At 70.5% G+C, this 57,671-nt stretch carries 47 protein-coding genes and 1 tRNA gene (1 of these 48 only partly in view); 25 read left to right on the top strand and 23 right to left on the bottom strand.

The features are described 5' to 3' along the window. The 5 genes from C4T78_RS27695 to C4T78_RS27675 form a co-directional block, all read left to right on the top strand. Nucleotides 1-524, top strand: partial view of a heparan-alpha-glucosaminide N-acetyltransferase domain-containing protein gene (locus tag C4T78_RS27695; protein WP_107916107.1) — the end only. The gene continues 769 nt to the left of window position 1, outside the view; the window shows 524 of its 1,293 coding nt (coding positions 770-1,293); the start codon falls outside the window, past its left edge; its stop codon occupies nt 522-524. 102 nt (nt 525-626) lie between these two features. Continuing rightward, entirely contained in the window at nt 627-890 is a 264-nt protein-coding gene (locus C4T78_RS27690; protein WP_093152439.1) for a hypothetical protein, read from the top strand. 4 nt (nt 891-894) lie between these two features. Beyond that, nucleotides 895-1,794: a hypothetical protein gene (locus tag C4T78_RS36565; protein WP_093351451.1), complete on the top strand. Its 900-nt coding sequence runs from the start codon at nt 895-897 to the stop codon at nt 1,792-1,794. A 140-nt stretch (nt 1,795-1,934) separates the two neighbouring features. Further along, nucleotides 1,935-2,354, top strand: a complete 420-nt coding sequence (locus C4T78_RS27680; RefSeq protein ID WP_093351449.1) for a YciI family protein — start codon at nt 1,935-1,937, stop codon at nt 2,352-2,354. Further along, on the top strand, nt 2,327-3,586 hold the full coding sequence (locus C4T78_RS27675) for an RNA polymerase sigma factor (RefSeq protein WP_235863473.1): 1,260 nt from the start codon (nt 2,327-2,329) through the stop codon (nt 3,584-3,586). The genes C4T78_RS27680 and C4T78_RS27675 overlap by 28 nt, the downstream gene beginning before the upstream one ends. 4 nt (nt 3,587-3,590) lie before the next feature. On the opposite strand, the gene C4T78_RS27670 is transcribed toward C4T78_RS27675, so the two are convergent. Then, complete coding sequence (locus tag C4T78_RS27670) at nt 3,591-4,019, bottom strand: MarR family winged helix-turn-helix transcriptional regulator (protein WP_093351446.1); 429 nt, start codon at nt 4,017-4,019, stop codon at nt 3,591-3,593. Between the two features lie 54 nt (nt 4,020-4,073). On the opposite strand from C4T78_RS27670, the gene C4T78_RS27665 reads away from it, so the two are divergent. From C4T78_RS27665 to C4T78_RS27655, 3 genes are all read left to right on the top strand, one after another. Beyond that, nucleotides 4,074-4,397: an antibiotic biosynthesis monooxygenase family protein gene (locus C4T78_RS27665; protein WP_093351443.1), complete on the top strand. Its 324-nt coding sequence runs from the start codon at nt 4,074-4,076 to the stop codon at nt 4,395-4,397. Between the two features lie 156 nt (nt 4,398-4,553). Continuing rightward, nucleotides 4,554-5,213: a TetR/AcrR family transcriptional regulator C-terminal domain-containing protein gene (locus C4T78_RS27660; RefSeq protein WP_235863472.1), complete on the top strand. Its 660-nt coding sequence runs from the start codon at nt 4,554-4,556 to the stop codon at nt 5,211-5,213. Beyond that, entirely contained in the window at nt 5,210-5,803 is a 594-nt protein-coding gene (locus tag C4T78_RS27655; RefSeq protein WP_093351439.1) for a GNAT family N-acetyltransferase, read from the top strand. The genes C4T78_RS27660 and C4T78_RS27655 overlap by 4 nt, the downstream gene beginning before the upstream one ends. 74 nt (nt 5,804-5,877) lie before the next feature. Here C4T78_RS27655 and C4T78_RS27650 read toward each other — a convergent pair whose 3' ends face one another. After that, the gene (locus C4T78_RS27650) at nt 5,878-6,759 is read right to left on the bottom strand and encodes a sigma-70 family RNA polymerase sigma factor (RefSeq protein WP_093351437.1); all 882 of its coding nucleotides are present in this window, start codon (nt 6,757-6,759) and stop codon (nt 5,878-5,880) included. 128 nt (nt 6,760-6,887) lie between these two features. Here C4T78_RS27650 and C4T78_RS27645 point away from each other — a divergent pair, with 128 nt between their 5' ends. Then, entirely contained in the window at nt 6,888-7,541 is a 654-nt protein-coding gene (locus C4T78_RS27645) for a nitroreductase (RefSeq protein ID WP_093351435.1), read from the top strand. Between the two features lie 11 nt (nt 7,542-7,552). Here the strand turns inward: C4T78_RS27645 and C4T78_RS27640 are convergent, their stop codons facing one another. From C4T78_RS27640 to C4T78_RS27610, 7 genes are all read right to left on the bottom strand, one after another. Further along, nucleotides 7,553-8,767, bottom strand: coding sequence for a hypothetical protein (locus tag C4T78_RS27640; protein ID WP_093351432.1), 1,215 nt, complete (start codon nt 8,765-8,767; stop codon nt 7,553-7,555). An 80-nt stretch (nt 8,768-8,847) separates the two neighbouring features. Continuing rightward, complete coding sequence (locus C4T78_RS27635) at nt 8,848-9,489, bottom strand: DUF8010 domain-containing protein (protein WP_093351430.1); 642 nt, start codon at nt 9,487-9,489, stop codon at nt 8,848-8,850. Beyond that, a complete protein-coding gene (locus C4T78_RS27630) occupies nt 9,482-9,913 on the bottom strand; it encodes an acyl-CoA thioesterase (RefSeq protein ID WP_093351428.1) in 432 nt (143 codons plus the stop codon). The genes C4T78_RS27635 and C4T78_RS27630 overlap by 8 nt, the downstream gene beginning before the upstream one ends. 60 nt (nt 9,914-9,973) lie before the next feature. Continuing rightward, a complete protein-coding gene (locus C4T78_RS27625; RefSeq protein WP_093351425.1) occupies nt 9,974-14,938 on the bottom strand; it encodes an NAD-glutamate dehydrogenase in 4,965 nt (1,654 codons plus the stop codon). 140 nt (nt 14,939-15,078) lie between these two features. Next, nucleotides 15,079-17,688: a hypothetical protein gene (locus C4T78_RS27620; RefSeq protein ID WP_143185821.1), complete on the bottom strand. Its 2,610-nt coding sequence runs from the start codon at nt 17,686-17,688 to the stop codon at nt 15,079-15,081. A gap of 359 nt (nt 17,689-18,047) precedes the next feature. Continuing rightward, nucleotides 18,048-19,724, bottom strand: a complete 1,677-nt coding sequence (ettA, locus tag C4T78_RS27615) for an energy-dependent translational throttle protein EttA (protein ID WP_093351420.1) — start codon at nt 19,722-19,724, stop codon at nt 18,048-18,050. 214 nt (nt 19,725-19,938) lie between these two features. Continuing rightward, the gene (locus C4T78_RS27610) at nt 19,939-21,969 is read right to left on the bottom strand and encodes a bifunctional copper resistance protein CopD/cytochrome c oxidase assembly protein (RefSeq protein ID WP_093351417.1); all 2,031 of its coding nucleotides are present in this window, start codon (nt 21,967-21,969) and stop codon (nt 19,939-19,941) included. Nucleotides 21,970-22,062: 93 nt separating this feature from the next. Here C4T78_RS27610 and C4T78_RS27605 point away from each other — a divergent pair, with 93 nt between their 5' ends. The 3 genes from C4T78_RS27605 (at nt 22,063) to C4T78_RS27595 (ending at nt 23,653) form a co-directional block, all read left to right on the top strand. After that, nucleotides 22,063-22,605, top strand: a complete 543-nt coding sequence (locus tag C4T78_RS27605) for a DUF3558 domain-containing protein (RefSeq protein WP_235863471.1) — start codon at nt 22,063-22,065, stop codon at nt 22,603-22,605. 123 nt (nt 22,606-22,728) lie between these two features. Beyond that, nucleotides 22,729-23,334, top strand: a complete 606-nt coding sequence (locus tag C4T78_RS27600; RefSeq protein WP_093351415.1) for a dihydrofolate reductase family protein — start codon at nt 22,729-22,731, stop codon at nt 23,332-23,334. Nucleotides 23,335-23,579: 245 nt separating this feature from the next. Then, nucleotides 23,580-23,653, top strand: a tRNA-Arg gene (locus C4T78_RS27595). Between the two features lie 88 nt (nt 23,654-23,741). On the opposite strand, the gene C4T78_RS27590 is transcribed toward C4T78_RS27595, so the two are convergent. The 4 genes from C4T78_RS27590 to C4T78_RS36175 form a co-directional block, all read right to left on the bottom strand. Continuing rightward, the gene (locus C4T78_RS27590; protein ID WP_177247554.1) at nt 23,742-24,512 is read right to left on the bottom strand and encodes a PIG-L deacetylase family protein; all 771 of its coding nucleotides are present in this window, start codon (nt 24,510-24,512) and stop codon (nt 23,742-23,744) included. A 63-nt stretch (nt 24,513-24,575) separates the two neighbouring features. After that, a complete protein-coding gene (locus C4T78_RS27585) occupies nt 24,576-25,364 on the bottom strand; it encodes an APH(3') family aminoglycoside O-phosphotransferase (protein ID WP_093351411.1) in 789 nt (262 codons plus the stop codon). A gap of 49 nt (nt 25,365-25,413) precedes the next feature. After that, the gene (locus C4T78_RS27580; protein WP_177247553.1) at nt 25,414-26,760 is read right to left on the bottom strand and encodes an aminotransferase class III-fold pyridoxal phosphate-dependent enzyme; all 1,347 of its coding nucleotides are present in this window, start codon (nt 26,758-26,760) and stop codon (nt 25,414-25,416) included. A 130-nt stretch (nt 26,761-26,890) separates the two neighbouring features. After that, on the bottom strand, nt 26,891-28,690 hold the full coding sequence (locus C4T78_RS36175) for an FHA domain-containing protein (RefSeq protein ID WP_143185817.1): 1,800 nt from the start codon (nt 28,688-28,690) through the stop codon (nt 26,891-26,893). 410 nt (nt 28,691-29,100) lie between these two features. On the opposite strand from C4T78_RS36175, the gene C4T78_RS27575 reads away from it, so the two are divergent. Beyond that, nucleotides 29,101-30,345 carry a cation:proton antiporter domain-containing protein gene (locus C4T78_RS27575; RefSeq protein WP_093351406.1) on the top strand — a complete coding sequence of 415 codons (1,245 nt, stop codon included), beginning with the start codon at nt 29,101-29,103 and terminating at the stop codon, nt 30,343-30,345. A gap of 72 nt (nt 30,346-30,417) precedes the next feature. On the opposite strand, the gene C4T78_RS27570 is transcribed toward C4T78_RS27575, so the two are convergent. Beyond that, complete coding sequence (locus C4T78_RS27570) at nt 30,418-31,425, bottom strand: radical SAM protein (protein ID WP_177247552.1); 1,008 nt, start codon at nt 31,423-31,425, stop codon at nt 30,418-30,420. Nucleotides 31,426-31,720: 295 nt separating this feature from the next. On the opposite strand from C4T78_RS27570, the gene C4T78_RS27565 reads away from it, so the two are divergent. The 3 genes from C4T78_RS27565 to C4T78_RS27555 all read left to right on the top strand — a co-directional run bounded on the left by C4T78_RS27565 (nt 31,721) and on the right by C4T78_RS27555 (nt 34,464). Then, nucleotides 31,721-32,194 (top strand): carboxymuconolactone decarboxylase family protein, encoded by a 474-nt coding sequence (locus C4T78_RS27565; RefSeq protein ID WP_093351401.1) that lies wholly within the window; start codon nt 31,721-31,723, stop codon nt 32,192-32,194. 190 nt (nt 32,195-32,384) lie between these two features. After that, complete coding sequence (locus C4T78_RS27560) at nt 32,385-33,152, top strand: class I SAM-dependent methyltransferase (protein ID WP_143185815.1); 768 nt, start codon at nt 32,385-32,387, stop codon at nt 33,150-33,152. Between the two features lie 40 nt (nt 33,153-33,192). Further along, on the top strand, nt 33,193-34,464 hold the full coding sequence (locus C4T78_RS27555; RefSeq protein WP_093351395.1) for a DegT/DnrJ/EryC1/StrS family aminotransferase: 1,272 nt from the start codon (nt 33,193-33,195) through the stop codon (nt 34,462-34,464). Nucleotides 34,465-34,518: 54 nt separating this feature from the next. Here C4T78_RS27555 and C4T78_RS27550 read toward each other — a convergent pair whose 3' ends face one another. Beyond that, the gene (locus tag C4T78_RS27550; protein ID WP_218161571.1) at nt 34,519-35,967 is read right to left on the bottom strand and encodes an MFS transporter; all 1,449 of its coding nucleotides are present in this window, start codon (nt 35,965-35,967) and stop codon (nt 34,519-34,521) included. A gap of 255 nt (nt 35,968-36,222) precedes the next feature. Here C4T78_RS27550 and C4T78_RS27545 point away from each other — a divergent pair, with 255 nt between their 5' ends. After that, the gene (locus C4T78_RS27545) at nt 36,223-37,230 is read left to right on the top strand and encodes a radical SAM protein (RefSeq protein ID WP_177247551.1); all 1,008 of its coding nucleotides are present in this window, start codon (nt 36,223-36,225) and stop codon (nt 37,228-37,230) included. 87 nt (nt 37,231-37,317) lie between these two features. Beyond that, complete coding sequence (locus tag C4T78_RS27540; RefSeq protein WP_143185813.1) at nt 37,318-38,583, top strand: glycosyltransferase family 4 protein; 1,266 nt, start codon at nt 37,318-37,320, stop codon at nt 38,581-38,583. A 1-nt stretch (nt 38,584) separates the two neighbouring features. On the opposite strand, the gene C4T78_RS27535 is transcribed toward C4T78_RS27540, so the two are convergent. Genes C4T78_RS27535 through C4T78_RS27525 form a run of 3 tightly spaced genes read right to left on the bottom strand, consistent with a single transcriptional unit; the run spans nt 38,585 to nt 41,468 of the window. After that, a complete protein-coding gene (locus C4T78_RS27535) occupies nt 38,585-39,586 on the bottom strand; it encodes a zinc-dependent alcohol dehydrogenase (RefSeq protein WP_177247550.1) in 1,002 nt (333 codons plus the stop codon). Nucleotides 39,587-39,588: 2 nt separating this feature from the next. Beyond that, on the bottom strand, nt 39,589-40,335 hold the full coding sequence (locus C4T78_RS27530) for a TylF/MycF/NovP-related O-methyltransferase (protein ID WP_093351385.1): 747 nt from the start codon (nt 40,333-40,335) through the stop codon (nt 39,589-39,591). Between the two features lie 2 nt (nt 40,336-40,337). After that, nucleotides 40,338-41,468 carry a radical SAM protein gene (locus C4T78_RS27525; RefSeq protein ID WP_258958368.1) on the bottom strand — a complete coding sequence of 377 codons (1,131 nt, stop codon included), beginning with the start codon at nt 41,466-41,468 and terminating at the stop codon, nt 40,338-40,340. 644 nt (nt 41,469-42,112) lie between these two features. Between C4T78_RS27525 and C4T78_RS37150 the strand changes: the two genes are divergently transcribed. After that, entirely contained in the window at nt 42,113-43,318 is a 1,206-nt protein-coding gene (locus tag C4T78_RS37150; protein WP_093351380.1) for a 2-deoxy-scyllo-inosose synthase, read from the top strand. Then, complete coding sequence (locus C4T78_RS27515) at nt 43,315-44,931, top strand: FAD-dependent oxidoreductase (protein WP_177247548.1); 1,617 nt, start codon at nt 43,315-43,317, stop codon at nt 44,929-44,931. The genes C4T78_RS37150 and C4T78_RS27515 overlap by 4 nt, the downstream gene beginning before the upstream one ends. A gap of 8 nt (nt 44,932-44,939) precedes the next feature. Here C4T78_RS27515 and C4T78_RS27510 read toward each other — a convergent pair whose 3' ends face one another. Further along, nucleotides 44,940-45,836, bottom strand: coding sequence for a hypothetical protein (locus tag C4T78_RS27510; RefSeq protein ID WP_093351375.1), 897 nt, complete (start codon nt 45,834-45,836; stop codon nt 44,940-44,942). Nucleotides 45,837-45,873: 37 nt separating this feature from the next. Then, nucleotides 45,874-47,670, bottom strand: coding sequence for a hypothetical protein (locus C4T78_RS27505; protein ID WP_093351372.1), 1,797 nt, complete (start codon nt 47,668-47,670; stop codon nt 45,874-45,876). 498 nt (nt 47,671-48,168) lie between these two features. Here C4T78_RS27505 and C4T78_RS27500 point away from each other — a divergent pair, with 498 nt between their 5' ends. Then, nucleotides 48,169-49,641 (top strand): NAD(P)/FAD-dependent oxidoreductase, encoded by a 1,473-nt coding sequence (locus tag C4T78_RS27500; RefSeq protein WP_093351369.1) that lies wholly within the window; start codon nt 48,169-48,171, stop codon nt 49,639-49,641. A 59-nt stretch (nt 49,642-49,700) separates the two neighbouring features. Here the strand turns inward: C4T78_RS27500 and C4T78_RS27495 are convergent, their stop codons facing one another. Beyond that, complete coding sequence (locus C4T78_RS27495; RefSeq protein WP_093351367.1) at nt 49,701-51,575, bottom strand: B12-binding domain-containing radical SAM protein; 1,875 nt, start codon at nt 51,573-51,575, stop codon at nt 49,701-49,703. Nucleotides 51,576-52,107: 532 nt separating this feature from the next. On the opposite strand from C4T78_RS27495, the gene C4T78_RS27490 reads away from it, so the two are divergent. Further along, the gene (locus C4T78_RS27490; protein ID WP_093351364.1) at nt 52,108-52,539 is read left to right on the top strand and encodes a PPOX class F420-dependent oxidoreductase; all 432 of its coding nucleotides are present in this window, start codon (nt 52,108-52,110) and stop codon (nt 52,537-52,539) included. A gap of 59 nt (nt 52,540-52,598) precedes the next feature. On the opposite strand, the gene C4T78_RS27485 is transcribed toward C4T78_RS27490, so the two are convergent. Beyond that, entirely contained in the window at nt 52,599-53,156 is a 558-nt protein-coding gene (locus C4T78_RS27485; RefSeq protein WP_093351362.1) for a dihydrofolate reductase family protein, read from the bottom strand. Between the two features lie 293 nt (nt 53,157-53,449). On the opposite strand from C4T78_RS27485, the gene C4T78_RS27480 reads away from it, so the two are divergent. The 3 genes from C4T78_RS27480 (at nt 53,450) to C4T78_RS27470 (ending at nt 56,661) form a co-directional block, all read left to right on the top strand. Next, nucleotides 53,450-54,523 carry a sensor histidine kinase gene (locus C4T78_RS27480; RefSeq protein WP_143185809.1) on the top strand — a complete coding sequence of 358 codons (1,074 nt, stop codon included), beginning with the start codon at nt 53,450-53,452 and terminating at the stop codon, nt 54,521-54,523. After that, entirely contained in the window at nt 54,520-55,173 is a 654-nt protein-coding gene (locus C4T78_RS27475; protein ID WP_093351357.1) for a response regulator, read from the top strand. The genes C4T78_RS27480 and C4T78_RS27475 overlap by 4 nt, the downstream gene beginning before the upstream one ends. 84 nt (nt 55,174-55,257) lie before the next feature. Then, complete coding sequence (locus C4T78_RS27470) at nt 55,258-56,661, top strand: alpha/beta fold hydrolase (protein ID WP_093351354.1); 1,404 nt, start codon at nt 55,258-55,260, stop codon at nt 56,659-56,661. On the opposite strand, the gene csb2 is transcribed toward C4T78_RS27470, so the two are convergent. Beyond that, nucleotides 56,662-57,339: a type I-G CRISPR-associated protein Csb2 gene (gene csb2, locus C4T78_RS27465; protein ID WP_093351351.1), complete on the bottom strand. Its 678-nt coding sequence runs from the start codon at nt 57,337-57,339 to the stop codon at nt 56,662-56,664. Nucleotides 57,340-57,671: the final 332 nt, after the last annotated feature.

Below are 57,671 nucleotides of genomic sequence, written 5' to 3'. Positions count from 1 at the left end.
CTCCGGAGCCCACCGAGGGCACCGTGCCGGTCGAGCACCCGAACTGGCTGCTGGCCACCACCTCGCACAGCGGCACGACCTTCGAGGTGCTCAACTCCGGCGGCATCTCGCTGGTGATCCTGGCGCTGTGCCTGATGCTGGCCGACCGGGCCGGCCGGTTCCTCAAGCCGCTGGCGGTCTCCGGATCGATGGCGCTGACCCTCTACGCCTTCCACGCGGCGGCGATGGCCTGGCTGATCGTCGTCGGCGGCTACGCGCTCAGCGGGGTTCCGGAGCCGCTGGCGCAGCTGTCGGCGATGGGCCCGGACCTGCCCGATCTGCCGGGCATGCCCGCGTTCCCGCGCGACGGCCACGTGCCCGAGGGCCTGGTGGCGCTCATCTGCACCTTCATGCCCGAGGTGTTCCTGATCTTCGCCGTCCTGTTCCCGCTGGCCTGGCGCCGCTTCTTCCGCCGCGGGCCGCTGGAGGCGGCCGTCAGCGAGTCGGTCGGCTGGCTCGCCGACCGGTTCTCCCGACGCTCCTGATCAGGCGTTTCTCCCCCAGTAGGACTTTCGCCCCTGTACGCGGGGGGCCATTCTGAGGTCGCGTGGACGACGGACGTGCACGTGCCTCTGGGGGGTGGCTTCATGAACTTCCGGCATCGGACCGGTGGCGCCGGGGCGGTCGACATACCGCCGGCTCTGGGCAAGGCGATGGCCGACTACCGGGCTCTGCTCGACGAGCTGGAGAGCGGCGCCATCGACGAGTCGACGTTCCGGCACCGCGCGCTGCGCGTCGGTCTGGTCCTGCGGGAGCAGGACGCCTGGATCCTGGACCTGTCGACCGAGCGGTGGTGGCGCTACGACGGCGTGGCGCTGTCCAGCCTCCGCTTCGGCGACGCCGAGGGGTGAGGCCATGCCCGCCCCGACCGATCCGGTGCTCCTCCAGGAGCGCCTCAGCAGCATCGTCAGCGACATCGAGCAGGCCGAGTCCGGCTGGGTGCGTTCGCCGCTGTCGGCGCACCCGCTGCCGATCGGGACCTTGCGCAACCGCCTGCACAACGCCACGACGTGGCTCGGCCAGGTGTGGTCGTCCCACGCCCGCGGCGGGCCCGCGGTGCAGCGCTGGCTGACCGACGAGCCGCTCGGTTCCCCGGTGCCGCCCGCCAACCCGCGGCTCCCGCTGCGCAAGCAGTTCCGCGTCGCGCTGGCCACCGCGTTCCTGGGAGCGTCCGTGGCGGCGGGCTGCTACGTGCTGACCGCGCCGCTGGCGGACCCGTTCTTCGGGCTGATCCCGCCGGACATCTTCAGCAGGCTGCCGCCGTTCACCGAACGCCCGGTCGACAGCGGCCCGGACGGCCTGCAGGACCCGCTCACCTGGACGGCGCCGGGTTCCCCGGTGGTGGCGCGACACCCGGCCCCGCCCGCGCCCGAGCCGGCACCACCACCTGCTTCGGGTCCGGGCGAGGCGGTGACGCGGTCGGGTTCGCCGAGCGAAGAGCCAGCCGGGAACACCTCCCCGCAGCCGCCGACGCAGGTCCCGGTGCCGCCCGCGTCGCCGCCGGAGGGCTCCGCGCCCGTTGCTCCGCCGACGACCGCCGACCCGACGACCACGCCGCCGACCGGCGAACCGACCACGGTTCCGCCCACGACGACGAACCCGCCCACCACGCAGCCGCCCACGACGACGGCGCCGCCGACCACGACCGAGGAGCCGACCGAGACCGCGCCGACGACCACTCCGGAGCCCACCGCGACGGAGACCGCGCCGACGAATCCGCCCACCACGACGAGCCCGCCGACCGCGACTTCGTGATCGCGGCGGGACGGCGGCCAGTCGTAGGCTGCCGGAACCTGTCGGAAAAGGTTCGCGGGGCGTGTCGATCCGCGGTTCTCCCGTTCGACCTGGGAGTGCGGGTCCGGAGCGGACCCGGACACGTCCAGGGAGGCAGAACCGTGAAGTACATGCTGATCATGCGCGCCACCGAGGAGTCGTACGAGGCGTTCCAGAACGTCGACTTCAACGAGATCCTCGAAGCGATGGGCCGGTTCAACGAGGAGATGATCCAGGCGGGCGTGCTGGTGGCCGCGGAGGGGCTGGACGACGCCGCGGAGGGCGTGGTCGTCGACTACTCGTCCCAGCCGCCGGTGGTCACCGACGGCCCCTACGGCGAGACCAAGGAGCTCTTCGGCGGGTACTGGATCGTCGACGTCGCCTCCAAGGAGGAGGCCGTGGCGTGGGCGAAGCGGGCGCCGATGGCCGGGCCCGGCAGCAAGTGCGAGATCCGCCGGATCTCCAGCATCGACGAGTTCCCGCAGGACAACGAGTGGGTCCGGAAGGAGCGGGCTTGGCGCGAGACGACCGGCCAGCTCTGAGCCGGGACGCCGTCGCGGCGGTGTGGCGGATCGAGTCGGCGCGGATCGTCGGCGCGCTGGCCCGCTACACCGGTGACTTCGCGCTCGCCGAGGACCTCGCGCAGGAGGCGTTCGCGGAGGCGCTCGTGACGTGGCCGCGCAGCGGTGTGCCTGCCAGCCCTTCGGGTTGGCTGCTCACCGTGGGCAGGCGCCGCGCGATCGACGTGTTCCGCCGCCGCACCGCGCTCGACGAGCGGTACGCCGTCCTCGCCCGCGACCGGGGCGAGGACGGCGCCGAGGACGCGCTCTGGGACCCGGACCGGATCGACGACGACGTGCTCGCGCTGATGTTCACCGCCTGCCACCCCGCGCTGTCGGCCGAGGCGCGGATCGCGCTCACGTTGCGCGTGATCGGCGGCCTGACCAGCGACGAGATCGCCAAGGCGTTCCTGGTCCCGACCGCCACGGTGCAGGCCCGCATCACCCGGGCGAAGAAGGCGCTCGCCGCGGCCCGCGTGCCCTTCGCCGTGCCCGCGGCCGCGGAGCGCACCGAGCGGCTCGGTTCGGTGCTCAGCGCGATCTACGTGATCTTCACCGAAGGCTCGTCGGCGAGCTCCGGCACCGAGTTGATCAGGGTCGATCTCGCGCACGAAGCGCAGCGCCTGGCGCGGGTGCTGAGCCGTCTGATGCCGGAGGAACCGGAGGTCCACGGCTTGCTCGCGCTGCTGGAGCTGACCGCGGCGCGCTTCCCGGCGCGCACCGGGCCGGACGGCGAGCCGGTGCTGCTCGAACACCAGGACCGCCGCCGCTGGGACCGCACCGCGATCCGCCGCGGCCGAGCCGCGCTGGCCCGCGCCGAGAAGGCCGGGCGAGGCCTGGGCGCCTACGGTCTGCAGGCTGCGATCGCCGAGTGCCACGCCGTCGCGGCGTCGGTCGACACCACGGACTGGGATCGCATCGTGCTCTGCTACGAGGCGCTCGGCAGGCTAGCGCCGTCACCGGTGGTGGAGCTGAACCGGGCGGTCGCGGTCTGCATGGCCAGCGGGCCGGCCGCCGGGCTGGCGATCGTGGACGAGCTGGCGGCGACCGGAGCGCTGCCGAACTCGCACCTGCTGCCCAGCGTTCGCGGCGAACTGCTCACTCGGCTCGGCCGCACCGACCTGGCGCGCGCCGAGCTGGAGCTGGCCGTCCAGCGGTGCGGCAACCAGCGCGAGCGGGCGGTGCTCGAGCGCAAGCTCGCCGACCTCGGCTGAACGCTCAGGTCAGGTTCTCGGCGCACGCGGCCAGCAGCTCGGCCAGTCGGCGCACGTCGGCGTGGGCGAGCCCGGCCGTCATGCGCTCGTCGGCGTCGAGCACGATGCCGTCCGCCTCGTCGAGCAGCGCGCGGCCCTGCTCGGTGAGCGTCACCGGCCGGGCCCGGCCGGTGGTGGGCTGCTCCGCGACGCTGGCCAAACCCGCCGCCTTGAGCCCGTTCAGCACGTCGCGCAGGGACTGGCGGGTGACGAAGGTGCGGCGGGCGAGCTCGGCCGCCGGGGCTCCCGGTGCGTCGGCCAGCGCGCGCAGGACCGCGTACTGGGACATCGACAGGCCCAGCGGGCGGAGGCGTTCCTCGCACGTGCGGTGGAACGACTGCTGCACCTGCTTGACCAGGTAGCCGACCCGCTGGCGCACGTCCTCTTGACTCATGACAGGAACCTTACACATACTTCCGCGTCAGGAACCTGACACAGGGAGAACGCCATGTCCCGGATCTCGACCGAAGCCCCGATCACCACCCTGATCAACGTGTTCACCGTCCGGCCGGAGCGGCAGCGCGCGCTGATCGACCTGCTCGGGCGGGCCACCGAGGAGGCCATGCGGCACCTGCCCGGCTTCGTCTCGGCCAACATCCACGCCAGCACCGACGGCACCAAGGTGACCAACTACGCCCAGTGGCGCTCCGCCGAGGACTTCCACGCCATGCTCGGCGACCCGGCCGCCCGGGAGCACATGGAGCTGGCCGCCGAACTGGCGGAGCGGTACGAGCCGCACCTGTACACCGTCGAATCGGTGCACCAGCGGTGACCTAACTCCGTACCATATACAGTGTACGTGCTACGGTGATTATCCCGTTCACCGGAAGCGCGGAGGTGCGTCATCGGAGAAGAGCAGGAGATACCCGCGGTCATCGCCGGGATGTGGGGCCTGGAACCCACCTCCCGGCGAGGGCCGCGGCGGGGCTTGGACCTCGACCGGATCACCGCCGCGGCCATCGAGATCGCGGACGCCGACGGACTGGCCGGAGTGCGCATGAGCAGCGTCGCCACCCGGCTCGGCGTCTCGACGATGGCCCTGTACGGCTACGTCGGCAGCAAGGAGGACCTGCTGATCGCGATGGCCGACGCGGTCGTGCCGGCACCGCCCGAGCCCGACGGCGCGCCGTGGCGCGAGTACCTCACGACCTGGACCCGCGCCAACCGCGACTTCCTCGCCGGCCACCCGTGGCTGCTCAGCGGCTCACCGGCCGTTCCGCCGACGGGTCCGCGCGCGCTGCGCTGGCTGGACCGGGCGCTGGCCGCGCTGGACGGCACCGGCCTGGACGCCGGCGAGGCGATCAACATCGCCACCGCGCTGTCCGGCTACGCCCGGAGCAGCGCCGCCCTCGCCATCGGTCTGCGCGGTGCGGTCGGCGAAGCGCCGCCCGGACCCGTCGGCTACGCCGAAGTCCTCGCCCGCGTTCTCGACGACCGAGGTCATCCCGCGCTGCACGCGGCCGTGCACGCGGGCGCTTTCGGCCCGGCGGAGCAGTGGGTCGAGGACAGCGACTTCACCTTCGGGCTCGACCTGCTGCTGGACGGCGTGCAGGCGCTCATCGCCCGGCGATCCGGGGAGAGCGCATGATGATCGAAATCCGGCCCGCCGCCGAGCTGGGCGAGAGCTACCGGCGACGGATCACCGAAGTCTTCATCGACGGGTTCGGTCCCGACTTCGCCTTCTTCTCCAAGGATCCGCGCAAGCTCGTCGACGCCTTCGAGCACATGCTGGTGCTCGACGTCTTCCACGTGGCGCTGGCCGACGGCGAGCCCGCGGCCATCGCCGCTTGCACCGACGGACGGCGGCGTTCGACGCAGAGCGACCCGGCGGAACTGCGCAAGCACCTGGGACCGGTCAAGGGGACCTTCGCGGGCGTCATGTTCCAGCGCACGTTCACCGAAGCCCTCGCCGAGCCGCGGGAGGCAACGGCTTCGATCGAGTTCGTCGCCTCCGCGACGAGATTCCGCGGCAAGGGCGCCGCGAAGGCCCTGCTGGCCCACCTGCTCGCCCTGCCGCAGTACCGCGAGTACCTGCTGGAAGAGGTCTCCGACATCAACGAACCCGCGCTGCGGCTGTACGAGAAGCTCGGCTTCCGCGAGTACAAGCGCAAGAAGGTGCGCCACACCCGCTGGACCGGCATCAACCACTACGTCTCGCTGCGACTCGTCCAGGACTGAAACCCGTGAGTGCTTCGGGGCGCTGCAGCACCCCGAAGCACTCACGGGTCCGAGGCGACCTGGTCGGACCGGATTCACGTGTCGAGAACGGCGAGTTCGAGCGTCCGCAGTCGAGCGGGATCTCCGATGAGCTCGTATCGAGCGATCTTGTTCCCGTCAACGGTGATCGCGAGGGCCAGCAGCAACCTGCCTCGCGGGGCGACCACGAGTCCGACCGCCCCGTTCACCAGCGCCGGTTCCGCGAATCGCGCATTGCGTCCGAACCCCGCGATCTCCTCCGCGACGGCTCGCGCACCGCTGACCTCGGTCGCTCGCCCCGCCGACAGCGCTGCGCGGTCGGCGACCCGCACCACGTCGGGAGCCAACACCGCGACGACCCCGGTCACGTCTCCGGAGCGTGCCGCAGCCAGGAACGCCTCGACCAATCGCCGGTGCTCAGCGAGTTCCGCGCCGCCGACCGAAGGAGTGCCCCGCACTTTCCGGCGCGCGCGGCTGGCGAGCTTCTTCGCAGCCACCGACGACCGCCCCACGATGGGCGCGATCTCGGCGAACGGCACTGCGAGCGTTTCGTGCAGCACGAACGCGACCCGCTCCGCGGGCGTCAGCGCGTCGAGCACGACCAGCAGGGCCCGGCCGACCTCGTCGACGAGGACCGCTTCTCGTTCCGGGGCGTCCCGGTCGACCGGCGAACTCCGGTCGGGGACCTGTTCGCCGACCAGCTCCTCACGCCTGGCCCGGCGCGCGCGCAGCATGTCGAGACACACGTTGGACACGACCGTCCGCAGCCATCCACCGAGATTCGCGACGTCCGCTCGGTCGGTTCGGGTCAGGCGCATCCAGGTCTCCTGGACGGCGTCCTCCGCCTCGCTCGTGGAACCGAGCATCCGAAACGCCACCGCTCGCAGGTGCGGGCGCTGAGCCTCGAAACGGTCCACGAGCGAATCGTGCTCGTTCATCGGTCACCTCTTCCCGTCGCCGGCCGTCAACAGAGGGGAGACCACAACACAGCCGACGCAGCGGGAGCACCGATGACCTCTTGCGATCATAGGGCGACATCGCTCGACCAGGCCGGTGGTGCCTGTCGATGAACGTCTACGACGCGGTGGCCAGCCGCCGAGCGGTGCGCCGGTTCATCGACGCACCAGTACCGCGAGAAGTGCTCGAACGCGTGCTCACCGCTGCCTCTCGTGCTCCGTCCGGAGGCAACCTGCAGCCGTGGCGCTGCTACGCGCTGACCGGCAATTCGCTCGCCGAGGTGAAGAGGCGCACCGCTGAGCGCGTGACCGCAGGTGATCCCGGGGATCCGCGCGAGTTCGAGATGTACCCGCCGGTGTTGACATCGCCGTACCGCGAACGTCGCGCGCTCGCTGCCGAACAGCGGTACGCCGCGCTCGGGATCGCACGTAGCGACGAGCGGGCTCGTCGGCGGGCCGTCGCCGCCAACTGGGACTGCTTCGGCGCCCCGGCCGCCCTCTTCTGCTACATCCCCCGGGAGATGGGCTCGGCCCAGTGGGTCGACATCGGCATCTACCTGCAGACGCTCATGCTGCTGCTCCGCGCCGAGGGATTGCACAGCTGCCCGCAGATGGCGTGGTCGGTGTACCGGAGAACCGTCGCGGAAGTCGTCGCCCCGCCGGACGACCTCGTGCTCTTCTGCGGCGTGTCGATCGGATTCGAGGACGCGACGGCGGCACCCGTCCGCACAGCGCGCGCGGAAACGACCGTGTTCCTCGACTGATCGGGTCGCGCTCAGAACTGGATCTGCGTGGCGGACACCGCGCAGGGATCGCACCAGAAGCCGAAGAGCAGCGGCTCGAAGCCCATCGCGCCGAACGGGGTCGGGCCGCTGTCGATCGCGATCAGGAACGGCATGAAGTCGCCGCAACCCGGGCAGTGCGGGTGCGTTTCCGGTGATGGCCAGTGCGGCAGCCCGCCCACCTGGTGCCGAGACCGCCCGGCGATCGCGGGCAGGCTGAAGCCGATCTGGTTCGGATGCGGTTCGAGCACCATCGACCGCTCGCCGGGGACGACGCAGCGGTCGGATCCGCCCGGCCCCTGCGGTCCGAAGTGGACGTGCACGCCGTTCGAGGTGAGACCGACGACGATGCGGTCCACTTCCAAGCAGCCGCAGGTGAACCAGTAGAAGGACGGATCCCGGGTCAGGGCGTGCGGCAGGTCCCGCGCCGACAGGGTCAGGACGCGCTCGGCGGGTGCCCCGCAGTCCGCGCAGAGCGGCACGTCGCCCGCCGGGACACCGCCCATGACGTGCGGACTCGCACCGGCGTCGGCGACGAAACCGGCGAAGGCCGGGCGGAAACCCGCCGGTGCGCCGGCGTACGGGAGTCGCCCGGCCAGCGGCATCAACCAGTCCCAGTCCCGCATGAGCGCGCGATCGCTCTCCAGCGACTGGATGAGGTCGGCGGCGTGCTCGGTCCGGATCAGCGCCAGATCGTGCAGGTGGTCCAGATCGCGGCTCTCGTGCCACCTCGTGAACAGCCGGTCGGCGACTTCGTCGGGAGCGCCGGAGAGCAGGATGCGCTGCACGCTCGGGCTTTCGATGCGGTCCGCGTAGGGCCGCACGCGTTCCGGGTGGTGCACCGCGATGGAGAACAGCACCGAGGACAGCGGCGAATTCGGCTCCGGGGTGGCGAGGTAGTCCTGGACGTAGGCGTCGAGGAGGCTGCCGGGCAGCCAGCGCACCAGCCTGGAAGCGGCCCTGACCAGGTCACCGGTGGTGCCGCGCAGCCGCTCGGCCGCGCGGGTCTTCTCCGCTTCGGCGCCAGGAACCATCTCCAGGTACACCGCGACGAACGAGGCGACGCGGCTGTCGGATGTCGCCACGAGGCACTCGGCCGCCGCGGGCACTCCGCTGTCCACCAAGCGCGCGATGACGCGCGCTTCCTTCTCCGGCACCGACAGCTCGGAGCCGAGCACGATCCGCTCGACCTCTTCCAGGACGCCCACACCGACTCCCGATCACCTGTTCCGCTGAGCCGAACGTAGTCGTCCTCGCATCCCGGCGGAGCGGGAACCACGAATCGGCGTCAGATCAGCAGCGGGAGGAGGGCGTGGCGGCGGCGGACGACCGCGCCGTAGCGGGAGTCCAGGCGCAGCCAGGCGTCGGTCGCGCTGACCCGGACGATCTCGGACTCCGGCGGCTCGGCGACCAGGAAGCCCATGCCGGACAGCACGAACAGGCAGCGCAGCGGGACCTTCACCTCGTAGCCCGCGCCGGAGACCGTGAAGACCTCCTGGTCCAGCAGCGACGCCGGCGGTGTCCCCTTCGGACCGACGTTGTCCTTGGCCACGTCGATACCGCGCTCGGCGACCTCGCCGACGACGCGCGCCGGGAGGTCGTCCACGCGCTGCCAGCCCGCGGTCGGGGGCAGCTCCGAACGCCACAGCAGATCGCGGGGCGGGCCCGGGTCCATCACCGGGCCGCCCGCGACCGTCAGCGTCGCCAGCAGTTCGTTGCCGGAGACCGTCAGGTCCGCCGGTTCCACTTCTGCCGCAACGGATCTCGTGCACAGCGCGTCGAAGGGCGTGGCCGCCCAGACGTCCGCGCGACCGGTGTTCGCGCGGTTGCGCAGCCGCACCAGCGCCTGCCCGTCCAGGCGCACCGCTCGCGCCACGAACGCGCCCAGGTCCTCGCGTTCGACCGCGTCGGGCATTCGCAGTTCAGGCACGGCTGTTCTCCGACTTCGCCGTTTCCAGCTGCCACTCGGCCAGGAAGGCGCGCTCCTCCGCGGTCAGCCGCCGCGGCCGACCGGCCTGCAGGTCGTAGGGCACCATCAGGGTTTCCGCGGTGGCCACCGCTTCCTGCGCGTAGGCGGTGTAGTCGACGACGAACGACGCCGCCTTCAGGTCCCGCACCGACATCTGGACCTGCAGCGACTTCGACCGGTACAGCAGCGGGCTGTGGTAGTCGATCATGACCCGGGCCACCACCATGCCCTCGGCCATGCCGAGCAGGCCCTGCCGCTCGGCCTCGGTGAACAGCAGCTCGGCGCGGGCCTCCTCCAGCAGCGTGATCGTCCGGGCGTGGTTGACGTGCCCGAACGCGTCCATGTCGGACCAGCGCAGGGCCACCTCTGCTACGAACGCGCCCACTGGGGAGCTCCCTTCCTGCCGTGCGGGTGGCCCGCGGTCGCCCGCGAGCCACCCGGCAACTCACCGGACCATGCTGCGCAGCTGGCGCGCGGCCACCGACAGCGTGGCCAGGTCGAGCCGGCCGGAGCTCTTGATCTGCTCCAGCGACGAGTTGGCCCTCGCCAGTCGCGACTCGTTGGCCGACTCCCAGTGAGCGATCTTCTGCTCGGAGTCGTCCCCCGGATCGCTGGTCCGCAGGACGTCGATGGTGATCGCGCGCAGCGATGCGTAGAAATCATCCCGCAACGCCAACCGGGCCAGCGAGTGCCACCGGTTCCCGCGCTCCAGCTCGTTGACCGCCAGCAGCATCCGCTCCACGTCGAGGTGCTCGGCGAGCGTGTAGTACAGGTCCGCGCTCTCGCGCGGGCTGCGCTCGGCGCTCACCCCGGCATCGCGCTCGGCCAGCTCGGCGACCTCGCGGATGTCCAGCAGCGCGAAGGAGTCCAGCAGGGTGCCGACCCGTTCGGCCAGCTCCACCGGCACTCCCGCCGCCGTCCACCGGTCGATCATCTCGCTGGCGCCCTCGGCCGCCCGGCCGCGCAGCAGCCCGCGCACCGCGCTCGACAGCTCCGCGACCACCGGCCGGAAGCGGGCGATCTCGGCGCCGATGGCCAGCGGCTGGGGCCGGTTGTTCAGCATCCAGCGCGCCGCCCGGTCCAGCAGCCTGCGGCTCTCCAGGACCAGTTCGTCGGCCACCGAGCTGGGCACCGAACCGCCCAGCGCGTCGATCTGCCGCCACAGCGAGTGCAGGTCGTAGACGTTGGTGACCACCGCGAAGGCGCGCACCGCGTCCGTGGTCGAGGCGCTGATCTCCTCGGACAGCCGGTAGGCGAAGGAGATGCCACCGCCGTCGACCATCTCGTTGACCAGCAGGGTCGTGATGATCTCGCGGCGCAGCGGGTGCGCGGTGATCGCGTCGGCGTAGCGCTCCTGCAGCGGCTTCGGGAAGTACTCCGGCAACCGGCTGCCGAACGCCTCGGTGTCCGGCAGGCCGCTGGCCAGCACGTCCCGCTTCAGCGACAGCTTGACGTGCGCCATCAGCGTCGCCAGCTCGGGCGAGCTGAGGCCCTCGCCGTTCTTCTCCCGCTCGCGGAACTCCTTGACCGTGGGCAGCGCCTCCAGCTTGCGGTCCAGCCCGGCGCTCTTCTCCAGCGCGGTGACCTGGCGGGCGTGCACCGACACCATCGGCCCGGCGTGCGACCGGGAGATGCCCAGCACCGCGTTCTGCCGGTGGTTGTCGGTGAGCACCAGCTCGCCGACCTCGTCGGTCATGTCCGCCAGCAGCTCGTTGCGCTGCTCGCCGGTCAGCCTGCCCTCGGCCACCAGGTGGTCCAGCAGGATCTTGATGTTGACCTCGTGGTCGGAGCAGTCCACGCCCGCCGAGTTGTCCAGCGCGTCGGTGTTGACCTTGCCGCCCGCCCGGGCGAACTCGATCCGGCCCAGCTGGGTCAGGCCCAGGTTGCCGCCCTCGCCGACGACCTTGACCCGCAGGTCCGCGCCGTTGACCCGGACCGCGTCGTTGGCCTTGTCGCCCACCTCGGCGTGCGTCTCGCCGCTCGCCTTGACGTAGGTGCCGATGCCGCCGTTCCACAGCAGGTCGGTCGGGGCCAGCAGGATCTTCTTGATCAGCTCGGCCGGGGCCAGCTGGCGCACCGACTCGTCGATGCCCAGCGCCTGCCGGATCTGCGGGTTCAGCGGGATCGACTTCAGCGAGCGCGACCACACGCCACCGCCCGCGCTGATCTTGCTGCGGTCGTAGTCGTCCCACGTCGAGCGCGGCAGCTCGAACAGCCTGCGGCGTTCGGCGAAGGACACCGCGGGATCCGGGTCGGGGTCGATGAACACGTGCATGTGGTTGAACGCCGCGACCAGCCGGATGTGCTCGGAGAGCAGCATCCCGTTGCCGAACACGTCACCGGCCATGTCGCCGATGCCGACCACGGTGAAGTCCTCGCTCTGGGTGTCCAGGTCCAGTTCGAGGAAGTGCCGCTTGACGCTCTCCCACGCGCCCTTGGCGGTGATGCCCATGGCCTTGTGGTCGTAGCCGACCGAGCCGCCCGATGCGAAGGCGTCGCCGAGCCAGAAGCCGTAGGACTTGGCCACGTCGTTGGCGATGTCGGAGAACGTCGCGGTGCCCTTGTCGGCGGCCACCACCAGGTAGGTGTCGTCGCCGTCGTGGCGCACCACGCCCTGCGGCGGGGCGACCGCGCCGCCGACCAGGTTGTCGGTCAGGTCCAGCAGCCCGGAGATGAACATCCGGTAGCAGGCGATGCCCTCGTCCAGCGTCGCCTTGCGGTCGGCGGCCGGGTCACCGGTGGGCGACGGCGGCCGCTTGACCACGAACCCGCCCTTCGCGCCGACCGGCACGATCACCGCGTTCTTCACCGCCTGCGCCTTGACCAGGCCCAGGATCTCGGTGCGGAAGTCCTCCCGGCGGTCCGACCAGCGCAGCCCGCCGCGGGCCACCGATCCGTAGCGCAGATGCACGCCCTCCACCCACGGCGAGTACACGAAGATCTCGAACTGCGGGCGCGGCTCGGGCAGCCCGGGGATCTCCTTGGGCTCCAGCTTGAACGCCAGGTAGGGGCGCTCCCGGTCCGGGTCGGCGGAGAAGAAGTTGGTGCGCAGCGTGGCCCGGATAAGGCTCAGGTAGCTGCGCAGGATCTTGTCCGCGTCGAGGCTGGTCACCTCGTCGATCAGCTTGGTGACCTCGTCCACCAGGTCGGCTTCGCGGGCCTCGCGCTCCGCGGGCTCCAGCGCCGGGTCGAAGCGCGCCTCGAACAGCCGGACCAGCGTGGTCGTGGTGGTGCGGTGCGCCAGGATCGCGTCCTCGATGTAGTCCTGGCTGTAGGCGATGCCGACCTGCCGCAGGTACTTGGCGTAGGCGCGCAGCACCGACGCCTGCCGCCAGTTCAGCCCGGCGCGCAGCACCAGCGCGTTGAACCGGTCGACCTCGGCGGCGCCGAGCCAGGTGGCGCGGAAGGCCTCCTCGAAGCGCTCGCGCAGCGTGTCCAGCAGGCTCGAATCCACCCTGTCCAGCAGCTCCGCGTCCAGCCGCAGGCCGAAGTCGTAGATCCAGTACTGCTGGTCGGCGCTGTCCAGCGAGATCTCGTACGGGCGCTCGTCGACGACCTCGACGCCCATGCTCTGCAGCACCGGCAGCACGCGGGACAGGGTCACCCGGCCGCCGACGTAGATCTTGAACCGGCGCTGCCCGCCGCTGGAGTCGCGCGGCGCGTAGAACGACATCTTCAGGTCGTCGGGACCGGACAGCGACTCCAGTCGCCGCAGGTCGGCGAGGCCCTCGGCGGCGGTGAAGTCCTCCTTGTAGGCCTCCGGGAAGCTCGCCGCGTAGTGCTGGCCGAGCTGGCTCATGGCCTCCGACAGGCTGCGGGCCACGTGCCCGTCGCGGCTGGAGCCGGACTGCTCGGCGTCGACCTCCTCCACCATCCGGTCGTCCCAGGTGTGGATGGCCTCGTCCAGCCGCCGCTGGATGCGCCCCAGGTCCGGCTCGACCTGGTTCTCCGGATCGGTGTGCACCACGAAGGCGACCCGGGCCAGCGCGGATTCACCCACCCGCGTGCTGTACTCCAGGCTGGTGCCGCCCAGCTCGGCCAGCAGCACCTCCTGCATGGCCAGCCGCGAGCTCGTCGTGTACCGGTCGCGCGGCAGGTACACCAGGACCGAGTAGAAGCGGCCGTAGGGGTCGCGGCGCAGGAACGGCTTGAGCTTGCGGCGCTCGGCCAGCGCCAGCACGCCGGTGATGGTCTCCTGCAGCGTGTCCGAGTCGGTGGAGAACAGCTCGGCGCGCGGGTAGTTCTGGATCTCCTCCAGCATCCGCTGGCCGGAGTAGGACTCCATCGGGAATCCCGCGCTGTGGATGACGTCGCGCACCCGGCGCTCGATGAACGGGATGTCCAGCACGTTCTCGTGCAGCGCCGTGGTGGTGAACAGGCCCAGGAAGCGGTGCTCACCGGTCACCGCACCCGATTCGTCGAAGGTCTTGACCCCGACGTAGAACGGGTGCACCGGACGGTGCACTGTGGACGGTTCGCTGGCCTGGGTCAGCACCAGCAGCTCCGGCGACAGCGCGCCGGCCGCGTCCGGCCAGGTGGCGAGGCTGCGGGCGGCGACGCTGTCGCCGCGCAGCACGCCGAGGCCGGAGGCCAGCACGGCCTGCAGCGCCGGTTCGGAGCCGTCCTGGACCAGCTCGTAGTGGCGGTATCCGAGGAAGGTGAAGTGCCCGTCGGCCAGCCAGCGCAGCAGCCCGGCTCCGTCGCTGACCTCCGCCGCCGACAGCGGCGGCGGGTTCTGCTCCAGCGCACCGGCCAGCGCGCGGGCCGCGGCGTGCATCCGCTCGGTGTCCTCGACGACCTCGCGCACGTCGTTGAGCACGTCGGTCAGGCCGTGGCTGAGGGCGTCCAGGCGCTCGGGGTCGGTGACCTGGTCCACCTCGACGAACATCCAGCTCTCGACCAGCGAATCGGCGGGCGGCGCGGCCGGGTCGGCACCGGGCAGCACCTCCAGCAGCTCACCGGCGACGTCGCGGCGCACCGCGATGATCGGGTGGATGATGCGCTGCACCGCAGCGCCGTCGCGGCCGAGCTCGGCGATCACCGAATCGACCAGGTAGGGGGAATCGTCGGTCACGATCTGCACCACCGTGGCCGGGCTCTGCCAGCCGTCGGTGGTCCGCTCCGGGTTGAAGATCTGCACCAGCGGTCGGCCGGCGACCCGCGTCGCGGCCAGCCTGTGGTGCGAGCGCAGCGCGCCGACCAGGTCGGCGGGCTCGTCGTCGACGAACTCCTCGGCGGGGACGTGCCGGTAGTAGGCGCGCAACAGCTCGGCCAGCTCCGGAGCGGTCTCCGCCGCTCTGTCGAGCAGGCGGCTCTTGACGATTTCGGGGTTCCCGGATCGCTCCCCAGCCGAGTCTTCCCCATCGGTCTGCGGTCGTCCGGTCTTCAACTGTCCGGGATTCGAGGTCATCTTCAGGCAGCTCCACGCTTGACGGCACCTCTTTGTGCCCACAGGTTCCACCATAAGACTGCCAGTTCCCGCCACGGCCGGAGGGCGGCCAGGTGGTCCTGCGCGTGAAGAGCGGCACAATGATCGATTACCTGGACGTTTCAGAACAGCGGATCCGTCGCCGCAGCGTCGAATCCAGGCCGCCGGTGCCGCGCCACCGCACCCGCCCCGTGATCGTCCGATGTGGACTGCAACGGGCTCCGGGAAAGCCGGGACGGCTCGGTGATCCCGGACACATGCGGTTCGCTGTGCCGACCGGAGCGGGACGCCCCCGACTCCGCCTCGCCGCGGCGCCCGCTCTCGTAGGCCAGCAGCGCCTCGGTGAGCAGCTCGGCGAGACCGGCCTTCTCCGGAACCACGGAGTCGACCAGCGGCTCCGGCTGCGGCTCGGCCACCGGCAGGTTCGGGTGGGTGTCCTCAGCCGGGAGCTCCGCCTGCGGTGGCTCCGGGGCGGCGGTGGGCAACTCCGGGCGGGTGTCCTCGGCCGTCTCGTCCGGCTGGCGGTGCCGGGCGACCGCCTCGGCGGCGGGCTCCGGTTCGTCCGGCTCGGCGTGCCGGGCCCGGCGGCGGCCGCCGCGGGGCTGTTCGGGCAGCTGGAGGCTCGCCCTGATCTCGGCCAGCGACCGGCCGCGCGAGCGCCGTCCGCCGCCCTCGCCCCGGCTGGGTGCCTCGTCTGCGCTGCTTCCGGCCGGTTCGGCCTCGGTGCGCTGGTCGTCTTCCGGGGCTCCGGTGGCGACCGGTTCCGGAGCACCGTGGCGCGGCGCGGCTGGTCGCTGCTCGGCGGGCTCCGGGGCGATCACCGGCAGGATCGCGGTGGCGTCGGCGGGCAGGTCCGCGCCGAGCGGTTCCGGGAGCAGGGCCGCCGCCGCGGGTTCCGGGGCGGCCGCGCTGGCCGGTTCGGTCCCGATCTGCCACTCGAGCGACGGCTCCGGCTGCGTGACCGGCAGGTCGGGGAAGGTGTCCTCCGCGCCGGACTGCTGGTCCAAGAGCTCGGTGGGCCACCAGTCCGATCGCCCGGCGCCCTCCGCCTGCTCGTGGTGCTCCTGCTCGGCGGCATCGGCTGCGGCAGGTGCCTGCTCGGCGCGGCGCTGGTGCGCGCTGGCCATCAGGTCTTCGAACAGCGCCGGGTCGAGCAGCATCGTCGGCTCGTCCGCCGCTCGCGATCCGCTCGCCTCCTCCTGCCGGTGGCGGCGCTCTTCGCGCAGCTCAGCGGCCCGGCTGGTGAGCGATTCCATCAGCAGGCGAGCCGCGTCGGCGGCATCGTCGGACTCCGGCCGCGGCCTGGGCAGCAGCTCCGTCGCCTGGTCGGCCGATCCGGATGGCGCAACCGCGCCGGACGGAGTGCTTCCGGTGGCACCGGGCACCGCTCGGCCGGAGTCCTCGCTGCTCGGAGTCTCGGCCGAAGCAGGTTCGGCACCCGGGTTCTCACTGCTCGGCGCCTCGGGCTCAGCGCTCCGGGGCGCACCGGCCCTCGCAGCAACGCTCGGCACCTCGATGATGCCGAACTCGACGCCGGGTTCGGGGCTCGGAACGTCGACTTCGAGCCGTTCGGTCTCCGCGGAGCCGATCGTTTCGGGTTCGAACGCTGCCGCCTCAGCAGGCCAGGCGGCGGGCGGCTGCTCGTCCGCTTCCGGTGACCGCTCCGCCTGCTGCCCGGACCGCGGGTCGGGCCGGGGAACGTCCGACGGGCCGGACTCGGGCGGCGCCGAACCCGATCCCCGGGACTGCCGGGGCACGTCCACGCACTTGCCGAGCTCCGGGTACTCGGCTAGCAGCCGGACCCGCGCGTGGTGCACCGCAGCGCGCCAGCGCCGGTCGGCCGCGTACGCACCGCGCAGCGCCCGCAGCGCATCGGGGAACTCCGAGCCGCGCTCGTGCACCTGGGACAGGGTGTTGAGCGCTTCGGCGAGCAGGCCGTCGAGCTTGTGCCGCTCGGAGATGGCCGCCGTGTCGCCGAGCACCCGCAGCGCCGCCGCGTGATCGCCGTTGGGCAGGTGCACCCGGGTGGCCAGCGCCAACCCCAACCAGCCGACCGGACCGGCCGCAGCGGCGCGCACCGGCTCGGCGAGCACCCTCTCGGCGGCCGTGACCGCCTCCGACCGGTGCCCGAGCTCCAGCAGCGACTGCACCCGCTCCAGCACCAGCCGGGTCCGGATCTCACCGCTGTCGGCCGCCGGATCACCGAGCTGCTGGAGCTGGTCCAGCCCCGCTTCAGTGGCTTCCGTCGCCTCGGTGAACTCGCCCAGCCGGCGGTGGTGGCCCGCGCGGGCCGCGCAGACGCGGGCCTGCAGCAGCCGGGCGATGTCCCGGTTGCTCTCCCCCGCGCCGTACAGCCGTTCGGCCTCGTCCAGCGCATCGGTCCGCGAACCGTCCTGCTGGTGCACGGGCATCGAGGCGGCCAGCGCCAGCAGCGCGTGCGCGCGCAGCGACGGTTCGATCCGCTCCTGCTCCAGCACCGGCCGCAGGATCCGGGTCGCGACCTCCGGGCTGCCCGCGGCGCACGCGCACCACGCCAGCTCGACCCGCAGCTCGGCCGTCACCTCGGCGTCGCCCGCCGATTCGGCGTCGCGGACCGCGGCGAGAGCCCGGCCGGTGGCCGGGACACCTCGCCCCAACCGGTTCGAGGCGAACAGGGCGAGCGCTTCCGCGCGCAGCCGAGCCGCCTGGTCACCGGCGCGCCTGGCGAGCGCGACAGCGCGATCACTGAGCACCAACGCGAGCTCGGGGACCCTCCACCGCATCTGGTGCGCGGGTTCGAGGAGTCCTTGCGCCGAGCCTGGGTCGGGTGGTCCGGACACGCTCGCCAAGGCGCCTCCGTTCTAGACGATTGATTCCTTTTCTATAGGCCGCAGCCGCGACGCGTCTACCAACAACGGCATGAGCTGCCGCAAGCGCGCAGCGCTTGGCCCACCCTCGCAACTCGTGCCGCCGCGGGTTCTGAGCGGTTTCCTGGCGAGGACGGCCCCTCCGCCGTGCATTGGTCATACATCAGGAGAGGCGCCCGCAGGCCAGGAACCGCTCAGGTTCCGCCACCCGCACCGCCACGCAGAACGAGCAAGGAATCAACCATCTAGCCCCGGGTCAGTTTGCGGTGCGTCACGCGGTGCGGACGGGCCGCCTCCGCGCCCAGCCTATCGATCTTGTTCTGCTCGTAGCCCTCGAAGTTGCCCTCGAACCAGAACCACTTCGCCGGATTCTCGTCGTCGCCCTCCCACGCCAGGATGTGCGTGGCGACGCGGTCCAGGAACCACCGGTCGTGGGAGATGACCACCGCGCAGCCGGGGAACTGCTCGAGCGCGTTCTCCAGCGAGCTCAGGGTCTCCACGTCCAGGTCGTTGGTCGGCTCGTCCAGCAGGATCAGGTTGCCGCCCTTCTTGAGCGTCAACGCCAGGTTGAGCCGGTTGCGCTCACCACCGGAGAGCACGCCCGCCGGCTTCTGCTGGTCCGGGCCCTTGAAGCCGAACGCGCTGACGTAGGCGCGCGAGGGCATCTCGACCTGGCCGACCTGGATGTAGTCCAGCCCGTCGGAGACGACCTGCCAGACGTTCTTCTCCGGGTCGATGTTGGCCCGGTTCTGGTCGACGTAGGAGAGCTTGACGGTCTCGCCGACCTTGACCGTGCCCGAGTCCGGCTCCTCCAGACCCACGATGGTCTTGAACAGCGTCGTCTTGCCGACGCCGTTCGGGCCGATGACGCCGACGATGCCGTTGCGCGGCAGCGTGAACGACAGGTCGTCGATGAGCAGGTTGTCGCCGAAGCCCTTCTTGAGGTTCTCCACCTCGACCACGACGTTGCCCATCCGCGGGCCCGGCGGGATCTGGATCTCCTCGAAGTCGAGCTTGCGGGTCTTCTCCGCCTCCGCGGCCATCTCCTCGTAGCGGTTCAGACGCGACCGCGACTTGGTCTGGCGGGCCTTGGCGTTGGAGCGGACCCAGTCCAGCTCGTCCTTCAGGCGCTTGGCCAGCTTGGCGTCCCGCTTGCCCTGGACCGCCAGGCGCTCGCCCTTCTTCTCCAGGTAGGTCGAGTAGTTGCCCTCGTACGGGTAGGTGCGGCCGCGGTCCAGCTCCAGGATCCAGCCGGCCACGTTGTCCAGGAAGTACCGGTCGTGGGTCACGGCGAGCACGGCGCCCGCGTAGTTGGCCAGGTACTGCTCCAGCCACAGCACGCTCTCGGCGTCGAGGTGGTTGGTCGGCTCGTCGAGCAGCAGCAGGTCGGGCTTGCTCAGCAGCAGCTTGCACAGGGCCACCCGGCGGCGCTCACCACCGGAGAGGTTCTTGACGTCGGCGTCCGGCGGCGGGCACCGCAGCGCGTCCATCGCCTGCTCCAGCTGCGAGTCCAGCTCCCACGCGTCGGCGTGGTCCAGGTCCTCCTGGAGCTTGCCCATCTCCTCCATCAGCTCGTCGGAGTAGTCGGTCGCGAGCTGCTCGGCGATCTCGTTGAAGCGGTTGAGCTTCTGCTTGATCTCGCCGACGCCCTCCTCGACGTTGCCGAGGACCGTCTTCTCCTCGTTGAGCGGGGGCTCCTGCTGCATGATGCCGACCGTGTAGCCCGGCGACAGGAACGCCTCACCGTTGTTCGGCTGGTCGAGTCCCGCCATGATGCGCAGCACGGTCGACTTACCAGCGCCGTTCGGCCCGACGACGCCGATCTTGGCGCCCGGGTAGAACTGGATCGTCGCGTTGTCGAGGATGACCTTGTCACCATGCGACTTGCGCACGTTTTTCATGGTGTAAATGAACTCGGCCATGCCCCGAATCGTAGTTGCGCCCCGTGTCGGGCCGCGCACGCGGTCCCCATGCGCTCAGCGGCCGATCTCCGCCCCGCCTCTCCGGCGGTCGTCACCTCCTCGACCAGCGCCGCCGCCTCGGGAATCCGCGGCCGCCACCCGAGGCCGCCGGACGAGCACCGCTCAGCGCGGCGGAACGGCCGCCACCCGTGCGGACTGCTGCCGATCGGCCAGGTCAGCTGCTCCGCTGGTCGTCCTTGTCGGCGAGTCGCTTGAGCATCTCGTTGTACGCGTTCAGGTCCGCGTCGCCGTCGGCATCGGCCTTCCGGTCGATCCTGCGCGCCGCGCGATTGTCCGCCCGCGACCACTGGATCAGCAGCGCGAGCATCACCACCACCAGCGGGACCTCACCGGAGGCCCACGCCAGGCCGCCGCCCAGCCGCTGGTCGGCGAGCAGATCGGTGACCCACGGCAGGTCCAGGCCGCGGTAGAAGTCGCCGCCGATCACCGTCGAGGACATCATCAGCGCGATGCCGAAGAAGGCGTGGAACGGCATGGACGCGAAGACCAGCCCGACCTTGCCCATCGGCGGCAGCTGCCGCGGCGCCGGGTCGACGCCGATCACCGGCCAGTAGAAGATGTAGCCGACCAGCAGGAAGTGCGCGTTCATCGCCAGGTGCGCCCAGTGCTGCGTCAGCGCCGCTTCGAACAGGCCGGTGAAGTACAGCGCGTAGAACGAGCCCACGAACAGCACCAGCGCGACGATCGGGTTGGTCAGCGCGCGCGTCACCGGCGAGTGCACGAAGGCCAGCAGCCACTCGCGGGGGCCCGGCGGCTGCTCCTTGCCCGCAGGCTTGAACACCCGCAGCGCCAGCGACGTCGGGCCGGCCAGCACCAGGAACACCGGGGCCAGCATGGACAGCAGCATGTGCTGGCCCATGTGCACGCTGAACACCGCGGGCGCGTACTTGCCGATGCCCGAGGAGGTGGCCACCAGCAGCGTCGCGCAGCCGCACAGCCAGGCGACGGTGCGCCCGACCGGCCAGCTGTCGCCGCGCTTGCGCAGCCTGCGCACGCCGACCAGGTAGAGCGCGGCCATGGCCAGCGCGAGGGTGCCGTAGACCAGGTCGAACCGCCAGTCGAACATCAACCGGAACGCGGTCGGCGGTTCCGGCAGCGGGTAGCCGATCAGCAGCTCGGTCCGGTCCGGGACGCCCCGCACGACACCGTCCGGCGGCGGCGTGCGCCCGAGCGCGACGCCGATGCCGATGGTGGCGAACATGACCAGCGCCTCGACCGCGCCCAGCCGCAGCAGCGCGGCCACGCCGGTCTTCTCCTCGATGTGCTGCACCGCGCTGCGCCGCTGGAAGAACCCGAACACGCCGAGCACCACCAGCGCGGCGATCTTGAGCAGCATCAGCAGGCCGTAGTCGGTGGTGAACAGCTGCTCCGGCGTCATCCGCACGAACGCGTTGATCACACCGGACAGCGCCATCGCCACCCAGCACACCAGCGCGATCAGCGAGTACCGCCGCGCGACGACCGGCAGGTGCGCACCGCGGCGGGCGGCGTGCGCCACCAGCGCCACCAGGCCGCCGACCCACAGCGCCGCGCCGAAGAGGTGGAACAGCAGGCTGTTGGTGGCGATGTCGTGCGATCCGCCGCTGGCGGAGTGACCGGTGGCGATCACCGGGAACAGGGCCAGCAGGCTCAGCCCGAACGTGACGACCGTCCAGCCCCACGACAGCACGACCCGGCAGGCCAGCACGACCACGAACGCGATCACCGCGGTCAGCAGCCACGCCTTGGCCTGCTCCAGCGCGTCGATCAGGCCGAAGAGGACCTCGGAGTCGAGCACGTCGCCCACCGGGCGCCCGGTGGCGTCCGCGGCGATGAACGGCACCATCAGGACCGCGCCCACGCACCAGACGGCGGCCGCCCAGCCAGCGGTGCGGACCGCGGCGTAGCCGTCCGCGGCGAGCGCGCGCGAGGGCTGCGCGGGGATGCCGAAGGCGGCCAGCAGCAGCGCCCCGATGCTCACGACCGCTGCGGACTCGGTGATCACGCGGATCACCGGCAGCCCGTACTGCGTGACCGGCCCCGGATCCGGCAGGCCCAGCAACGCGTAGGAAGCTCCTGCGGAGAGGGCGGTGAGCGCGGCGGCGACCACCGCCGCGAGCACGACGGCGGTGACGATCAGCACGCCCACTGAGCTGGGCGAGCCGCGCCGTTCCGCTTCTTTGTCCAGGGTGGTCTCGGATGGCACAAACCGAGCGTAACCGCCGATTTGAAACGTCCGGTTCGCAGGCCGCCGGGTCGACGGATGATCTCCGGCCGGGGCGAGCGCTACGGTTACGCCGTGACCGTAGTCCGTCGCTGTGCGCTCATGGTGCCGATGCTGCTGCTGTCCGCCGCCTGCGCCGAACCGGTGACCGGTGAGCCGGTGCCGGCCGCCGGGTTCCGCGACGAGCCGACGACCTCCGGGAGCACTCCGACCGACTCCCCGCCCGAGATCGACCCGTGCGGTCTGCTGGCGCCCGAGGACCTGGCGGCCTTCGGCGGCCCGGCCGGTCCTCCGCGCCCCGACCAGCCGCTTCCGGGCACCTGCACCCATCCGCTGACCAGCGGTCCGGCCAATGCCGCGGCGGCGGGCTTCTACGACCCGGTGGCGGCGGTGACCGAGCGCCAGCCCGGTGGTGCGGCGGTGGACGTCGAGGGCCGCCCGGCGTGGCTGTACTGCGAGCTGGTCGACGCGCACCAGACCTGCACGGCGGCCACTTCGCTCGGGCCGGACCGCTCGCTGCTGACCATGCTGACCCTGCGGGACTCCTCCGCGGCGGACACCGCCGATCACCTGTTCGGCCTCACCACCGCGGCGCTGCGCCGACTACCACCGGCCTGACCGGCGACGACACCGGTCACTGCGGTCGTCGATCTCCGGTTGGAAGATCTCGGCTCCGCTTGTCGAAATGACCGCCCGCCGTTCGAGGCGTTGGCGACACGAGTCGACGACGGAGGAGACGAGATGGGCAAGGTGACCACCGGCAGCACGACGATGTCGCTCGACGGCTACATCGCCGGGCCGGGCGAGAGCGGCTTCGACCTGCTGTTCCAGTGGTACGGCAACAGCGACGTCGAACTCCCCTCGGCCAGCCCCGACGTGCCTGCTCTCCGCATCTCCGCGGCGAGCGCGGCGCTGGTCGGGCCGGAGTGGGAGAACACCGGTGCGCTGGTCGTCGGCCGGTACCTCTACGACATGACGAAGGCCTGGGGCGGCCGCCACCCGATGAACGTCACCACGGTCGTGCTCACCCACCAGCGGCCCGACGATCGCCCCGCGGACGACGAGGACTTCGTCTTCGTCACCGAGGGCATCGAGGCGGCGGTGGCGAGGGCGAAGGAGATCGCCGGGGAGAAGGACGTGGTCGTCAACGGCGGGCAGATCGCCCGGCAGTGCCTGGAGGCCGGGCTGCTCGACGAGGTCGGGATCGAACTGGTGCCCGTCGTCCTCGGCGGCGGCAAGACGCTCTTCGGTGAACTCGCCACCGCACCGGCGGAGCTGGAGGGTCCGGTCGTGGTGGTCGAGGGCACCGGCGTCACGCACCTCCGCTACCGGGTGAAGAGGGCCTGACCGCGAAGCGCGCTCGCGGTTTCCGCGCGGACGTCCGGCAGGGGTGTACGGCGGCTGCTGGGCGGTCCGCGCGATTTCCGGAAGGCGATCGTGATGCCGTCAGCCTGACCAGCGACGACGCTTGTTGTTACGGGCCCGGTTGTCGATCAGCTTGCCGTTCGGCCACGGCTCGGCAACGGTGCGGCGTCGATGCCACGGCGACAACCGGGTACCGCTACCCTCCATGCTTGCAGCTCACCGAACATGCCCCCATAGCTCAGCTGGATAGAGCAAAGGACTTCTAATCCTTAGGTCGCAGGTTCGAGTCCTGCTGGGGGCGCAACAGTCCCGGTGAGCGGAGTGGGGGTTGATCCGGTTCGCGGTCAACCCCCTTCTCGTCGCCCGGACTTCGCTGCGGGCGGCACTGTTCAGCTGTGCAGCGCTTGGATCGCTGGGTCGTGCTCCGAGGGCGTGTTCCGGGACGACAGCAGGCTCTCGAATCCGCGCGCACCGTCCACCGAGGACGTCCACAGGCGCTCGGCGCGCGCACCGTCCACTCCGGCGTGCGATCGCAACACCGGCAACACCTCGTCGGGCAGCTGGGAGGGGAAGAAACCGACCCCGCGCTCCTTGGCGCTCCAGACCCCGCCGACGTCCACCACCACCGGGTGGCCCGCCGACGGCGGTGGCTCGGTCGCCGCGTACGGCAGGTCCTCGTACCAGATCAGCTCCGCCGACCAGTCCACGGCCAACGTCGTCACCGCGCCGAGCACCGCCGCGTGGTCGACGTGCCCGCCCATCGCCAGCGGGGCCAGCACGAAGTCCGGGCGCACCGAGCGCACCGCACCGGCCAGGAGCGCGACGACCGCCGACACCACGTCGGCAGCCGGCTCGGCTCCCATCTCGGTGTCGTCGTCGTAGCCGCGCAGGCTCGCGTCGGGCAGGTCACCCCGGTCCACCCGCACGCCGGCCCAGCGGGCCCATTCGTCCTCCTCCCGCGCGCGCACCTCCGAAGCCGCGACGTCGCCGTGCGCCGCGCAGCCCGGTGCGTAGCGGGTACGGCTGAAGAAGGTCACCGCGGACAGTTCCGCCGCACCGCGCAGTCGTGCCACCACACCGCCCAAGGACCACGCGATGTCGTCCGGGTGCGGGGAGAGGAGCAGGACGCGCGCGGGCAGCGCTGGATCGACACCGGACAACCGGTCCTCCCGTTGCGAGCTGCGCTCGATCTCGGCCCGGGCCGAGATCGGCGGCAGGGTCTTTCAGATGAACTCGTCCACCAGCCGGTAGAAGTAGAAGCGCCGCTCGTCGATCTCGGTCAGCCCGTAGCGGCGGAGGAACACCTCGGCGCAGTCGGGGTCGTAACCCCGCTCCCGGGTCTCCTCGCCGATGTCGCGCAGGACGATGGCGAGATCCAGCCACCGGTCCGCCACTCCCAGCCGACCGACGTCGATGACCCCGGTAACCGACTTGCCCTCCGGGTCGACCAGCACGTTGTCCAGGCACAGATCGCCGTGGCACACCACCACGTCCACCTCGGGCGGTGGCGGCGTGGCGTCGAGCTTGGCCAGCAGCCGGTCCCCGGACCAGCCGTCGTGCTCCGGATCGAGGTCGTCGAGATCGACCGTGCCCCGCTCCACCGCTGTCCGCGCACCGGCCAGCGAGCTCTGGAGCCCGCGGTCGAACGGGCACTCACCGACCGGGAGCTCGTGCAGGGCGCGGGCGAGGTCGGCGACCGACTCCAGCACGCGCGGCAGCTCGTGCGGGGCCCAGCCACCGGCCACCGGGCGACCCGGGACCATCGTGGTCACCAGCCACTGGAGGTCCTCGGACTCGCCGAGCTCCACCACCTCCGGCACCGGGATGCCCCGGCCCGCGAGCCAGCCCAACCGCTCCGCCTCGTTGCCCGGGTGGAACCGGAGGTCGTCCGGGTCGCGCGGCGGCGTGGTCTTGACGTAGTAGGTGCGCCTGCCCTCGACCCGGTAGATCGCCGTTCCGTACGACCGCTGGGCGATGCGCTCCCAGCGGCCGTCGCGGACGTCGTCGGTCACCAGCGGAACCGGTGCCGCGCCGCGACGGCCGCCGGCAGGCGGAGAACCCTCAGCCACAGGCCGGCAGGGGTCGGGGGCTGATCCCCGGGGTCCGCTCGGCGATCTGCCGCACCGTCTCCTCGATGCTCTTCAACACGCGGTCGTCGTCCTCCAGCGCACCGCCGAACGCTTCCGCGGCGAACTGGGCCTTGCGGTCGAAGCCGATCTCGGACACCTCGAAGTCCGTCGTCGCGGCGACCTTGCGCGCGCCCTTCTCGAAAGCGGTGAGCGCGTGGTCGACCTCCGCCTCGCCGAACGCGGCGGTGACCATCTGGGTGCCGCTGTCCTCGAAGTACGCGCCGTGGTCGAACGCCGCGCGGTAGATGTCCCAGGACAGCGCCTCGGACGGCACCACCACGTCGAACATCATGGCCGGTCCGCCGACCCACGCCGGGATGCCGACCGAGGCCAGGATGTCGCGCATGCCGTCCATGAGCAGCTTGCCCATGCGCTGGCAGCGCTCGTGCTCGGTGCCGTCGGCCAGGAAGTCCTGCACCGCCAGCGCCGCGGCCATCGGCGGGACTTCGCGGGTGTAGGTGCCACCGATGCCCGCGTCGTCGTAGGCGTCGATCACCTCGGCCTTGCCGAGCACCGCGGAGAGCGAGTGCCCGTTGGCCATGCCCTTGCTCATGGTGATGATGTCGGCGGGCACCTCGCCGGTGCCGTTGACGCCGTTCGGGCCGTACCGCATCGAGGTGATCACCTCGTCGAGCATGAACAGCACGCCGTGCTGGGCGCAGAACTCCGACAGCTCGCGGTAGTAGGCCGCGTCGAACCAGGCCGGTTCCGGGGTGACGAAGACGCCGGCGATCTCGTCGGCGAACTCCGCGACCAGCCGCTTGAACGCGGTCTTGTTGTAGCCGAAGCAGGCCACCCCGCTTCCCGCGTCGTAGCCGATCTGCAGGTACGACTGGTGCCAGTCGTGCCAGCCGTGGAACCCGGAGGTCAGGATCAGCTCCCTGCCGGTGGCCGCCCGGGCCAGCCGGATGGCCATCGTCGTCGCCTCGGAACCGCTCTTGCCGAACACCACCTTCTCCCCGGCCGGGAAGCGCTCGCACAACCGCTCCGCCAGCTCGATGCGCGGCAGCGACAGGGTGCTGGCGAACACCGTGCCGTAGTCCTGGATGTAGTCGGTGATCGCGGCCGAGACCAGCGGGTGGCAGTTGCCGAGCAGCAGCGCACCGCTGGCCGCGGTGACGTCGAGGCTGCGGTTGCCCTCCACGTCGGTCATCCAGGAGCCCTCGGCGCGGCGGTAGATCGCCGGGAACCGGGTGCCGATGTCGTACTTCTCAGCGGCCGTCACCCGGCGGGCGCGCTCGATGAGTTCCTGATTGGTGTGGCCGGCAGCAGTGGTCATCCACGTTCCCTTTCCGTGTCCGGGCGCACGCGCCCGGCAGCAGGTGGCCAAGCACCGCTCCGGGCGGTGGCACGGCTGGTCCGCCCCACCGCCCGGTTCGGCGGCGGGTCCGGTGGTGATCGATGTCGGGTCAGCGGGCGAGAGCGCCCGTCCCACCCATCTCCGCGTTGGCGTCGGTGTCGGCCGCGTCTTCGGCATCGCGGGCCGCGGGGTGCAGCGGGTGCAGCGGCGGCAGCTGGTCGGCGTGGAGCCGGCCACCGCGCACGAACAACCGCCGCCAGTCCGAGTAGTCCAGGGTCAGCAGCGAGTGCCGGACCCGGCGGCTGGAGTCGACGGTGGCCGCTCGCGCGTCCACCGAGATCCCGTTGGCGTCGGCGATCTCCTGGATCCGCTCGGCGCCGAAGTTGATCGGCGATGCCTGGCTGAACTCCACCGCGCTGACGTTGAGCCACGCCTCGGAGTCCCGCTTGATCGCATCCGCCAGGGTGCGGATCGCCTGCTCCGGGTGGATCCCGGCATCCCGGTCCTGCCAGTACCGCAGCACGCGCGCGCTGTGTCCGACCATCCCGGTGTTCGCCCCGCCGCTGGTCAGGAAGTGGCCGTTGCCGAAGGAGTCGCCCGCGACGACGCCGTTGACGGCCAGCCTGGCGTCGTCACCGATCCGCTCGACGAGGCTGAACAGCTTCGGCCCGTAGTCCATCCGGATCTTGGCCAGTTCCGCCTTCGGCAGTTCGAGGATCTCCGCCGCCTGGTCGATGAAGTACTCGTAGAGCAGCTGCTGGTAGGTCGCGAAGTACTCGGGCGAGTTCGTGTCCGTGCCCGCGGGCAGCACGCCCTCCTCGACCGGGTCGAACGTCCGGAAGTCCGGCACCTGCACCAGGATCCAGCCGACCTCGGGGTCGTTCTCGTGGCCGACTGCGAGCTGCCGCACCCAGTACTCGGTGCCGTCGTCGTCGAACACCGACGAGATCCGGCGCCGGAGCCTGCCGTCGACGAGCACTTCGACGAAGGCGGCCAGGTAGTCGGCCTGGGCCACCACCGGCCCGCGGCCGTCGTCGTGGTCGACGAGGACGTCGTGCTGCTCGAAGCCGAGCCGTTCGGCGTCGCTGGAGTAGAAGCCCTCGGCGATCACGAACAGCTCCGGCACGCCGAGGTCGATGATCTCGGTGCCGGGCACGCGCCGACGGGCGAACCTGCCGCGGAAGTCCAGTTCCCGCACCTGCTCGATGCGGATCCGCTTGCGGCCGTCACCGCAGTCGAGGAAGCCGTCGTCCTCGGCTTCCACCACCCGGTGGTTCAGGAACAACCGCACGCGGGGCCTCGCGAGACCGCGCGCCAGGTCCATCTCCTCGATCTTCTCCAGGTAGCGGCGCAGGAGCCGCAGGAGTTCCGAGGCCGCGGTCTGGAACGTGGAGGGGCCGTCCAGCACCGCGTTGATGTCGTCGCGGATCTTGCTCGGGTCCGGCTCCGGCGGCAGCGCGGGCGGCTCGTTGCGGATGATCACCCGGTTCGGCTTGCCGTCGACCCAGCGGTCGTCGATGAACTCCAGGTGCTCGATGGCGCCCACCAGGTGCAGGTCGGTGACCAGCGAGCTGACGATCTCGTCGGCCGCGACGTTGCCGCCCGACGTCTTCGGGCTGTAGAAGGTCTCGGCGAGCCGGAAGAGGCGCCCGTCCGCCAGCCGCGGGATGCCCGCTTCCCCGTAGGTTTCCAGCATCATCCGGTCGATCAGGCCGAGCTGGTGGTAGACGTCCTCGCGGATGTTCCAGTGGACCCCGAGCGCCGGTTCACCGCGCATCTCCACGCCGACCGCGCGGCGCCCCATCGCCACCGACCACAGCATCGCCATCATGTTGGTGGCGCCGAGCCCCAGTGCCAGGAAATCCGGGGAAGGGATCTGCTGTACCGGGGCGTCGGCTCCCGAGGACACGTCATCGGCACGTCGAGGCCCACCCACAGCTACCTCCGGACGACTAGACAAGTTCACAACCCCCCGGTCATCGCGCCATGCGAAACAACGTATCTGGTGGAGAACGTGGAAAATTGAAGTACTTCCGAACACCAGTCGCATGATTGACGCGGCACCAGTCAAGCAATCGGTCGGTGCCGCGTCAAGAAGTTTACCGGAAATTCTGCGCGGCACCGCGAAAACCTGTGAACACCAGCGAGAATCCATCCCCGGGAACGTCGCGCCGGGGTAGAGTCGCCGAGGCCGATCGACGGCTTCCGTACACGGTGGACCGAATCCAAAACACCCCGGTGACCGGCCAGAACCGCCTGTTGCCGCGGGCCCGTCCGCCTGCCCACCGAAGAAACCCGACGCCAAAGGGAATGGTGCCTATGGAAACTCATCAGATCATCACTCTGCTCGTCGGGCTGGCGCTGATCATCGCGCTGGCCCGTTTGCTGGGTGCACTTTTCCGCCGTTTGGGGCAGCCGAGCGTGATCGGTGAGGTCCTGGCCGGCATTCTGGTCGGACCGACGTTGTTCGACGGCGCGGTGAGCGACGCGCTCTTCCCCACCGACACCCGCCCCCTGCTGTGGGCCCTGGCGAACATCGGGGTCGCACTGTTCATGTTCGTCGTGGGCCTCGAACTGGACCAGCGCCTGCTTCGCGCGAGCGCCCGCACCGCCACCGCGGTCTCACTCGCCTCCACTGTGGTCCCCTTCGCGCTGGGCGCGGCGCTGGCGGCCTTCCTGCTGACCCGCCACCCCACCGAGAACCCGGTCGTCTTCGTCCTCTTCCTGGGCACGTCCATGGCGGTGACCGCCTTCCCCGTGCTGGCGCGGATCCTGACCGACCTGCGCATGACCCGCACTCCGCTGGGCACGCTGGCCATGACCACCGCCGCCATCGGCGACCTGCTCGCGTGGCTGCTGCTGGCCTGCGTGCTGGCGCTGGCCGGCGCGGGCGGGGCGAACCCGTGGATGATCGCGCTGCTCGTCCCCTACACCGCCGTGATGCTCTGGGTGGTGCGCCCGCTGCTGCGCCGGATCTTCGCCACGACGAAGGACCTCACCCCCACCGTGCTCGCCGTGGTCTCCGCAGGCGCCCTGCTGTCCGGCGCCGCGACCGAGTGGATGGGCCTGCACCTGATCTTCGGCGCCTTCGTGTTCGGCCTGGCCATCCCCCGCGACGGCACGGAGGCGCTGCGCGAGCAGTTGCACGACCGGATCGCCGGCTTCAACTCCGTCCTGCTGCTCCCCGTGTTCTTCATCGTGGCCGGCTTGAAGGTCGACCTGTCCGCAGTGGACCTCGCCGGGTTCGGCGAGCTGCTGCTGATCCTCCTGGTCGCGATCGGCGGCAAGGTCGGCGGCACGTTCGCCGCCGCCCGGTTGCGCGGCATCGAGGGCAGGCAGTCGATCGCGCTGGCGTTCCTGATGAACACGCGCGGCCTGACCGAGCTGATCGTGCTCAACGTGGGCCTGCTGCTGGGCATCATCGACGAGCGCCTCTACACCCTGCTGGTCGTGATGGCGGTGGTGACGACGGCGCTGACCGGCCCGCTGCTGCGCTTGATCGACCCGGCCACCGGTGACCGGTCGGCGACCGCCGAGGAGTTCCTCTCCGGCGGCCGCCGCTGAGCACCGCGCTCCGGCCGATGTGAATCGGGAGCCCGGGGAGCCCGACCGCGGGCTCCCCGGGCTCCCGGCGCCTCAGATCGAGGCCAGCGGCTTCGGCAGCAGCTGGTCGATCCGGGACATCGTCCGCTCATCGCGGAAGACGTCGATGTAGTAGTCGATCACCGAGTAGTAGCGGCGCTCCGAGAAGGTCTGCCGGTAGTACTCGCCCACCTCGTCGTCCTCGCGCAGCATGGTGTGCAGCGCCGGGTGCGGGTTGTCGTACAGGAACTGGAGCACCGCGGACTCCCGCTCGGCGCGCAGGATGTCCTCGAAGGGCTGCTCGTAGAAGTTGCCGAGGAAGAACGGCGTGTCCCGGAACTTCGCGTTGGTGTAGTTCATGTTGCAGGTGCTGACCACGTGCCCGTGCGGGTTCACCCCGAGGTGGACGCTGAAGCAGTCGTCGATGTCGTCCGGGACGCGCATCGTGTAGAGCTTCTTGAGCTCGCCCATCGTCTCTTCGCTGTTGCCGGTGGTCTGCAGCCCGTCGAAGAAGAAGACCTCGTTCTCCAGGTCCATCTCCCGCTGGATCCGCGCGTCGGTCTCGGTCTCCGCGGAGTAGAAGTAGTTCAGCTCGTAGGCCACGTCGAGCTCCTGGCAGGCGGCCCGGGCGTTCATCACGCGCTCCAGCGGCACGTACTTGAGGTGGTAGGCGCTGGCGCTCGGGAAGATGGCCTGCACGCCGGCCGCCTTCAGGTCGGCGACGACGCCGCGCGCCCGGTCGGGCGTGCGCGCCCAGTAGGCGTTGGTGTTGAGGCAGACGTAGTAGCCGAGGTCGCGAGCCGCGCTGGCGACCTCCATGACCTCTTTGGGATGTAACATCGCCTCGCCGCCGGAGAGGTCTAAGAAGCTCTTCCCGTGCTCGGCACCGAGGCGCAATATCTCCTTGGCCGTGGCGGGATCCAGCTTCGCCCGGCGCTTCGGGCTCGACTCCACGAGGCAGTGGTCGCACGCCGCGTTGCAGCTGAAGGTGTAGATCATGTAGATCTTGGACCGCTCTGCGTGGTCGTAGCAGACGCCGGTCTTGGGATAGTACTGAGCCATGCGGAACCCTCCAGTGGTGTTGAGTTCAACGAACTCGGGGGAAGACTCGGGTGATCTGGAAGCGGATTCGCCGCTTCGGCGGCGGCAGGAACCTGTCCACTGCGCTGCATCGCCGCGGGAACCAGCCGATGCTCCGGCCCGCCCGGGGCACGTCGAACGCATCATAGGTAGGCGCGGTTTGACCGGTCAACCGCGGCGAAACCCCCGGTTTTGACAGGAAGAACCGTGCGACCGCGGCGACACCTGGGGTAGAGTTCGAGCAGTCGCAAATCCCTGAACCAATGGGAGTTCTTGCATGCCCGACAACACCGCAGACCCGAACTTAGCCTGGACCTTCCGGCTAGCGGTGGACAATCTCGCGCCCAGCATCAGCAAGGCCATGGACGCCTTCGACGCCGAGCTCGACAAGGTCACGCTGGAAGATTCACTGCTGGAGCTCGTCCGGATCCGCGCATCGCAGATCAACGGCTGCGCCTACTGCGTCGACGAGCACAGCCGCGAGGCCCACTCCAACGGTGAGAGCGAGCGGCGGCTGTTCTGCCTACCCGCGTGGCGGGAGGTGCCGCTGTTCAGCAAGCGCGAGCGGGCGGCCCTGGAACTCACCGAGGCCATGACCAGGTTGAGCGAAGGACCGGTCGAGGACGAGCTGTTCTCCCGGGTTTCCGCCGAGTTCACCGACGTCGAGATGGCCGAGCTGATCTGGACGATCGCCGGCATCAACGTCTGGAACCGCATCGCCGCGACCGCACGGCCCTGGCCGTTCGCCTGACGGGCGATTTCTCCGCGCGCCCCGGAAAGCGGGCGTGACACCTGATCCGCCGAACAGCGGATCAGGGCATCTCCTTCCCGCCACCCCGGGTGCTCACCGGGGTGGCGCGTGCTCACCGCATTCCTCGAGGGGACGTGCTGGAACAGTGGATTCGTCATATCAGGCTGCCGTGGCGCACCGTGGCCTCGCGATGTCCGAAGAAGAGGTGTTCGCCGATTTCCTGCGCCGCGTGGATCTATCCGGTGCGGTGGTGGCGGAGATCGGCGGGGCGTTCCCGACCGAACTCATCGAGCAGCGCGGCGTCGCCCGGTGGTACTCCGTGGACCCGAACCGGGAAGCCGCGCGATCCGGTGTCCGCGAGGTGATCGCGGTGCCCGCCGAGGAGATGCCGCTGCCGGATTCGAGCGTCGACGCGGTGTTCTCCTGCAACGCCTTCCAGTTCCTCGACGTCGGGCGGACCCTGCAGCAGGCCGCGCGGGTGCTCAAGCCCGGTGGGCTGCTCTACTCGCACTTCGGCCCGATCTGGAGCGCCGTCGACGGGCACCAGCTGGAGTACGTCAGCTACCAGGGGCGCGACCTGGCGTTCTGGCGCGACACGCTGCTCCCGCCGTGGGCCCACCTGGCCTACGACCGCGCGGAGCTGCGGGAGCTGCTGCGGTCCGGGATGCCCGAGGACCTGGCCGACCTCCTGGTGTGGCACGTGCACGACAGCACCACCATCAACCGGTCGTTCTTCGAGGACTACGTGGACGCGGCAGTGCGCAGCGGACTCCAGTGGTGCGAGGTCTCCGCGTCGGAGCACCTGGACTACGAGATCGACACGCCCGCACTGGATTCCGCGCTGCTCCGGGAAGTCGAACCGAACCGGCTGGCCGCGGAACTGACGCGGGAGCGCGGTCGTCCCACCACCGTCGGCATCCGCGACGTGCTGATGGTCCTGCGCAAACCCGCGGCATGACGGGCCGCCCGAGCCGCACAACTGCTACGTGAGGAGAAGCATGAGCCAACTCGCCGTCCTCGGTGGAACTCCGGTGCGGCAGGACCGCGCCTGGCCGGGCTGGCCGCAGTACGACGCGGAGACCGAGCGTTCGCTGGTGGCCGCACTGCGGTCGCGCCGCTGGGCGATCAGCTGGGCCAGCGACGGCTCGCGGGCGCGGGAGCGGCTCTTCGCCGAGGAGTTCGCCCGCTACAACGAGATCGCGCACTGCGTCAGCGTGGACCACGGTTCCAGCGCGCTGGTGGTGGCCCTGGAAGCGCTCGACATCGGACCCGGCGATGAGGTCATCGTGCCGGTCATGACCTGGGTGGCGCCGGTGACGGCGGTGCTGCGGGTCGGCGCGCTGCCCGTGCTGGTGGACGTCGACCCGGAAACGGGCTGCATCACCCCGGACGCCATCCGCGCGGCGGTCTCCGACCGCACCAAGGCCGTGATCGCGGTGCACCTGGCGTGCACGGTCGCCGACCTCGACGGCATCCAGCAGGTCGTCGCCGACACCGGCATCGAACTGATCGAGGACTGCGCGCAGGCGCACGGAGCGCGGTGGCGCGGCCGCCCGGTGGGGACCTTCGGTTCCGTCGGGGCGTTCAGCTTCCAGGTCGGCAAGGTGCTCGCCGGCGGCGAGGGCGGTGCCGTGATCACCGCCGACGAGCGGCTGTACCGGCGGGCCCAGCAGCTGCGCGCGGACTCCCGGCGCTACCGCGACCAGGAGGTCGTCGCGGGCGAGGAGGAGCTCGTCGAGAGCGGTGAGGTGATGGGCGGCAACTACTGCATGTCGGAGCTGACCGCCGCGGTGCTGCTCGACCAGCTGCCCCGCCTCGACGCGCAGCACGAGCACCGCGAGAAGACCGCGCAGGTGCTGGAGGCCGGCCTGGCGGAACTGGGCGACTTCGGCCCGATCCCGCTGCCGGAGCAGGCCGACAAGCGGTCGGTCTACGAGTACGGGATCCGGTTCCGGCCGGGCACCTTCGGCGACGCCTCGGTGGAGCGGGTGGCGCAGGCCGTGAGCGCCGAGCTCGGCATGGCGCTGTGGCCGCCGGACCTGCCGCTGCACCGCAGCGTGATGCTCAACCCGCACACCAAGCGGCGGTTCGCCGCGGTGTGGGACGACGCGGGCCGGGAGCGCGCGCTGGGCCGCGACTTCAGCGGTTCCGAGCAGTACCGCGAAACCACGCTGATCTTCCACCACAAGGCTCTGCTCGGGGATGCCGAGGACGCCGAAGACCTGGTCCGCGCGGTGGCGAAGGTCCGCGACCACCACGCGGAGCTCTAGCACCTGACCGGGGCCGCCTCCGTCCGCAGTGGACGGAGGCGGCCCCTTTCGCGCTCAGCTGGCGGTCTCGGCGACCGGCTCGGGTGCCGCCTTGGACACCCGCCGCAGCAGGGTGACCACGCCGATCAGGCACAGCACGATGAACCCGGTGGTGATGCCGAACGCGAGCTGGTACCCGCTGGTGAGGGCCACCGCGTCCGGCTCACCGGCGGCGCGCAGGTTCTGGGTGTGCAGGGTGGAGAACACCGCCAGCACCGAGACGCCGAGCGCGCCGCCGACCTGCTGCATGGTGTTGAACAGCCCGCCCGCGAGGCCCGAGTCGACGGGCGGCACGTCCGACATCGCCAGCGCGGTGAGCGCCGGGACCACCAGGCCGCCACCGGCGCCGAGCAGCAGCATCGACGGCAGGAAGTCCACCACGAAGGTGCCGTCCACCGGGACGCGGGCGAGCAGCCCGAGCCCGACCGCGACCGGGATCAGCCCGGCGATCAGCACCTGGCGCTCGCCGAAGCGGGCGTTGAGCTTGGCGGCGAAGCCGAGGGTGACCACCGCGGTGACCGCGGTCATCGGCAGGAACGTCAGGCCGATCTGCATCGGGTTGTAGCCCAGCACCAGCTGGAGGTAGAGGGCGCTGACGAAGAACATCCCGAAAGCGGCGGCGACGTAGAGGATCTGCAGCCCGTTGGTCGCCGAGAAGTTGCGCGAGCGGAACAGGCGCAGCGGCAGCAGCGGGTTGCTCACCTTGGACTGGCGGACCAGGAACACCGCGAGCAGCACGACCGCGAGCAGGGCCGGCCCCCACGAGTAGGGCGAGCTCCAGCCCCGCTCGGTGGATCCCACGATGCTGTAGACGCCGATCATCAGCCCGGCGGTGACCATCGCCGCGCCGAGGAAGTCGGTGCCGCCGGACAGGCCCAGCCCCTCGTCGTCGTCGAGCACCCGCACCGCCAGCAGCACGCCGGCGATGCCGATGGGCACGTTGATGAAGAACGCCCAGTGCCAACCGAAAGCATCGGTGAGCACGCCACCCAGCACCAGGCCCACCGCACCGGCACCGCTGAGCACGAAGCTGAAGATCGCGAACGCCTTGCCCAGTTCCTTCGGGTCGGAGAACATCGTGGTGATCTTGCCGAGGATCACGCCCGCGGCGAGCGCACCGCCGACCCCCTGCACGAACCGCGCGCCGATCAGCATCGCCTGCGTGGTGGCCAGACCGCAGAGCGCGGAGGCGAGGGTGAAGGCCACCAAGCCGATGAGGAACATGCGCTTGCGCCCGACGAGGTCGCCCAGCCGCCCGGCCAGCAGCAGCAGTCCGCCGAACGGGACGACGAACGCGTTGACCACCCACGTCAGGTCGGCCTGGGCGAATCCCAGCTGGGCCTGGATGGTGGGCAGCGCGACGTTCACCACCGTGCCGTCGGTGATGATCATGAACATGCCGGCGCACAGCACGGCTAGCCCGAACCAGCGCGAGCGCTGCGCGGGCGGGTTGGATTGATTCACGCTGGTTCCTCCAGCTTGATGTTCGACCGAGACGAACCACGACGATATACCGCCGCCCGGTTCTGCGGATGCGGATTTCGAGAATACGATCGCGGATTCCCTTGCGGGGAAACGAAACCGGGTTCGGGCGATGTCCCGGGACACTTGTCGGCCACGCCCGGGTGGCTTAGTGTGAACAGTGGCGCCAGCTGGGGATTCTGGTGCGCCAGCTGGGGATTTTCTTTCACGAACGCACCGTCGAACCACGAGGTGGCCATGGCCGGTCTGGACCAAACTACCGAAGCGATTTGGGACAGGTTTCCCGCGCACGAGCGATTAGCCATCAACTACACGCTCACGTGCAACCTGTCCTGCGCGCACTGCATCGTCGAATCGAGTCCGCAGCGCCGTGAACGCCTCACCTCCGACGAGGTCCACTCGGCACTCCGCAGCGGATTGCGGTCCGGCAAGAAGCACGTCACCTTCAGCGGCGGCGAGGTCTTCCTGTTCCCCGAGGAGATGTGCGAGATCATCGCCTTCGCCCGCGAGCTCGGGTACGTCGTCGACGTCGAGAGCAACGCGTTCTGGGCCCGCGACGACCGGTTGGCCAAGATCAAGCTGGCGCCGTTCGTCGAGGCGGGCATCTCCGGGATCGCCTTCAGCGCCGACGCCTACCACGTGCAGTCCTTCCCGGTGCAGCGCACCATCAACGCGGCGCGCGCGGCGCGCTCGTTCGGGCTGCTCACCGAGATCAACTTCTGTCCGTCCCAGGACCGGCGCACCGACGAGGAGATCATCGCCGCGCTGACCGAAGCCGGCGAACCGTTCCTGCGCAACGAACTCCTCGACCGTGGCCGGGGAGCCGACCTCATCCCGCTCGGAATTCGCCGTCCCGTCGAGGACCTCCAGGACTGCGACAGCCTGACCACCACGGTGCACGCCACCGGCGACGTCTTCGCGTGCTGCGAACTGGACGTCAGCACCGACGCGATGAAGCGCACACCGGTATTCCTCGGCTCCATTCGGACCAACGGCGATTCAGCCGATCAGCAGGCCGAGCGAGAACGACTGGTCACCGGTTTCTACGATCCGGAATCACCGATCTACTTCCGCAAGATGGTCCGCGAACACCCCGCATTCCAGGAATTCGCCGAGGACCGGTACCGCAACATCTGCGAGTTCTGCATGCGCGTTCTCGGCGCCCCGAAGCGCGTTGCCGCGCTGTCCGCGGTGCTCGCCGAGCACTCGGCGCACGCGGTCGGCGCCGAGCGCGCCGCCGACTGACCTCGGCCCGCTTCCGTCCCGTTCCGCCGAGGCCGACGTCGCTGCCCGCGTTCGTCCGCCGTTGGAATCTCCAGGAGAACACCACTCGTGAAAGAGGAATCGAGCCGCCGCGCACCTCGCGTGCTGCGGCTGAGCCCGCACTTCTACTGGCCGCAGCTCGCCGAGACCTCGTGGCCGGTGAAGTTCGACGCGATCGGCGGCATGCAGTCCCAGATCTACCGGTTGACCAGGGCGCTGGACGACCTCGGCGTCGAGCAGGTGGTGCTTACCCTCGACATCCCCGGAACGCCGCCGTGCTGGCGCCTCTCCGAGCACACCGAGGTGCGCGGCGTGCGCGTGCCGGTGCTGCCGCTGCGCTCGCGGATTCGCGGCATGGTCGACCTGAACCTGTCGTGGGCGCTCGGCGTGGTCCGCCACCTCGTCAAGCACCGGAAGCGCCCGGACCTGATCCACGTGCACTGCAGCGGCGTGATCATCCCGCCGCTGCTCGGCTGGTTGCTGTGCCGCGTGCTGCGCGTGCCCCTGGTGCTGACCATCCACTGCTCGATCATCGTCACCTACCACCCGATGAACGCGCTGGACCGGATGCTGCAGCCGCTCGCCCGGTGGATCGAGCGGCAGGCCATCCGGGCGGCGACCCGCACCATCACCCTCACCCCGCGCACCGTGCCGGTGCTCACCAGAGCCGCCGGACGCCCCGAGTCGTCCTTCGCGGTGCTGCCGGACGTCATCGACGCGACGGGCTTCGCCGCGGCGGCCACGCCCGAAGCGGTGGCGGAAGTGCGGCAGCGGTGGTCGGTTCCGTCCGACCGCGCGGTGGTCGGCTACATCGGACGGCTCGCCAGGGAGAAGGGCTGGCCGATCATCATCGACATCGCCGAGGAACTGCGCGACGAACCGGTGCACTGGTTGATCTGCGGCGACGGCAACGAGCGCGACCTGTTCGAGAAGGAGGTGGCGCAGCGCGGCCTGACCGACCGCTTCACGATCACCGGCTACGTGCCCAACGAGGAGGTCCCGGCGGCGATGCGCGTCATGGACCTGATGCTGATGGCACCGCTGCACGAGGAGTTCGGCAGCGTGATGCTGGAGGCGATGGCGGTCGGGCTGCCGATCGTCGCCGTCGGGGTGGGCGGTGTGGCCAACGTGCTCGACGACGGCGAGCTCGGCTGGCTGGTGCCCGAGCGCACGCCCGCGGCCTTCGCCAAGGGCATCCGGGCCGCGCTGGACGATCCGCAGTGGCGGGCGGAGACGGCGGAGCGGGCGCGGCAGGCGGTGCTCGAGCGGTACGACCTCGACCAGGTCGCGCGTCGTACCGCCGAGCTCTACGACGAAGTGCTGAGCGAGCGCTGACTCACTCGGCGCCGGAGGTGAAAACGCTTCGCAGCGGAGCGTTTTCACCCCGGTCGTCCAGCACCGAGGCGTACTCCTGGAACGGCAGCGGCTCGCTCAGCAGCGGGCCCAGCCGGACCGCACCGCTGGTCACCACCTCCAACGCCCGGTCGAGCTGGCCGTAGCCGGAGAGCACGCCGTGCACCGAGAGCTCCCGCAGCATCGCGGTGCTGGGCTCGTAGTTCGTCGCGTCCTCACCGGAGTACCCGACGAGCACGTAGGACCCGCCGGGCCTGGTCGCCCGCAACCCCTGTGGGAAGACGTCGGCGACCCCGGTGGCGTCGAAGACGATCTCCGGCTGGTCCTCGTCCCAGTCCCGCAGCGCGGTGTCGGTGGACAACCCGAGTTCCGCGGCGACCGCGCGCCGCGGCTCCCCCGGTTCGACGACCCGGACCGACTTGGCTCCCGCCACGACGGCGAGCTGCGCGACCAGCAGGCCGATGGTGCCGCCGCCGATCACCCCGACCGCGCGCCCCTCGATCGCGGGAGCCCGCTCCACGGCGTGCAGCGCCACGCACAGGGGCTCCAGCAGGCAGCCCTCCGCACCGGACAACTCCTCGGGCAGCACCCGGAGGTTGGCGGCGGGGATGCAGAAGAAGTCGGCGAACGCACCGGGCCGGGTGAACGCCACCTCGTCGAGGTTCTCGCACAGGTTCGGCTTCTGCTCCGCGCAGCGCGGGCACGCCCCGCACGGCGTGATGCCGTCGCCGACCACCCGCGCGCCGACCAGCTCCGGCCGGCTGGGGGCTTCCACCACCCGGCCGGTCCACTCGTGCCCCGGGATCACCGGGTACTCGGCGTCGTGCAGGGTTCCGCGCAGCAACCGGAGGTCGGTGCCGCACACCGCCACGTGCGTCGTGGCGACCAGCGCCTCGCCGGCCGCGGGCACGGGGCGCGGCACCTGCTCCAGCGCGTGCTCCTGCGGTCCGCGCACCACCAGCGCCTGCATCAGCGGCTCGGTCATCATCACCTCTCGTCCGGGTTGGGGCTGTCGCCCAGCCGGTGCACGAAGAACGCGCGACCGTGCCAGCCGTAGCGCAGGAACTCGCTGTAGTCGTAGAAGCCGTCGGTGCGGGCGAAGCACTCGCGCATCGCGCGGCGCATCCCGAACCGCGGGTTGGCCCGGTTGCAGTTGTAGTCGTCGAGCAGCAGCACCGCACCGTCGGGCAGCAGCTTGTTGCCCAGCAGGTGGTCGAGCACCTGGACCGACGAGGCGTACAGGTCGCAGTCCAGGTTGGCGATCGCGACGGGCTCGGTGAGCGGGTGCGAGACCAGCGTGTCCTCGAACATGCCCCGCACCACCGACCAGCCGCTGTCGCCGAACCTGCGGGCGAGCTCGGCGCGCAATAGCTCCTCGGTGCCGGGCGGCGAGGCGTCCTCGTGCTCGGCCCAGTAGCCGCTGTCGGAGACCTCGTAGGAGATGGCGTCGACCACGTCGGTGCTCTTCGGGAAGCCCTCGAAGGAGTCGTACACGTGCAGGCCGCGGTCGAAGATCTTGGCGTAGAACTCGGTTTCCGCGTCGAACTCGACCATCAGGTCGGCCAGCAGCAGCGTGCTGAAGCCCTCGAAGCAGCCGAACTCCACCACCGAGCCCGGGATGTGGCTGCCGTAGACGTACTCGAAGGCGCAGCGGAACGCCTCACCGTAGATCTCGGTCGCCCGACGCTGGTCCAGGTATGTCGCGTTGGTGACCTGATCAGCAGTGCGGTTCATGTTCACTTCTCCACAACGGCGGGTTCGATGGTGTACAGGGCGGGATCGACTTCGATGTCCATGTTCAGCTCGCAGCACCGGTAGCACACCGGCGCCAGGCCTTGCTTGATCTGCTCGCGCATCCGGCGGTAGGTGTCACCGTGCCAGACCTCGCTCAGGCTCGACCCCTTGATCGAGCCCATCACCGTGTCGGCGAACGTGGTGCAGCTGATGACCTGCCCGTTCGGCAGCAACGTGCTCTGCGCCCAGAGCTTGGTGCAGGTGGTCTCCCGGACCGTCCGGTGCCAGTCCGGGGTGAAGAACTTGGCCTTCTCCTCGTTGCCGTAGCGGGTCGGGGCGATCAGCACCTCGACCGAGTCCGACATGCTCTCGGTCTCGTCGAAGATCTCGCGCAGCCGGACCAGGTCCATGTCCGCGTGCTGGTGCTCGTTGCAGTAGCCCGCCCAGGACAGGAACGGCTGCCCGGTGACCGGTTCGAACGCCGGCCGCGAGCGCCACCCCTCGTCCTTGGTGAAGTAGCTCGCCAGGCCGACGGTCAGCTCCGGGATCTCCATCCGCTCGCAGAGCCGCACCATCTCCGGCAGCGAGGTGTAGTTCATGCCGGTCACCACGAAGTTCAGCGCGATCTTCGGGCCGCCGCGGGTGGCCGCGGCGCGCTGGAGCGCCTCGATCCCGGCGATGGCGCGCTCGTAGGACTTCCGGCCGCGGATCGGGTTGTTGATCTCGGCGGTGGGCCCGTCCAGGGAGACGTAGACGACGTCGATCCCGCTGTCGGCCAGCTCGTCGGCCATGCGCGTCAGGAGAGTTCCGTTGGTGCTCATGTCGAGCACGCCGCCCGGTAACCGCTCCTTGGCGATCCGGCATAACTCGACGATCTTCGGGTGCATCAGCGGCTCGCCGCCCATGATCGCGATGTTCGCCGGGTCGCCCGCCCCCGAGTTCGCGGCCAGCTCGTCGACGATGCCGGTCCACATCTCGGTGCTGATCTGCTCGCGCTTGACCTCTTCCAGCCAGGTGCTCTCGCTCGCGGAATCCCCGTACATCCAGCATTCGCGGCAGGTCAGATTGCAAGCCCAGTTGACGAAAACGGTGACGTAACGAGGAACGCGCTGCAGCAAAGGCAAATGGACCATGGATGTGCCTCCAAATGGCCGATGACGGTCCCGGCCGCGCATCGGTCGTTGAACATTCGACGTTTTGATCGGTCAACTGGCGACCAAGTTTGTGAAGTACTTCAACCTGCTGTGCCCCCATCCCGACGATCAGGCCCACCACCGGGAAAAGCGATCCGTTGACCGGAACAACTAATCCACCTTCGCGCACCCTTTCTCGCCCGAGACGCGGGAATACAACGACATGTCGCTGCTCGCGACGACGTGAAGGACAACAGGCGGACTCGACCGATCCCCCAGCTGGACAGTCGGCTCCGCGTCCCCATCCCGCTGCACCGGCATCCACCGCCGCATAGTCGAATGCGGGACGACCGGCTCATCCGCCGAAGCCAACCTAACCGCTGCTGTGGCGGGTGTCCACAAGTTCTTCCGCACTCGGGCGAGGAAACCGCGAGGCGTCGGTGAAGTCGCAGCGCACCTGCCGACTTCGCGAAAACAGGTGTGAAACCGGCGTTTCGGTGGTTAATGTTGCGCATGTCGCCGCGACCACGGCCAACGCCGGTTCGCCGAGCAGCGGCTGGGACCGGCCTCCGGCAACGATCAGCGGGAAGAATTCCCCCAGGCCCAGCGGCCACGGGCGGGGATGGCCTGATGGGAGATGATCAGTGGCAGCTTCGGACAGTTCGACTCGGGACACCGACCACCTGTGGCAGTCCCGGCTCGTCCGGATCGGCGAGGCCGAATACCCCTACCACTACGGGGTCGACTGCCTCGACGAGATCGGGCAGGCGTTGTCCACAATGGATGCCGACCGGTTCGTCGTGGTCACCGACGACACCGTCCTCGCCCTGCACGGCGAGGCCCTGCTCTCCCGGCTCCGCCCGCTCGGACCGGTCGAGGTGTACAGCGGGCCGCCGGGCGAATCGCTCAAGTCCCCGTCGAACCTGACCGAGTGCGCCGAGTTCTGCCTGGCCAAGGGCGCCACCCGGCGCACCGTCATCGTCGCCTTCGGCGGCGGCGTCCCCGGCAACCTGGCCGGTCTCGTGGCCGCGCTGCTGTTCCGGGGCATCCGGCTGGTGCACGTCCCGACCACCACGGTCGCCGCGATGGACTCGACGCTGTCGATCAAGCAGGCCATCAACAGCAGTCTGGGCAAGAACCACCTGGGCACCTACCACTCGCCCGACGCGGTGTTCACCGACGTCCGGCTGCTGGCCACGCTGCCAGAGCGGGAGCTGCGCTCCGGGCTGTGCGAGGCGGCGAAGAACTGCCTGGCGATCCGCCCGGAGGCGATGACCCACCTGCGCGCCGTGGTCGACGAGGACCGCCTGTCCGACACGGACTCGATGCTGTGGCTGCTGGAGGAGAGCATCGCGGCCAAGATGGAGGTGACCGCGGAGGACACCGAGGAGCGGCGCAGGGGCCTGGTGCTCGAGTACGGGCACACCGTGGGCCACGCCGTCGAGCTGGCCGACCACCGGCGGCGCGGTTCGGAGGGCCTCTCGCACGGTGCGGCCATCGCGTTCGGCATGGTCGTCGCCGCGCACCTGTCCCGGCGTCTCGGCTGGCTGACCGACGCCGACGTCGCGCTGCACGAGGAGACCGCCGCCGCGCTCGGTGCTCCCACCAGAACGCCGGAATGGCTGTCCATCAGCGAGATCATGACCGTGGTCCGCGACGACAACAAGCGCGGTTACCTGCCGCCGTCGCCCGGTTCGCTGCCGCTGGTGCTGCTGCGGCAGCTCGGCGTGCCCGCCGGGGCGCCCGATCTCCCGCTGGTCATGGTGCGCCTCGACGAGGTCGAATCCGTGCTGCACGAGCTCATGTCCGCGCCTGCGGCACTCCGCACCACCCCGGCGGTGGTGCGGTGACGCGCCCGCAGCCCGACTACGGTCCGGCACCGAGCGAGAGCGATCTAGCCGGCGAGTACGACGTGTGCGTGGTCGGTAGCGGAGCGGCCGGAGCGACGGCCGCCTGGCTGCTCGCCCGGGCCGGGCTGTCGGTCGCGGTGGTGGAGCAGGGCGCGCACGTCACCGGCGCCACCTCCTACGGCAGCGTGCTGGCCGCGGCCGAAGCCGCCTGGGTCCGGCAGGAGAACGACACCTGGGCCAAGGTCGGCTACCCGTGGACCACGTGCAACGTCGGCGGCGGCACGGTCTTCTACGGCGGCGTGCTGTTCCGGAACCGGCCCGTCGACTTCGACCCGGAGACCGTGCTCGGCCGCGCCGAGCTGCCGCTGCGGTGGCCGTGGGACCCGTCCGAACTGGACCCCTACTACGCGGTGGTGGAGGACATCTCCGGAGTCGCCGGTGACGCCGACGCGGACCCGACGCTGCCGCCGCGCGGTCGGCCGTACCCGCTGCCCGCGGTACCGGTGACCGACGACGGCGCCGCGCTTCGCACCGCGGCGGCGGGCCTGGGCTGGCAGCCCTTCCCCACCCCGCTGGCCGTGAACACCCGCGCCTACGCCGGGCAATCCCAGTGCACCGCGGACGCTCCGTGCATCTGCCAGCGCTGCCCGATCGGCGCCAAGGGCGACAGCGCATCGCGCTTCCTGTTCCCCGCGGTCGACCTCGGAGCGCGGTTGTTCGCCGGGCTCAAGGCCGTTCGGCTGCTGCCCGGCGCGGGACGGCAGGCCGCCGCGCTGGAGTGCGTGCGGATGGACACCGGACGGCGCTACGAGTTCCGCGCGCGCCAGTTCCTGTTGTGCGCCAACGCGGTCCAGACCGCCGCGCTGCTGCTGCGATCGACCACCGACCGGCACCCGCAGGGCATGGGCAACACCCACGACCTCGTCGGCCGCGGCTTGTGCTTCAAGCTCGGCGAGTACCTGATCGGGTACCGGTACCTGGGCGGAACGGCTCGGCCGGAAAGCGAAGTGGCCGGGCTCGGCCCGTTCTCCACCTTCGCGGTGGCCGACCACTACCAGGACCCGGCCGCGCCCGGCGGGCTCGGCGGCCTGCTCTACGAGGCCCGGCCGATGCGTTCCTTCCGCAAGCGCACCACCGAGCAGTTCATCCGGATCGAGGCGCTGGTCCCCGACGAGCCCCAGCTGGCGAACCGCGTCCAGCTCGGCTCCGGTACCGACGCGCACGGGGTGCCCGACGTGGTGATGGACTACCAGGCCCACCCGCGCGACCTGGCCCGGCTGGACCACGTGCTGGCCAAGGGCACCGAACTGCTCACCGCGGCGGGGTGCGCGCAGGTGACGCGCGAGCCGTCCGGGTGGGCGCTGGGCAGCGGGCACCTGCACGGCACGTGCCGGATGGGCACCGACCCGGCGACCAGCGTGACGGACCCGGACGGGCGCCTCCACGACACCGAGAACGTCTACGTGGGCGACGGAGCGCTGCTCCCGTACCCGGGCGGGGCCAACCCGACGCTGACCATCCAGGCGGTCGCGCTGCGGATGGCCCGCCGGCTGCTCGCCGAGCGGTTCGGCATCACCGCGCCGCTGGTCGCCGAACCGGCGATGACCGGCTGAGGACCGGTTCAGCCCGCGTCGACCGGCTGCCAGCGCGCACCGAGGTAGTCGGCGACGCCGGGCAGCGGGCACACGGCGTACCGGTGGCAGCGGCCCTCCACCCGCACGCACCGCGTCGGGCTGCCCAGCCTCTCCGGGAGGTCCCGGTAGACGCGGCGCACCACGTGGCCGTTCGCGGACTCCTCCGGTTCCAGGTCGAAGCGGAGGAGTCCGAGTTCGCGCAGCCCGGGTTCGCGGCGTGCCCAGGCGAGCACCGCGCCGAACATGATCTGGATCCAGTAGCGCTGGAACGTGCGCCGCAGCACCGGAACGTGGTCGCGGTAGCGGTCGTCGGGTGCGCGCACCTCGACCTCGTCACCGATCCGCACCTCGGTCTCCCCGCCGCGCCCCTGGAACAGGTAGGTGTACCGGACCGCGAGGTCGCTCTGCACGCCCGCCAGGTACAGCGCCGAGTCGTGGTGGACGCCGTAGGCGTAACCGAGGAAGCCCGGGCGGCCGGCGTCCATGAAGTTCCAGTCGGCGGCTTCGAACATCCCCTGCGGCAGCAGGGTTTCGTCGTCGAGGTAGCACCGCAGGGTGACCGGCCTGCCGAACCTCGGGTACCGGTCGCCCTGCACGTCGTCGCAGGTGCCCGCCATCGCCACGACCGAGAACGGCACGCCGCGGTAGCGGAACCGCACCGGATCGGCCAGCGGCGCGGTCTCGTTGAAGGAGCGCAGCAGGCGCCCCAGCGGGATTCCCATGCTCGCCGCGATGTCCTCGCGCGGGGTCGGGTCGGTGAGCCACCGGGTCAGCAGCTCCCGGCGGTCGGCCAGCACCGGGTTGTCGTACACCCAGTCCCGCAGGAAGTCGGCGTCCGGCGGGGTGACCACGTCCGCGCACGAGTGGACGTAGCTGTCGAGCATGGGATTGCCCCTCCACGGGTTTCGTTGCCGGGTGCGCTCAGCTTTCGACCAGCATGGCGTCCGCCTCGCGCTTCGCCGGAGCGGGCTGATCGGCGGCGTCCGCCTTGGCCGGGACGGGCGCCCGACCGTTCCGCTGCTTCCGGCGCTGCTCCGGGTGCAGCGGGTGCGGCGGCCGCAGCGGCTGGGTGCCGAGTCGTCCGATGTGGACGATCAGCCGGTTCCAGTCGGCGAGGTCCAGCGACACCAGGAAGTCCCGGTGCTCGCGGGCGGCCTCCATCAGCTCGAAGCACTCCGGCTCGAACCCGCGCGGGTTGGCCATGCTGAACTCGACCGCGCTGACCCGGATCCACTCCTCGGTGTCGAGGCGGATGCCCTCGGCCAGCCGGCGAATCGCGCGGCCCGGCACCACGCCGTGCCGCCGGTCGATCCAGTACCGCAGCACCCGGGCGCTGTGGCAGATCATCCCGGTCACCGACACGCCGTTGTTCAGGAAGTGCCCGGTGCCGAAGGTGTTGCTCGCGACGATCCCGTTGACCGCGATCTGGGCGTCGACGCCGATGCGCGCGGCGACGGTGACCAGCTTCGGGCCGTAGAACGTGTTGATCCCGGTCAGCTTCTCCCGGGGCATCTCCAGCAGTTCCTCGGCGTGGTCGAAGAAGAAGTCGTAGAGCAGCTGCTGGTAGGCGGCGAAGTAGTCGGGCGATTCCCGGTCGGTGCCCTCCGGAAGCACGCCTTCCTCGACCGGGTCGAAGGACTTGAACGCGGGGACCTGGAGCATGATCCAGCCGACCTCGGGGTCGTCCTCCTGCCCGATGGCCATCTGGCGCACCCAGTACTCGTCGCCGTCCTCGTCGAAGACCGTGGTGATCCGCCGCCGCGACCGGCCTTCGACGAAGGTGTTCAGCAGGCAGGCCACGTAGTCGGACTGCGCGGGGACCGGCCCGCGCCCGTCGCCGTAGTCGATGCCGACCGGGTTCGACCGGAATCCCAGCTTCGCCGCGTCGTCGCTGTCGACGCCCTGCGCGACCGAGAACAGCTCCGGCACGCCGAGGTCGATCGGCTCGGTGCCGGGCTGCCGCCGGTAGATGAACTTCTGCTTGTAGTCCAGCTCCTGCACGGCCTCGATGATCACGCGACGCCTGCCGTCGGGCTCCTCGACGAAGCCGCCGTCGGGCACCACCTGGTGGTGGGTGAACAGCCGCACGCGCGGCGTGCCCGAGTCCTTGGCCAGGTCCATCTCCTCGATGGTCTCGAGGTAGCGGCGCAGCAGGATCAGCAGTTCGGTCGCGGGCAGCTGGAACGGGAACTCGCCGCAGAGGATCTTGGCCACGTCGGACCGGATGGCGCTCGGGTCCGGCGTGACCGGCACCTCCGCGGGCGGTTGCACGGTGACCACCCGCTGCGGGCGGCCGGCGACCCAGCGGTCGTCGATGTGCTCGACGTGCTCGAGCCTGCCCGCCAGGCAGCCGCTGGACTCGAAGCCGCTCACGATCTCGTCGGCGAAGACGCTCTTGGCCTCGGCTTCCGGGTCGTAGAAGCACGAGGCCAGCCGGAACACCCGGCCGTCGCGGAAGCGGGGCAGGCCCTCCTCGCCGTAGGTCCGCAGCATCAGGCTGTCGATCAGCCCCAGCTGGTGGAAGGTGTCCGCGGCGATGTTCCAGGACTCGCCGGGAGGCGGGTCACCGCGCCGTTCCACCCCCACCGCGCGGCCGCCCATGGCGACGGTCCACAGCATCGACATCATGTTGGTCGCGCCCAGGCCGAGTGCCAGGAAGTCCGGGTCCGCCACGCCGCGCAGGTCGTCCCAATCGGCGAACACGCGTTGATCGGTCAAGTGCGAAAGGGGCATAGGCTACCTCCTGATCGCGCGATCGTCCATTGTAGACCTCAAGGCGAAAGAGACCGGAACGGACGGAAGTCACGGAGCGATGATACCCGCTGGTGGGCCGGAAAAGCCTGATTTCGCAGCAACAACCGACGGTCACCGCCGATTCCGCTGCGTCACGAAGCAACGCGGTGGCCCCGCCCCGGCGCGGTCGGTCCCGCGCGCGGCGCGGACGTCCGATCGGGAAGCCCCCGCTGTCCACCTCACACCCCTATGACGAGCGGGCGCGCGCGATGGTTCCCGGTTTCCCGCGAAATTTCCGCCGAATCCGCGGCGATGCGGTTTTCCCGGAAGAGCGCTGGATTCTCCGTCATACGTGTGGACGCACCCCGAGCGAGCGGCTACCGTGTCCGCAACACGCCTCGCTGATCGACGGGCGAGGACCGCTGCGCACGGCTGGGGTGCGAGTGCGCGGCTCTTCACACTCTTCTTCCTCCGAGGACGCAGATGCCAATTTCAGCGACCGGTAACACTTCGGTGCCCGCCACCGATCAGGCTTTCGACGTCATCGTCATCGGCAACGGTGCCCTGGGACTGTCACTCGGCCTCGTGCTCGCCCGCCGCGGCACGAAGGTCGCGGTCGTCGGTGAAGCGCGGCGCCCGTGGGCGGCTTCGGCCGCGGCGGGTGCCATGAATGGCTGCTTCGGCGAGGTGACACCGGATCTGATGGCCAGCGCCCACGGCCGGGCCAAGCTCGCCATGGACGTGCGCGCCACCGAGATGTGGAACTCGTGGGAGCAGCTGCTCGTCGAGGAATCCGACGAGAGCGCCATCCGCAGCGCGCACGGCACGGTGGTCATCCTCAACTCGATCGGCGTGCCGCAGATCGACAACGGCGGCTACACCGCGATCCGCCAGGCGCTCGACGAGTACAAGGAACCGTACGAGGACCTCGATCCGGAGGCCATCGACTGGCTGGAACCGGCCCCGACCTCCCGCCCGCTCCAGGCGATGTTCATCCCGGGCGAGCACGCCGTGAACCCGGCGGCGCTGCTGCGCGCGCTGGCCACCGCCTTCAGCCGGGCCGGCGGTGTGCTGGTCGACGAGCTCATCACCGAACTGCGGATCTCCGGCGACCGGATCGACGGGGTCTCCCTCGCCTCCGGTGCGGCGCTCTCCGCCCCGGACGTGGTCGTCGCGGCCGGCGCCAACTCGCACAACCTGCTCTCGGCGCTGCCCGCCGAACTGCGCAACCGGATTCCCGGGATGGTCGCGGGCAACGGCGTTTCGCTGCTGGTCGAGACCGAAGGCGGCAACACGCCGCGCAGCGTGATCCGCACCCCGAACCGGTCCTTCGCCTGCGGTCTGCACGTGGTGCCCCGCGCGCAGGGCCAGATCTACCTCGGCGCCACCAACGTGGTCAGCCCGAAGATGCGCACCACGGCGGCGATCGACGAGCTGAACCTGCTGCTGGCCTGCACCCGGCAGTTGCGCACCGACCTGGTGTCGGGCCGCATCGAGCAGATCCAGGTGGGCAACCGGCCGGTCCCGCTGGACGGCTTCCCGCTGCTGGGCGAGGCGGGCGTGGCCGGGCTGTGGTTGATGACCGGGACCTACCGCGACGGCCTGCACCAGTCGCCGATGCTGGCGCACGAGTTCGCCGCGCGGATCCTCGGCGAGCCGTACAACACCGAACTGGACGTCTTCACCCCGGTGCGCAACCCGATCGAGGCCATGAGCCGCGAGCAGACCGTGGAGACCGCGGTCATCCACACGCTCGCGACCGGCTACGAGTTCAACTGGGTGGTGCCGGACGACTGGCCGCCGCTGATCGAGGAGCAGCTGCGCGACATGTTCAGCAAGCTGCTCGACGAGATCGACCCGGAGTTCACCCCGCCGCCGGAGATGCTGGCCTCGATGGAGCCCGAGATCCACGACGCGCTGCGCACCTACTACGCGGCCTGCCGCGCCGCGTCCTGATCGACGAGCGGAAGGAGGGCGAGGGCCGGTCGACCGGCCCTCGCCCTCCTCGTGCGCGTTCAGTCCGCGGTCAGCGGTTCCGGCTGCTCATCGCGCGCCTCGGCCACCGCGTCCCGCAGCTCGGCCAGGAACACCTTGTGGATGTCGGTGAACACCGGCGCGACCTGGTCGGCGACCAGGGTGAAGCGGCAGCACCCCGCGCTGTCCTTGCCCGGCAGCTGCTGCGCCCGGTGCGGCACGCCGGTGTAGAGGCTGGCCGCGGCGGCCAGCACATCACCGGTGAACGTGCACAGGCCCTCGGGCTGCGGCTTGTCGGCGAGGTGCTGCATGGCGTCGAAGCATCCCTCGGGGTGCACGGTGATCCGGTTGCCCTCCACCGCCACCGGGACCGCGGGCACCTCGAGCCCGCCGTCCGGGCCGAAGAGGTCGGTGCTGTGCGCGAGCAACCGGTCCAGCGCCTGGTCCAGCGGCAGCTCGGCGAGCTCCCGCCGGTGATCGGTGCCTTCGAGGACGTACCGGGGCCACTGCGCCATCGCCTGGGTGCACACCCACGCCCAGTACAGCTCCTCCGGGCCGAGCTGGTCCGACCCGATGGCGAAGTTGAACTGGTCGTAGAGCGCCAGCTCGGTGTCGTGGGTGATCAGCCCGTTTCCCAGGCACTGCTGGAAGTCCGGGGACCCGGGGATGGGGTAGAACGGGTTGGTCCAGAACCGGACGCCGACGAGCATCAGGTTGATCGAGTCGCGGGCCAGTTCCGCGCAGCTCTGGCCGAGCAGGCCGACGATGAGCGACGCGCCCACGTCGATTCCCTGGTCGGTGAACAGGTTCGCGCCGTTGTGCACCTTCTCCAGCGAGGTGAAGCCCTTGCGGATCTTGCGCAGCCGCGCCACGTCGGTGGTCTCCAGCCCGAGGAAGAGGCTGCGGAACCCGGCGCCTGCCATGTCCCGGACGAGTTCATCGTTCAACTTCACCACGGTCATGCCGTTGGGCAGGTGCAGTTCGATGTCCAGGCCGCGCTGCTGCACCGCCTGGCAGAGTTCGTGCACCCGCGGGATGTCGAAGGTGAAGTTGTCGTCCTCGATGAAGAACCGGCGGATCCCGTGCTCGTTGACGTAGTGCTCGATCTCCTGGATCACGTTCTCCGGCGCCCGGGTGCGGAACTTCTTGCCGACCGTGGCGTGGACGGTGCAGAACGAGCAGGAGAACGGGCAACCGCGACTGGTGATCAGCGTGGCCGTGGAGTCGTAGCTGGCCATGTCCAGCAGGTGCACCGCGGGCATCGGGAGCCCGTCGAGGTCTTCGAGGAAGGTCGCGCGCGGTTGCAGGTGGACGCGCGGCCCCGGCTCGGCGCAGTCGCACAGACCGGTGCCGCAGCGGTAGGCGACACCGGGCATCCCGGTCAGCGGTTCGCCGGTGACCAGGGCGCGCACGATGTCGACGACGTTGCTCTCCGCCTCCCCCAGCACCAGCGCGTCGAAGGCGGTCTCGGTGATGGCGTGGTGGTGGGCGACGGTCGGGTGCTGCCCACCGAGGATGATCTTGGTGTCCGGCGAGATCTCCTTGACCAGGCGGGCGATCTGGTAAGCGGGCTCGTAGTACGGCGTGAACATGCAGGAGACGCCGACGAGGTCGTAGTGCGTGGAGCGCAGCTTCTCGGTGATCCGCTCCCAGGTGGCTCCCCAGTGCACCAGGTGGCCCCACCGCGGGTGGGCGGCCAGCTTCGCGCGGTCCGCGTCGGTGTACTCCTCGGGCGGGACGACGTGGTTGTCCTCCGCGTAGGCCAGCGAGTCGAAGATGTCGACTTCCATGCCGGCCTCGCCCAGCTGCGCGGCCAAGTAGGCCAGTCCGATCGGCATGTGCCTGCCGATTTCCACCATGCAGGAACGGATCGGGGGTTTGATCAACAGGATGCGCACTTCGTCCCTCGTTTCCATGCTGGTTCCGGTCAGGCCGAACCCCCTGGCTCAGCAAGTGATCGGATAAGAAGTTCCCCTCGGGGCAGCGTAGAGAACGAAACATGCGCGATCAACGCCGATTTCGAGAATTCGGTGCGGCCCACGGGTTTTCGCGAAATGGCGCAGAGTACACGAATTCCCGGCCGCCCAACTGGTCCGGATGCAGCAATCCATGATGGATGGACGGCGGAGCCTAAGTGGACTGAAGAACATTTTCGCACGCTCGGTGCGCGCCCCCGGCAGACCGTCGCGAACGCTCGCGGCGCCCCGGCGCCGAGGAGCAGGGCCGCGCTGGAACCTGCGCTGACCGCCGCGGTGCGCGGTCGATCTCGTGCTGACCAGCAACAGCATCGCGCGGCAGTCGACCTCGCCGCGCGTTCCGCTTCCGGACTGCGGAACATCTCGTCCGCGGGACGGGTTCGGGTTATCGGCACCTGCCGAGCTCGACCGAGCGCAGCAGCGAGTGCTGAGCGATGGTCGAGCTGTTCCGCAAGCTTCCAGGAGGACGATCATGACCGCTTCCGCGTTCAACCCGCACGAGCTGCTCGCGGCGAGCCGGCTCGGCGTGCTCGCCACGATCAAGTCGAACGGCATGCCGCAGCTCTCCCCCGTCCAGCCGCACTACGACCAGCAGTCCGGGGTCCTGCGCATCTCGACGTCCGAGGGGCTGGCCAAGACCGCGAACCTGCGGCGGGATCCGCGGGCGGCGCTGGAGGTCACCAGCTCCGACGGGTACTCGTGGGCCACCGCCGAAGGCCCGGTGACGCTGACCGGCCCGGGCACCGATCCGCACGGCCCCGAGGTCGCGGCCCTGGTGGACTACTACCGGGCAGCGGCGGGCGAGCACCCGGACTGGGCGGAGTACCGATCGGTGATGGTGGCCGACCGCCGGGTTCTCATCACCATGGCGGTCGAGCGCGTGTACGGCGCCACGATCCGCTGACCAGCGCGTACCTCCACCAGGATCTCCGGCGGCCGCCCGGCAGGCCGCCGGAGTTGCGGCTACCGGACGGCGTAGGTGAGCTGGACCATGCCGTTGCCGAAGCGGCGTTCCCGCTCCAGGGAGAGGTCGAGCCGCAGGCCGTCGGGCAGGACCGGCGCCCCGCCGCCGACGATGGCGGGGCAGATCAGGATCTCCACCACGTCGACCAGGCCCAGGCGGAGCGCGCTGTGCGCCAGGGTCGGACCTTCGACCGTCAGATCACCGGTCGCCTCGTCCCTCGCCCGCTCCACCACCTCGGCCGTCAGCTCCCGCTCCAGCCTGGTGCGCTTCGTCCGGACCTCGGTCAGCGTCTTCGAGAAGACGATCTTCTCCGCCGCCTGCCACGCGGTCGCCCACCGCGCCGATTCGGGCGTCTGGGCGGCGAAGGCGGGATCGGTCTCCCAGCCCGCCATCGTCTCGTACATCCGCCGCCCGTAGAGGTAGGTGCTCACCGCGCCGATGTCCGCGGTGAGCGCCGCGATGACCTCTTCGCCCGGGTACGCCCAGGAGAAGTCGCCCTGGGCGTCGGTGTTGTAGCCGTCCAGCGAGGAGGCGACCGAGTAGATGACGCGGGACATGACGTGCCCTTCCTGCCGAGGTTCTCCGGAGTGGACCGCGGGGAAGGCCGAAACTAATCGGTCGGAGCGACTCCAGCGCGGCGCCGCTCCGACCGCCGCAGGTGCGAACCCTCGCGTCCCGCTTGCCGACCACCTTCCGTTTCCGCTGGTCAGGGCCCGTGAGTACTTTGAGGTGCTATAGCCCCACAAAACACTCACGGGCCACTACCAGCGGAAATGGAGCCGCAGAGGGTGACTCGCGCGTATCCCGTCCGGCAGACGTGCGCGGTGGCGAGTTCGGCGATGCTGGCGGGATGCGTGATGTTGTGCGCTGGTGGCGGCGGTTGGCCGATCGCGCCCAGGACGCTCTGCTCGCGGCACTGGCCGCCGCGCTCTCGCTCTGCCTTCCGGTGCTCGACTCCTCGGCCGCCGGCGAGCTGGGGCCGGTGTGGGTGCTGCTCGTGCTCGGTGCGTGCGCGCCGCTGGCCCTCCGCCGGCGCTTGCCGCTGACCGCCGCAGCCGCTTCCGCCGGTGTGGTCAGCATCGGTGTGGTGCTGGGCCAGCCGCAGGCGGGAGTGGTGGTGGCGCTGGCGGCGATCGGTTCGGCGGCCTACCACCGGGAGGACCGCTGGCCGGTGCTCGCCCTCGGCTCGGCGATCTGGATGCTGTTCAACATCGTGCTGGCCTACGAACCGCTGCAACCGCTGGACCTGCTCGCGGTGCCGGGAACCGCGGTCGCGCCCGTCGCGCTCGGATACGCGCTGCGGTTGCAGAAGAGCCGCGCCGAGCAGCTCGCACGTCTGCGGGAGGCCCAGGTCAGGCAGGTGTGGGCGGAGGAACGCGCGCAGCTGGCCCGCGATGTGCACGACGTCGTCGGGCACCACCTCAGCGCGATCCGGATGCAGGCCGTCGGTTCGCGGAAGGCCCTCGCCGGGACCGAGGCGGACGCCGTGCTGACCACCATCGCGACGCTGTCCGCCGAAGCGCTGCAGGAGATCCGCCGGCTCCTGGACGACAGCGAGAAACCGCCCGACCTGGAGGCCCTCGTGGCCAGGCTGCCCGGCCGGATCGACGTGCGCGGCGCGCTCCCCGCAGATCTGCCCCGCGACGTGCGGCACTGCGCTTACCGCGTCGTGCAGGAGGCGCTGACGAACGTGACCAGGCATTCCAGCGCCGAGGAGGCCGAAGTGCGGATCGCCGACGACGAGGAACACCTGGTGATCACAGTGGACGATCAGGGCCACGGCGTGCCGGGCCCCGCTGGACGCGGCTTGCGCGGCATGCGGGAACGTGTGGAATCGCTCGGCGGCAGCTTCGCCGCGGGCCCGCGCGAACCGCGCGGCTGGCGGGTGCGCGCCCGGATCCCGACACGCGGAGGAGCGCGATGACCAGGGTGCTGATCGCGGACGACCAGGCACCGACCCGCGACGGGCTCCGCATGCTGCTGACCGGCGAGCCCGGCATCGAGGTGATCGGGGCGGCCGTGGACGGTGCCGATCTCGTCGCGCTGGCCGAGCGGCGCGAGCCCGACGTGGTGCTCACCGACATCCGGATGCCGCGCATGGACGGGCTGGCCGCGATCCGGCACCTGATGTCGCTCGCACCGCCTCCGGCCGTCATCGCGCTGACCACGTTCGACCTGGACGAGTACCTGTTCGGCGCGTTGCAGGCGGGCGCGGTCGGGTTCCTGCTCAAGGACAGCGACCCGGCGCTGTTCGTCGATGCGATCCGGGCCGCGGAGCGCGGCCAGGGGCTGATCGATCCGCAGGTGACCCGGCGCCTGGTGCACCGCTTCGCCGCCACCTCGCCGCGACCGGCGACGGCGGAGCTCGACGAGCTGACCGCGCGGGAGCGCGAGGTGCTGGTCGAGCTGGCCCGCGGGCTCAGCAACGCGGAGATCGCCGGCGTCCTCCACATCGCGCCGGGCACGGTCAAGATCCACGTGGCGCGCATCCTCGCCAAGCTCGGCCTGGCGACCCGCGTGCAGGCGGTGATCTACGCGCACCGGCACGGCGTGGTCACGTGGGACGACGCGTGAAGATATGCCCCGCGGCAGATGCCCGCACCCGCACACCGCACCTAACTTCGTTCCCGATCACGAAAACACTTGGGAGCGAAGGAAATGAAAAGAGCGATCACCGTCGTGGCGGCAGCCCTCTGCTTGTCCGGATGCGCAACGGCGACGGCGGAACGGCAACTGGCGTGGCAACCGTGCGCGGGTGAGGACGACCCGGGCGGCTACGAGTGCGCGGAGGTGGAGGTCCCGGTCGACTGGGACGCCCCGCACGGCGCGAAGCTGTCACTGCGGATAGCGCGCCTGCCCAGCACCGACCCGGCGCAACGCATCGGATCGGTGGTGTTCAACCCCGGCGGCCCAGGGGCGTCCGGCATCGAGGACCTCAAGGCCGGTGCCGACAACGTGGCCGAGCTGCGGACCCGGTTCGACGTGGTGACCTGGGAGCCCCGCGGCTCGTGGCCCACCTGGAGCCAGGCGCAGGAAGAGGCCTGCGTCATGACCGGGCCGGAATTCACCTTTCCCCGCAGCCAAGCCGAATTCGACGCCAAAGCAGCGGAGAACGCGGCACAGGCCGACCGGTGCCGCGAGCTCGCGCCCGGGCTCTACGACAACATGGACTCCGCCTCGCACGCCCGGGATCTCGACGCGATCCGCGAGGCGCTCGGCGAGGAGGAGCTGAACTACTTCGGCCAGTCCTACGGCGGCGTGATCGGCGTGTCCTACGCGCGGCTGTTCCCGCAGCAGGTGCGCACGATGTTCCTGGACAGCATCGTCAACCACACAGCGTCGGACGAGCGCGCGGACGAACTGCGAGCTCTGGAGCGCACGGACCTGTTCAACCGCTTCGTGGACTGGTGCGGCGAGACGGAGAGCTGCAGCATGCGCGGTGAGGACGTGCGCGCGGTGTGGCGCGACTTGCTCGTCGAGGCCGACCGCGCCCCCATCCCGGTCGCGGGCACCGAGCTCGCCTACAGCGCCTTCGACCTGGAGAACGCGATGCAGCCGTTCCTCGGCGTGAGCCGCTACACCGAGCTCGACCAGGCGATCGCGGCGGCCCGCAACGGCGACGCGACGGTCTTCACGATGCCGTCCCAGGGGCGGAAACCGTGGCACCCCAACGCAATGCTCGCAACCCAGTGCGCCGACGGCTTCACCTACCGCACCTACGAGGACTTCGAAGCCGCTGCGGAACGCGCCCGCCGCCTGACCCCGGACTTCCCGCACGCCCTCCCGGGCCTCCAGACGACGTGCCTCGGCTGGGAGGTCACCAACCCGCGCGGCCCGCTGGACGGCGAGAACCTGCCGCCGATCCTCGGCGCGTCCGGGGCGAACGAGCTCCTGACGACCCGCGAGGTGGTGTCCCACGTGCCCGGTTCGACGGTGATCGAGTTCCCCGGCGTCTACCACGGCCTCTACATGGCGGCGGGCAACCGCTGCGTGATCGACCACGTGAACCGCTACTTCACGGACGCGACCCTCCCGCCGGAGGGCACTGTCTGCGAAGCCTGATCAGGGGCGAGGCGCGCAGAGCCCCATCCCGAGGTAGCGCTGCGCGCCGAGCAGCACCGGCCCGTGCACCGGTGTCGGGAACTCCAGCAGGACGTGCATGAACGGTCGCGGCCCCTTCTCCTGACGGGCGAGGTCACGCCGCCCGAGGAACGCGCCGCCGCGCAGCATCGGATCTCGCCCGGCGGTGACCGACGTCGGCTCGGGCAGACCGGCGCGCAGGCAGGCGCGGCCGATCTCGGCCTCTTCCTCGCTCCGCCCGGAGAACCGGTCGAGCACCATCGGCGTCACGCTGGCCCACCGCCGCGACCGCCGAAGCCACCACTGCGCGTCCAGCGGCGTCCCCACAACACTGCGCCGCTTCAGCCGCAAATGCGCACCGGACAGCCGGAGCTCGAAGCCCGCCGCCAGCGCAGAGCCGACGGCAGCATCCAGATCCGCCCGTTCCTCGGGAACCAGCACCCCCACGCCGAGCACATCGCCGGTGGCGTCGGAATGCCCGGCGTCGATCAGCGGCAGATAAGCGACGTGCGGCTTCCCATCGGCGCCGTGCCCGCTGATCTCCGGAGGAATCGGATCGGCCACCCGACTCATCACGGTCTTCCGCAGGCACACGGCGACAGCGCCGGCCATCCGCCCCCGAACCGAGATGTGCTGCGGAAACGCGTACGTCGCGATCACACCGAACCACCTCGGAATCCCAGAGCGCAGCGTCGCCGATCACTTCCCGGAGCCAAGCTAGCACCACTCGGCGCGCGCAGAATGGCACTCGGCAAGATCACGACAAATCACGCGAGATCGATGTCGAGAACACCGAAACGGCAACACCGGCACCACATCTTCAGAACTGCGCGAACTAAAGCGGTTAATCGGCAACGACCTTCAGAGAAACAAGAAAGAGCAGTCCGCGGTTACCACTCGAGCATTCGCCTTCTGGTTCCGCACGCGTTCTTACCAGCAGCGCCTGCCGGTGGGCACAACACCCGTACCCACCGCTTTCCGGAACAGGCACC

Source organism: Saccharopolyspora kobensis, assembly GCF_900108315.1.
GTDB classification, from domain to species: domain Bacteria; phylum Actinomycetota; class Actinomycetes; order Mycobacteriales; family Pseudonocardiaceae; genus Saccharopolyspora; species Saccharopolyspora kobensis.
The sequence above is the reverse complement of the archived record's forward strand: the minus strand, read 5'-3'. Positions and strand labels throughout refer to the sequence as shown.

Coding starts and splice junctions, on each gene's coding strand:
- C4T78_RS27690 (WP_093152439.1), top strand. CDS start 627: ATGAACTTCCGGCATCGGACCGGTGGCGCCGGGGCGGTCGACATACCG.
- C4T78_RS36565 (WP_093351451.1), top strand. CDS start 895: ATGCCCGCCCCGACCGATCCGGTGCTCCTCCAGGAGCGCCTCAGCAGC.
- C4T78_RS27670 (WP_093351446.1), bottom strand. CDS start 4,019: ATGAGTCAAGAGGACGTGCGCCAGCGGGTCGGCTACCTGGTCAAGCAG.
- C4T78_RS27665 (WP_093351443.1), top strand. CDS start 4,074: ATGTCCCGGATCTCGACCGAAGCCCCGATCACCACCCTGATCAACGTG.
- C4T78_RS27655 (WP_093351439.1), top strand. CDS start 5,210: ATGATGATCGAAATCCGGCCCGCCGCCGAGCTGGGCGAGAGCTACCGG.
- C4T78_RS27650 (WP_093351437.1), bottom strand. CDS start 6,759: ATGAACGAGCACGATTCGCTCGTGGACCGTTTCGAGGCTCAGCGCCCG.
- C4T78_RS27645 (WP_093351435.1), top strand. CDS start 6,888: ATGAACGTCTACGACGCGGTGGCCAGCCGCCGAGCGGTGCGCCGGTTC.
- C4T78_RS27625 (WP_093351425.1), bottom strand. CDS start 14,938: ATGACCTCGAATCCCGGACAGTTGAAGACCGGACGACCGCAGACCGAT.
- ettA (WP_093351420.1), bottom strand. CDS start 19,724: ATGGCCGAGTTCATTTACACCATGAAAAACGTGCGCAAGTCGCATGGT.
- C4T78_RS27600 (WP_093351415.1), top strand. CDS start 22,729: ATGGGCAAGGTGACCACCGGCAGCACGACGATGTCGCTCGACGGCTAC.
- C4T78_RS27580 (WP_177247553.1), bottom strand. CDS start 26,760: ATGACCACTGCTGCCGGCCACACCAATCAGGAACTCATCGAGCGCGCC.
- C4T78_RS27575 (WP_093351406.1), top strand. CDS start 29,101: ATGGAAACTCATCAGATCATCACTCTGCTCGTCGGGCTGGCGCTGATC.
- C4T78_RS27570 (WP_177247552.1), bottom strand. CDS start 31,425: ATGGCTCAGTACTATCCCAAGACCGGCGTCTGCTACGACCACGCAGAG.
- C4T78_RS27565 (WP_093351401.1), top strand. CDS start 31,721: ATGCCCGACAACACCGCAGACCCGAACTTAGCCTGGACCTTCCGGCTA.
- C4T78_RS27560 (WP_143185815.1), top strand. CDS start 32,385: ATGTCCGAAGAAGAGGTGTTCGCCGATTTCCTGCGCCGCGTGGATCTA.
- C4T78_RS27555 (WP_093351395.1), top strand. CDS start 33,193: ATGAGCCAACTCGCCGTCCTCGGTGGAACTCCGGTGCGGCAGGACCGC.
- C4T78_RS27545 (WP_177247551.1), top strand. CDS start 36,223: ATGGCCGGTCTGGACCAAACTACCGAAGCGATTTGGGACAGGTTTCCC.
- C4T78_RS27535 (WP_177247550.1), bottom strand. CDS start 39,586: ATGACCGAGCCGCTGATGCAGGCGCTGGTGGTGCGCGGACCGCAGGAG.
- C4T78_RS27530 (WP_093351385.1), bottom strand. CDS start 40,335: ATGAACCGCACTGCTGATCAGGTCACCAACGCGACATACCTGGACCAG.
- C4T78_RS27525 (WP_258958368.1), bottom strand. CDS start 41,468: ATGGTCCATTTGCCTTTGCTGCAGCGCGTTCCTCGTTACGTCACCGTT.
- C4T78_RS27510 (WP_093351375.1), bottom strand. CDS start 45,836: ATGCTCGACAGCTACGTCCACTCGTGCGCGGACGTGGTCACCCCGCCG.
- C4T78_RS27500 (WP_093351369.1), top strand. CDS start 48,169: ATGCCAATTTCAGCGACCGGTAACACTTCGGTGCCCGCCACCGATCAG.
- C4T78_RS27495 (WP_093351367.1), bottom strand. CDS start 51,575: ATGGAAACGAGGGACGAAGTGCGCATCCTGTTGATCAAACCCCCGATC.
- C4T78_RS27490 (WP_093351364.1), top strand. CDS start 52,108: ATGACCGCTTCCGCGTTCAACCCGCACGAGCTGCTCGCGGCGAGCCGG.
- C4T78_RS27485 (WP_093351362.1), bottom strand. CDS start 53,156: ATGTCCCGCGTCATCTACTCGGTCGCCTCCTCGCTGGACGGCTACAAC.
- C4T78_RS27480 (WP_143185809.1), top strand. CDS start 53,450: ATGCGTGATGTTGTGCGCTGGTGGCGGCGGTTGGCCGATCGCGCCCAG.
- C4T78_RS27475 (WP_093351357.1), top strand. CDS start 54,520: ATGACCAGGGTGCTGATCGCGGACGACCAGGCACCGACCCGCGACGGG.
- C4T78_RS27470 (WP_093351354.1), top strand. CDS start 55,258: ATGAAAAGAGCGATCACCGTCGTGGCGGCAGCCCTCTGCTTGTCCGGA.